This is a genomic window from Falsirhodobacter sp. 1013, from assembly GCF_051195255.1.
In the GTDB taxonomy this organism is placed as follows: Bacteria; Pseudomonadota; Alphaproteobacteria; order Rhodobacterales; family Rhodobacteraceae; genus Falsirhodobacter.
The window spans coordinates 54,995-108,936 of the sequence record NZ_JBNJLK010000003.1 but is presented as its reverse complement, the minus strand read 5'-3'; the positions used below and the strand labels follow the sequence as shown (position 1 = coordinate 108,936).

Annotated in this window: 56 protein-coding genes, 3 tRNA genes and 2 riboswitches (2 of these 61 running past the window's edge); of the genes, 29 read left to right on the top strand and 30 right to left on the bottom strand. The window is 66.2% G+C overall.

The annotated features are described in order from the left end of the window. A protein-coding gene (locus ACSHZY_RS06810) for an ABC transporter permease (protein ID WP_435167862.1) crosses the window boundary here: on the top strand, positions 1–331 show its final stretch. It extends 386 nt beyond the left edge of the window; 331 of the gene's 717 nt are visible here — the last part of the coding sequence; the start codon falls outside the window, past its left edge; it ends in the stop codon at positions 329–331. A gap of 32 nt (positions 332–363) precedes the next feature. Here ACSHZY_RS06810 and ACSHZY_RS06805 read toward each other — a convergent pair whose 3' ends face one another. The 7 genes from ACSHZY_RS06805 to gcvT form a co-directional block, all read right to left on the bottom strand. Then, positions 364–1,689, bottom strand: a complete 1,326-nt coding sequence (locus ACSHZY_RS06805; protein ID WP_435167238.1) for a cytochrome c — start codon at positions 1,687–1,689, stop codon at positions 364–366. 12 nt (positions 1,690–1,701) lie between these two features. After that, positions 1,702–3,471, bottom strand: a complete 1,770-nt coding sequence (locus tag ACSHZY_RS06800) for a GMC family oxidoreductase (protein ID WP_435167235.1) — start codon at positions 3,469–3,471, stop codon at positions 1,702–1,704. Continuing rightward, positions 3,471–4,172: a gluconate 2-dehydrogenase subunit 3 family protein gene (locus ACSHZY_RS06795; protein ID WP_435167233.1), complete on the bottom strand. Its 702-nt coding sequence runs from the start codon at positions 4,170–4,172 to the stop codon at positions 3,471–3,473. Before ACSHZY_RS06795 ends, ACSHZY_RS06800 begins: the two co-directional genes overlap by 1 nt. 185 nt (positions 4,173–4,357) lie before the next feature. Beyond that, positions 4,358–4,433: transfer RNA gene (locus ACSHZY_RS06790), tRNA-Ala, on the bottom strand. A gap of 87 nt (positions 4,434–4,520) precedes the next feature. Continuing rightward, positions 4,521–7,361, bottom strand: coding sequence for an aminomethyl-transferring glycine dehydrogenase (gcvP, locus tag ACSHZY_RS06785; protein ID WP_435167231.1), 2,841 nt, complete (start codon positions 7,359–7,361; stop codon positions 4,521–4,523). A gap of 48 nt (positions 7,362–7,409) precedes the next feature. Beyond that, positions 7,410–7,769, bottom strand: a complete 360-nt coding sequence (gene gcvH / locus ACSHZY_RS06780; protein WP_435167228.1) for a glycine cleavage system protein GcvH — start codon at positions 7,767–7,769, stop codon at positions 7,410–7,412. Positions 7,770–7,780: 11 nt separating this feature from the next. Next, positions 7,781–8,878, bottom strand: a complete 1,098-nt coding sequence (gene gcvT, locus ACSHZY_RS06775; protein ID WP_435167226.1) for a glycine cleavage system aminomethyltransferase GcvT — start codon at positions 8,876–8,878, stop codon at positions 7,781–7,783. 72 nt (positions 8,879–8,950) lie between these two features. Continuing rightward, positions 8,951–9,014: riboswitch (glycine riboswitch) on the bottom strand. 3 nt (positions 9,015–9,017) lie between these two features. Then, a riboswitch (glycine riboswitch) is annotated at positions 9,018–9,109 on the bottom strand. Between the two features lie 96 nt (positions 9,110–9,205). On the opposite strand from gcvT, the gene ACSHZY_RS06770 reads away from it, so the two are divergent. The 4 genes from ACSHZY_RS06770 (at position 9,206) to ACSHZY_RS06755 (ending at position 12,906) form a co-directional block, all read left to right on the top strand. Then, on the top strand, positions 9,206–10,165 hold the full coding sequence (locus tag ACSHZY_RS06770) for a LysR substrate-binding domain-containing protein (RefSeq protein WP_435167224.1): 960 nt from the start codon (positions 9,206–9,208) through the stop codon (positions 10,163–10,165). 25 nt (positions 10,166–10,190) lie between these two features. Continuing rightward, on the top strand, positions 10,191–11,402 hold the full coding sequence (locus ACSHZY_RS06765; RefSeq protein WP_435167222.1) for an MFS transporter: 1,212 nt from the start codon (positions 10,191–10,193) through the stop codon (positions 11,400–11,402). Between the two features lie 60 nt (positions 11,403–11,462). Next, positions 11,463–12,251 (top strand): inositol monophosphatase family protein, encoded by a 789-nt coding sequence (locus tag ACSHZY_RS06760; RefSeq protein WP_435167220.1) that lies wholly within the window; start codon positions 11,463–11,465, stop codon positions 12,249–12,251. Between the two features lie 70 nt (positions 12,252–12,321). Continuing rightward, entirely contained in the window at positions 12,322–12,906 is a 585-nt protein-coding gene (locus ACSHZY_RS06755; protein WP_435167217.1) for an SCO family protein, read from the top strand. A 54-nt stretch (positions 12,907–12,960) separates the two neighbouring features. On the opposite strand, the gene ACSHZY_RS06750 is transcribed toward ACSHZY_RS06755, so the two are convergent. Beyond that, positions 12,961–13,167 (bottom strand): cold-shock protein, encoded by a 207-nt coding sequence (locus ACSHZY_RS06750; RefSeq protein ID WP_271974298.1) that lies wholly within the window; start codon positions 13,165–13,167, stop codon positions 12,961–12,963. Between the two features lie 254 nt (positions 13,168–13,421). Between ACSHZY_RS06750 and ACSHZY_RS06745 the strand changes: the two genes are divergently transcribed. After that, a complete protein-coding gene (locus tag ACSHZY_RS06745; RefSeq protein WP_435167214.1) occupies positions 13,422–13,556 on the top strand; it encodes a hypothetical protein in 135 nt (44 codons plus the stop codon). An 83-nt stretch (positions 13,557–13,639) separates the two neighbouring features. Here ACSHZY_RS06745 and ACSHZY_RS06740 read toward each other — a convergent pair. Continuing rightward, positions 13,640–13,714: transfer RNA gene (locus ACSHZY_RS06740), tRNA-Thr, on the bottom strand. Positions 13,715–13,796: 82 nt separating this feature from the next. On the opposite strand from ACSHZY_RS06740, the gene ACSHZY_RS06735 reads away from it, so the two are divergent. The 3 genes from ACSHZY_RS06735 to ACSHZY_RS06725 are packed head-to-tail and all read left to right on the top strand — an operon-like array spanning position 13,797 to position 15,755. After that, on the top strand, positions 13,797–13,976 hold the full coding sequence (locus tag ACSHZY_RS06735) for a hypothetical protein (protein ID WP_435167211.1): 180 nt from the start codon (positions 13,797–13,799) through the stop codon (positions 13,974–13,976). A 1-nt stretch (position 13,977) separates the two neighbouring features. Continuing rightward, entirely contained in the window at positions 13,978–15,240 is a 1,263-nt protein-coding gene (gene murA / locus ACSHZY_RS06730; RefSeq protein WP_435167208.1) for a UDP-N-acetylglucosamine 1-carboxyvinyltransferase, read from the top strand. Positions 15,241–15,299: 59 nt separating this feature from the next. After that, positions 15,300–15,755: a DUF2948 family protein gene (locus tag ACSHZY_RS06725; protein ID WP_435167206.1), complete on the top strand. Its 456-nt coding sequence runs from the start codon at positions 15,300–15,302 to the stop codon at positions 15,753–15,755. On the opposite strand, the gene ACSHZY_RS06720 is transcribed toward ACSHZY_RS06725, so the two are convergent. Further along, the gene (locus tag ACSHZY_RS06720) at positions 15,752–15,997 is read right to left on the bottom strand and encodes a hypothetical protein (protein WP_435167203.1); all 246 of its coding nucleotides are present in this window, start codon (positions 15,995–15,997) and stop codon (positions 15,752–15,754) included. The genes ACSHZY_RS06725 and ACSHZY_RS06720 overlap by 4 nt on opposite strands. A 121-nt stretch (positions 15,998–16,118) precedes the next feature. Further along, positions 16,119–16,580: an RrF2 family transcriptional regulator gene (locus ACSHZY_RS06715; RefSeq protein WP_435167200.1), complete on the bottom strand. Its 462-nt coding sequence runs from the start codon at positions 16,578–16,580 to the stop codon at positions 16,119–16,121. 115 nt (positions 16,581–16,695) lie between these two features. Between ACSHZY_RS06715 and ACSHZY_RS06710 the strand changes: the two genes are divergently transcribed. Genes ACSHZY_RS06710 through ACSHZY_RS06700 form a run of 3 tightly spaced genes read left to right on the top strand, consistent with a single transcriptional unit; the run spans position 16,696 to position 20,545 of the window. Continuing rightward, on the top strand, positions 16,696–17,169 hold the full coding sequence (locus tag ACSHZY_RS06710; RefSeq protein ID WP_435167198.1) for an Lrp/AsnC family transcriptional regulator: 474 nt from the start codon (positions 16,696–16,698) through the stop codon (positions 17,167–17,169). A gap of 31 nt (positions 17,170–17,200) precedes the next feature. Continuing rightward, positions 17,201–19,555 carry an ATP-dependent helicase HrpB gene (gene hrpB, locus ACSHZY_RS06705; protein ID WP_435167195.1) on the top strand — a complete coding sequence of 785 codons (2,355 nt, stop codon included), beginning with the start codon at positions 17,201–17,203 and terminating at the stop codon, positions 19,553–19,555. Positions 19,556–19,600: 45 nt separating this feature from the next. After that, entirely contained in the window at positions 19,601–20,545 is a 945-nt protein-coding gene (locus tag ACSHZY_RS06700) for an aldo/keto reductase (RefSeq protein ID WP_435167192.1), read from the top strand. Here ACSHZY_RS06700 and argF read toward each other — a convergent pair. Both argF and ACSHZY_RS06690 read right to left on the bottom strand, forming a co-directional pair. Continuing rightward, complete coding sequence (gene argF / locus ACSHZY_RS06695; protein WP_435167189.1) at positions 20,542–21,468, bottom strand: ornithine carbamoyltransferase; 927 nt, start codon at positions 21,466–21,468, stop codon at positions 20,542–20,544. The genes ACSHZY_RS06700 and argF overlap by 4 nt on opposite strands. A gap of 22 nt (positions 21,469–21,490) precedes the next feature. Further along, on the bottom strand, positions 21,491–22,651 hold the full coding sequence (locus tag ACSHZY_RS06690; protein ID WP_435167186.1) for an aspartate aminotransferase family protein: 1,161 nt from the start codon (positions 22,649–22,651) through the stop codon (positions 21,491–21,493). Between the two features lie 289 nt (positions 22,652–22,940). Between ACSHZY_RS06690 and ACSHZY_RS06685 the strand changes: the two genes are divergently transcribed. Further along, a complete protein-coding gene (locus ACSHZY_RS06685) occupies positions 22,941–23,510 on the top strand; it encodes a GcrA family cell cycle regulator (protein ID WP_435167183.1) in 570 nt (189 codons plus the stop codon). A gap of 99 nt (positions 23,511–23,609) precedes the next feature. Then, complete coding sequence (locus ACSHZY_RS06680) at positions 23,610–24,872, top strand: cytochrome P450 (protein WP_435167180.1); 1,263 nt, start codon at positions 23,610–23,612, stop codon at positions 24,870–24,872. On the opposite strand, the gene gph is transcribed toward ACSHZY_RS06680, so the two are convergent. Genes gph through ACSHZY_RS06665 form a run of 3 tightly spaced genes read right to left on the bottom strand, consistent with a single transcriptional unit; the run spans position 24,857 to position 26,987 of the window. After that, the gene (gph, locus tag ACSHZY_RS06675) at positions 24,857–25,492 is read right to left on the bottom strand and encodes a phosphoglycolate phosphatase (RefSeq protein ID WP_435167177.1); all 636 of its coding nucleotides are present in this window, start codon (positions 25,490–25,492) and stop codon (positions 24,857–24,859) included. The two genes, ACSHZY_RS06680 and gph, sit on opposite strands and share 16 nt — an antisense overlap. Beyond that, positions 25,489–25,857, bottom strand: coding sequence for a c-type cytochrome (locus tag ACSHZY_RS06670; RefSeq protein ID WP_435167174.1), 369 nt, complete (start codon positions 25,855–25,857; stop codon positions 25,489–25,491). Before ACSHZY_RS06670 ends, gph begins: the two co-directional genes overlap by 4 nt. Then, complete coding sequence (locus tag ACSHZY_RS06665; RefSeq protein ID WP_435167171.1) at positions 25,857–26,987, bottom strand: S-(hydroxymethyl)glutathione dehydrogenase/class III alcohol dehydrogenase; 1,131 nt, start codon at positions 26,985–26,987, stop codon at positions 25,857–25,859. Before ACSHZY_RS06665 ends, ACSHZY_RS06670 begins: the two co-directional genes overlap by 1 nt. A 101-nt stretch (positions 26,988–27,088) precedes the next feature. Between ACSHZY_RS06665 and ACSHZY_RS06660 the strand changes: the two genes are divergently transcribed. Further along, complete coding sequence (locus ACSHZY_RS06660; RefSeq protein ID WP_435167169.1) at positions 27,089–28,120, top strand: cysteine synthase A; 1,032 nt, start codon at positions 27,089–27,091, stop codon at positions 28,118–28,120. A gap of 432 nt (positions 28,121–28,552) precedes the next feature. Here the strand turns inward: ACSHZY_RS06660 and ACSHZY_RS06655 are convergent, their stop codons facing one another. The 6 genes from ACSHZY_RS06655 to ACSHZY_RS06630 all read right to left on the bottom strand — a co-directional run bounded on the left by ACSHZY_RS06655 (position 28,553) and on the right by ACSHZY_RS06630 (position 33,155). Continuing rightward, positions 28,553–29,488 carry a DUF481 domain-containing protein gene (locus ACSHZY_RS06655; RefSeq protein ID WP_435167166.1) on the bottom strand — a complete coding sequence of 312 codons (936 nt, stop codon included), beginning with the start codon at positions 29,486–29,488 and terminating at the stop codon, positions 28,553–28,555. 379 nt (positions 29,489–29,867) lie between these two features. Continuing rightward, entirely contained in the window at positions 29,868–30,329 is a 462-nt protein-coding gene (gene nusB, locus ACSHZY_RS06650; RefSeq protein ID WP_435167164.1) for a transcription antitermination factor NusB, read from the bottom strand. Then, the gene (locus ACSHZY_RS06645) at positions 30,326–30,865 is read right to left on the bottom strand and encodes a 6,7-dimethyl-8-ribityllumazine synthase (RefSeq protein WP_435167161.1); all 540 of its coding nucleotides are present in this window, start codon (positions 30,863–30,865) and stop codon (positions 30,326–30,328) included. The genes nusB and ACSHZY_RS06645 overlap by 4 nt, the downstream gene beginning before the upstream one ends. A gap of 1 nt (position 30,866) precedes the next feature. Then, positions 30,867–31,967: a 3,4-dihydroxy-2-butanone-4-phosphate synthase gene (gene ribB / locus ACSHZY_RS06640; protein WP_435167158.1), complete on the bottom strand. Its 1,101-nt coding sequence runs from the start codon at positions 31,965–31,967 to the stop codon at positions 30,867–30,869. Positions 31,968–32,016: 49 nt separating this feature from the next. Next, positions 32,017–32,535 carry a hypothetical protein gene (locus ACSHZY_RS06635; protein ID WP_435167155.1) on the bottom strand — a complete coding sequence of 173 codons (519 nt, stop codon included), beginning with the start codon at positions 32,533–32,535 and terminating at the stop codon, positions 32,017–32,019. Between the two features lie 23 nt (positions 32,536–32,558). Then, positions 32,559–33,155: a riboflavin synthase gene (locus ACSHZY_RS06630; protein ID WP_435167153.1), complete on the bottom strand. Its 597-nt coding sequence runs from the start codon at positions 33,153–33,155 to the stop codon at positions 32,559–32,561. Positions 33,156–33,278: 123 nt separating this feature from the next. Here ACSHZY_RS06630 and ACSHZY_RS06625 point away from each other — a divergent pair, with 123 nt between their 5' ends. From ACSHZY_RS06625 to ACSHZY_RS06615, 3 genes are all read left to right on the top strand, one after another. Then, on the top strand, positions 33,279–34,556 hold the full coding sequence (locus ACSHZY_RS06625) for a capsule biosynthesis protein (RefSeq protein ID WP_435167150.1): 1,278 nt from the start codon (positions 33,279–33,281) through the stop codon (positions 34,554–34,556). Between the two features lie 106 nt (positions 34,557–34,662). Next, positions 34,663–35,763 (top strand): polysaccharide biosynthesis/export family protein, encoded by a 1,101-nt coding sequence (locus ACSHZY_RS06620; RefSeq protein ID WP_435167147.1) that lies wholly within the window; start codon positions 34,663–34,665, stop codon positions 35,761–35,763. Continuing rightward, positions 35,763–37,727 (top strand): capsular polysaccharide biosynthesis protein, encoded by a 1,965-nt coding sequence (locus ACSHZY_RS06615; RefSeq protein WP_435167144.1) that lies wholly within the window; start codon positions 35,763–35,765, stop codon positions 37,725–37,727. Before ACSHZY_RS06620 ends, ACSHZY_RS06615 begins: the two co-directional genes overlap by 1 nt. Here the strand turns inward: ACSHZY_RS06615 and ACSHZY_RS06610 are convergent. Both ACSHZY_RS06610 and ACSHZY_RS06605 read right to left on the bottom strand, forming a co-directional pair. Continuing rightward, the gene (locus ACSHZY_RS06610; RefSeq protein WP_435167142.1) at positions 37,721–38,221 is read right to left on the bottom strand and encodes a MarR family winged helix-turn-helix transcriptional regulator; all 501 of its coding nucleotides are present in this window, start codon (positions 38,219–38,221) and stop codon (positions 37,721–37,723) included. The genes ACSHZY_RS06615 and ACSHZY_RS06610 overlap by 7 nt on opposite strands. Before the next feature lie 63 nt (positions 38,222–38,284). Then, a complete protein-coding gene (locus tag ACSHZY_RS06605) occupies positions 38,285–38,548 on the bottom strand; it encodes a succinate dehydrogenase assembly factor 2 (RefSeq protein WP_435167140.1) in 264 nt (87 codons plus the stop codon). A 91-nt stretch (positions 38,549–38,639) separates the two neighbouring features. Between ACSHZY_RS06605 and ACSHZY_RS06600 the strand changes: the two genes are divergently transcribed. Genes ACSHZY_RS06600 through ACSHZY_RS06590 form a run of 3 tightly spaced genes read left to right on the top strand, consistent with a single transcriptional unit; the run spans position 38,640 to position 41,633 of the window. Further along, complete coding sequence (locus ACSHZY_RS06600) at positions 38,640–39,842, top strand: pyridoxal phosphate-dependent aminotransferase (protein WP_435167138.1); 1,203 nt, start codon at positions 38,640–38,642, stop codon at positions 39,840–39,842. Between the two features lie 2 nt (positions 39,843–39,844). Further along, positions 39,845–40,252 (top strand): hypothetical protein, encoded by a 408-nt coding sequence (locus ACSHZY_RS06595; protein WP_435167135.1) that lies wholly within the window; start codon positions 39,845–39,847, stop codon positions 40,250–40,252. A 10-nt stretch (positions 40,253–40,262) separates the two neighbouring features. Continuing rightward, positions 40,263–41,633 (top strand): L-serine ammonia-lyase, encoded by a 1,371-nt coding sequence (locus ACSHZY_RS06590; protein ID WP_435167132.1) that lies wholly within the window; start codon positions 40,263–40,265, stop codon positions 41,631–41,633. Here the strand turns inward: ACSHZY_RS06590 and ACSHZY_RS06585 are convergent. Beyond that, the gene (locus tag ACSHZY_RS06585) at positions 41,614–42,282 is read right to left on the bottom strand and encodes a thiamine diphosphokinase (protein WP_435167129.1); all 669 of its coding nucleotides are present in this window, start codon (positions 42,280–42,282) and stop codon (positions 41,614–41,616) included. The two genes, ACSHZY_RS06590 and ACSHZY_RS06585, sit on opposite strands and share 20 nt — an antisense overlap. 135 nt (positions 42,283–42,417) lie before the next feature. Here ACSHZY_RS06585 and ACSHZY_RS06580 point away from each other — a divergent pair, with 135 nt between their 5' ends. Further along, entirely contained in the window at positions 42,418–43,056 is a 639-nt protein-coding gene (locus tag ACSHZY_RS06580) for a hypothetical protein (RefSeq protein ID WP_435167126.1), read from the top strand. A gap of 4 nt (positions 43,057–43,060) precedes the next feature. Here the strand turns inward: ACSHZY_RS06580 and ACSHZY_RS06575 are convergent, their stop codons facing one another. Further along, positions 43,061–44,353: an adenylosuccinate synthase gene (locus ACSHZY_RS06575; RefSeq protein ID WP_435167123.1), complete on the bottom strand. Its 1,293-nt coding sequence runs from the start codon at positions 44,351–44,353 to the stop codon at positions 43,061–43,063. A 138-nt stretch (positions 44,354–44,491) separates the two neighbouring features. Between ACSHZY_RS06575 and ACSHZY_RS06570 the strand changes: the two genes are divergently transcribed. The 6 genes from ACSHZY_RS06570 to ACSHZY_RS06545 are packed head-to-tail and all read left to right on the top strand — an operon-like array spanning position 44,492 to position 49,901. Further along, on the top strand, positions 44,492–45,688 hold the full coding sequence (locus ACSHZY_RS06570; protein WP_435167859.1) for a D-alanyl-D-alanine carboxypeptidase family protein: 1,197 nt from the start codon (positions 44,492–44,494) through the stop codon (positions 45,686–45,688). Then, entirely contained in the window at positions 45,685–46,305 is a 621-nt protein-coding gene (tmk, locus tag ACSHZY_RS06565) for a dTMP kinase (RefSeq protein WP_435167120.1), read from the top strand. The genes ACSHZY_RS06570 and tmk overlap by 4 nt, the downstream gene beginning before the upstream one ends. Further along, positions 46,305–47,414 carry a DNA polymerase III subunit delta' gene (locus ACSHZY_RS06560; RefSeq protein WP_435167117.1) on the top strand — a complete coding sequence of 370 codons (1,110 nt, stop codon included), beginning with the start codon at positions 46,305–46,307 and terminating at the stop codon, positions 47,412–47,414. Before tmk ends, ACSHZY_RS06560 begins: the two co-directional genes overlap by 1 nt. Continuing rightward, a complete protein-coding gene (locus ACSHZY_RS06555; RefSeq protein WP_435167114.1) occupies positions 47,405–48,187 on the top strand; it encodes a TatD family hydrolase in 783 nt (260 codons plus the stop codon). Before ACSHZY_RS06560 ends, ACSHZY_RS06555 begins: the two co-directional genes overlap by 10 nt. Beyond that, on the top strand, positions 48,184–48,969 hold the full coding sequence (locus tag ACSHZY_RS06550; RefSeq protein WP_435167111.1) for an MBL fold metallo-hydrolase: 786 nt from the start codon (positions 48,184–48,186) through the stop codon (positions 48,967–48,969). Before ACSHZY_RS06555 ends, ACSHZY_RS06550 begins: the two co-directional genes overlap by 4 nt. Further along, the gene (locus ACSHZY_RS06545) at positions 48,966–49,901 is read left to right on the top strand and encodes an AEC family transporter (RefSeq protein WP_435167109.1); all 936 of its coding nucleotides are present in this window, start codon (positions 48,966–48,968) and stop codon (positions 49,899–49,901) included. The genes ACSHZY_RS06550 and ACSHZY_RS06545 overlap by 4 nt, the downstream gene beginning before the upstream one ends. A 6-nt stretch (positions 49,902–49,907) precedes the next feature. On the opposite strand, the gene ACSHZY_RS06540 is transcribed toward ACSHZY_RS06545, so the two are convergent. Together ACSHZY_RS06540 and ACSHZY_RS06535 are read right to left on the bottom strand one after the other, a co-directional pair. After that, the gene (locus tag ACSHZY_RS06540) at positions 49,908–50,498 is read right to left on the bottom strand and encodes an N-acetylmuramidase family protein (RefSeq protein WP_435167106.1); all 591 of its coding nucleotides are present in this window, start codon (positions 50,496–50,498) and stop codon (positions 49,908–49,910) included. Positions 50,499–50,582: 84 nt separating this feature from the next. Beyond that, the gene (locus ACSHZY_RS06535; RefSeq protein WP_435167103.1) at positions 50,583–50,879 is read right to left on the bottom strand and encodes a hypothetical protein; all 297 of its coding nucleotides are present in this window, start codon (positions 50,877–50,879) and stop codon (positions 50,583–50,585) included. A 190-nt stretch (positions 50,880–51,069) separates the two neighbouring features. Between ACSHZY_RS06535 and ACSHZY_RS06530 the strand changes: the two genes are divergently transcribed. After that, positions 51,070–51,159 (top strand) — tRNA-Ser (locus ACSHZY_RS06530). A gap of 478 nt (positions 51,160–51,637) precedes the next feature. On the opposite strand, the gene ACSHZY_RS06525 is transcribed toward ACSHZY_RS06530, so the two are convergent. Further along, complete coding sequence (locus tag ACSHZY_RS06525) at positions 51,638–52,006, bottom strand: response regulator (protein WP_435167100.1); 369 nt, start codon at positions 52,004–52,006, stop codon at positions 51,638–51,640. Then, a protein-coding gene (locus tag ACSHZY_RS06520; RefSeq protein ID WP_435167097.1) for a CheR family methyltransferase crosses the window boundary here: on the bottom strand, positions 51,999–53,942 show its 3' portion. 1,476 nt of this gene lie beyond the right edge of the window; only the last 1,944 of its 3,420 coding nucleotides appear in the window; the start codon falls outside the window, past its right edge; it ends in the stop codon at positions 51,999–52,001. Before ACSHZY_RS06520 ends, ACSHZY_RS06525 begins: the two co-directional genes overlap by 8 nt.

Here is a 53,942-nt window from a genome sequence, read left to right as displayed (position 1 = left end):
CGCCGACGGGCTGCTGAACCCGGCCGCCGTGCATATGGAACTGACGCGAAGTCTGGGCGCCACCCCTTGGCAGGTGCTGCGGGTGATCCGCATCCCGTCCGCCCGCCCGCACCTGGCCACGGGGCTGCGGATCGCCGCGGTCTATGCGCCGGTGGGGGCCGTCATCGGGGAATGGGTGGGGGGATCGCTAGGCCTTGGCGCCATGATGATCCAGGCGAACGGGCGGATGAAGACGGATCTGGTCTTCGCGGCGCTGTTCGTGACCGTGGCCCTGTCGCTTTTGTTCCGGGCCGGGATCGGGCGGATGGCGGACCGGCTGGCGCGCCAATGAAAAAGGGGCGGCTTGCGCCGCCCCGTTCCGGATCAGTGGGCGGTATCCGCCGCCCGCACCTTGGCGACATCCGCCGCCGTGACGGCGGGGGCGTCGTTGCCCCAGGCCGTCCGCAGGAAGCTCGCGACCTCGGCCACCTCCTCGTCCGTCAGACGCTCGGCATAGCCTTGCATGACCAGACGCATCGGGCGCTTCTCGGTCGAGGGAACCTCGGCGCCGTGCAGGATGATCCCGATCAGCGGCCCCGTCTGGTCGGCCGTGACAAGGGAGTTGCCAGCCAGTTCCGGGAAGATCTCTGGCGCACCCTTGCCGGTGACGAAGTGGCAGGCGTTGCAGTTGTCGAGATAGAGCCGCGCGCCTTCGGACAGATCCTTGGCTTCGGTCAGCATGGTGGTGGTCGGATGGTTGTTCTCCGCCTCCTCCAGCGCCAGATCGGTGCCCAGCAGGCTCGCCTCGCCCACATCCTCGCCCTTGAGGAAGGCGGCGATGGCCAGGTTGTCTTCGTCCGTCAGGTGCTGGAGCGAGTGTTCGACGACCATCGACATCTCTCCGTTGGCGGTCGAATGGCTGTTGCGGCCCGTGGCAAGGTAGGTCGCGATCTCGCCCACCGGCCATTTCGCGGCGGCGGAGTCGGGGCCTATCAGCGCGGGGGCCAGCCAGCCGTCGACTTCGCCGCCCTTCAGGAAGTTGGCGTCGTCGGCGGTCAGGCCGTCCTGGCCCATGAAGACGTTGCGCGGGCTGTGGCAGGCGCCGCAATGGCCGGCGCTTTCCACGAGGTAGCGGCCGCGCTCCTGCGGGGTGGACTGTTCATAGGCCGACCCAGCGGGATCGCTGAGCGCGATCCAGTTCCAGGCCCGGATGCCGAAGCGCATGTTGAAGGGGAAGGACAGCGCCGTCGCCTCCACCGGATTGTTGACCGCCGGAACCTCGTGCATGAAGTAGTCGTACAGCGCGCGCACGTCTTCTTCCGTCAGCTTGCGGTAGTTCTCATACGGCATCGCCGGATAGAGATGACGCCCGTCTGGCGTCAGGCCGTCGTAAAGCGCGGCCCGAAAATCGTCCAGCGTCCAGTTGCCGATGCCCGTTTCCTTGTCGGGCGTGATGTTGGTGGCCCAGATCGTGCCCATCGGGCTGAGGATGGAACGGCCGCCGGCAAAGGGCTCGCCCCCCTCGGCCGTGTGGCAGGCCATGCAGTCCGAGGCGTACATGACGTATTCGCCCTGACCGGGTTCCGGCTTCCAGTCGGCCGCCAGTTCTTCCGTCGGGGCCGTCCGCTGGACGGGCACGAAGATGAAGGCCAGCAGCGCCACAAGGCAGACAACGATCAGCGCGCCGATGATGCGGAGAAAGGTTTTCATGCGGCTTTCTCCTCAGACCAGCGGGCGGGGGTTGGACAGGTACTGCGTCCGGACAGCCTGCGCCGTGTGATAGGCCAGGCCGCCGACGAGGCCCGTCGGGTTGTACTGGGTGTTCTGCACGAAGTTGCCCGCGCCCATGACGAAGACGTTGTGCTTGTCCCAAGCCTGGCTGAACTTGTTCACCGCGCCCTGATCCGGCGTTTCGGACATGATGGACCCGCCGGTGTTGTGCGTCGTCTGATAGGGGCGCACATCGTACATCTGGCCCTGCTTCTTGAACGCGTCCTGCATGGAATCGGGCTTCAGCGCTTCGGCGATGGGACGGATCTTTTCGCGCATGAACTGGGTCATGCGGACCTCGTTGTCGTGCCAGTTGAAGGTCATCCGCATCAGCGGGCGGCCGTGGCGGTCCTTGTAGGTCGGATCAAGGTCCAGATAGTTGTTGCGATACGACATGTGCGACCCGTGCGACCCGATCGACATCGAATGGCCGTACCATTTCTTGATGCCCTCCTTCCAGCCGGGGCCCCAGGCCGGCACATCCGCCGGAAGCGGCATGGACCGGATCGGCTGCCCGTTCGACTGCCCGGCCGAGATGTAGGAGCCGCCGATGAAGCCTTCCTTGCCAAAGTCGATCTGCCCGATGCCGTAATCGTCGATCGAGGTGCCGTTGGCGCCGGTGCCGATGAACGGGTTGAAGACCTCGTTTTCATAGAACAGCGTGTAGCCGCCGTTCATCTGGTAGGCGTAGTTCTTGCCCGTGACGCCCTGCCCCGTGCGCGGGTCATAGGGCTGGCCGATCCCCGACAGCAGCATCAGGTGCACGTTGTGCAGCTGATAGGCGGCCAGGATCACAAGATCGGCGGGCTGGAACACCTCCTCCTGCGCGACCTCGTCAAAATAGGTGACGCCGGTCGCGGTCTTGCCATCCTCCGCCATCTCCACCCGCAGGACTTCGGCTTGGGTGCGATAGCTGAAGTTCGGCTTCTTGCGCAGCGCATCAAGGATCGCCGTCTGCGGCGAGGATTTCGAATACTGGTAGCAGCCGTAACGCTCGCAGAAGCCGCAATGGTTGCAGGGCCCCATCTGCATCCCGTATTCGTTCACATAGGAGGTCGAGGCGATGCCGCCCGGACGCGCGAACGGGTGCAGGCCCAGCGACTTCGCCGCCTCGGCGAACTTGTGGCCGTCATAGGTGTAGGGCATCGGCGGCATCGGGTAATCGGACGACCGCGGCGCCTCGAACGGGTTGCCGCCTTCCATGATCTGGCCGTTGATGTTGCCGGCGATGCCTGAAATACCCGCCACACGCTCGAACCGGGCGAAATGCGGCTCCAGCTCCTCATACGTGACGGGATAGTCCATCAGCTGCATGTCTTCGGGGATGATGCCGGCGCCCCAGTTCTGTTCGACATGGGTGCGCAGCTTGTATTCGGCCAGCATCGGACGCCAGTTCAGGCCGTTCCAATGCGTGCCCGCCCCGCCCACGCCATTGCCCGGCAGGAAGGAGCCCAGGCTGCGATAGGGCAGCGCGGATTCTTCCAGATTGCGGCGGATGGTGAGGGTCGACTGGCGCGGCTTCTGCATCATGCCCAGACGCACGCCGTATTTCAGTTCGTCGATCATCTGGGGGTACTGGAAGTTCGGCACGGTGTTCTGGTCGTGCCCACGCTCCAGCGCGACGATCTCCAGACCCTCCTGCGCCAGTTCCATACCCATGATCGACCCGGTCCAGCCCAGGCCGACGATCACGACGTCTTTTTTCTTTTCCTGACGGGCCATCACGCACGCTCCCCTTTGATCGAGACGGGGCCGAGCGGATACTCGACATTGTAGCGCGGAACCCATTCCTTGAAGTTCGCGCGCGCGCCGGGGAAGCCGATATAGGTCCAGGCCTGCATCCCGTGGTTGCCGCCATACATCGGGTCGGCGAAATAGCCTTCCTTGGTGTTCGCGATCAGGATGGAGAAGAAGTCCTTCAACGTCGGATCCAGCGCCACATCGCCCTTCTGAAGGGCGGTCAGGGCGGTGACCTGCGTGGCCGCGTCCAGTTCGGCAAAGGGCGCGCCATGCGTGTCCCGGCACCAGGCGTCGAAGACGGGGATCGCGCCGCGATACACCTCGGCCGGGGTCAGCGGGGTTTGCCAGCCGCGGAACGCGTGGGCCTCGGGCACATGGGGGCCTTCCATGTACCAGTCCGCCGCCGCGCCATAGCCGCCCATCAACTCGCGGTCGATGAAGACCGGAACACGGGCCTCCAGCGCGCCGGGGCCATCGCCTTCGGACGGGATCAGGCAGGCCGTCGCGGCCAGGATGAAGGTCCATTCGGCGGGCGTGAAGTATTCGGGCTGATACTGGTCCAGCGGAACGGGCGGTTCGGCGGGCTGGGCCTTGGCGGATACCGCAAGGCCCGACAGCGCGGCACCCGCAGCCGTCGCTTTCAGAAAGCTGCGGCGGCTGGGCAGGCCGGGAAGATCGGTCATGGTATGCTCCCTACCGGGCAAGCCGGATTTGGTGGCTGGGCGGACGAAGATCTGCGTCAACATGACACAGCCCTTCATTTTGACGTGTTAGCTTTGTATCCCACGGCATGCAACTACACTGTCCGTCATGAATGAGATTGAGGAATTTATTCCAAAATCACATGAAAGGCGGGCTGGGATAGAATTGGTGGAGCCGAGGGGGATCGAACCCCTGACCTCGTCATTGCGAACGACGCGCTCTCCCAACTGAGCTACGACCCCACGTGGGATTTTTGTGCCGCAGGGTTTTCGACCTGTCAATGCCCCGCAAAAGCAAAGGGAGGGACAATGCCCCTCCCCCTGTCGTTCTTACTCCGCCGCGTCCTGATATTCTTCGATCGGCGGGCAGGTGCAGATCAGGTTGCGGTCGCCATAGGCGTTGTCCACACGCCCCACGGGCGGCCAGTACTTGTCCACCCGGAAGCTGCCCGCCGGGAAGCAGCCCTGTTCGCGGGGATAGGGACGAGTCCACTCGGCCACCAGATCCTCCACCGTGTGGGGGGCGTGGTGCAGCGGGGAATCCTCGGCCTTGATCTCACCCGCCTCCACCGCGCGGATCTCCTCGCGGATGGACAGCAACGCGGTGACGAAGCGGTCGATCTCGGCCTTCGTTTCGGACTCGGTCGGTTCCACCATCAGCGTGCCGGGGACCGGGAAGCTCATGGTCGGGGGGTGGAAGCCGTTGTCGATCAGGCGTTTCGCGATGTCGTCCACCGTGACGCCCGCTTCGGCGAAGGGGCGGGTGTCGAGGATGCATTCATGCGCCACGCGCCCACGGTTGCCCATGAACAGCACGGGATACGCCCCGCGCAGACGCGCCGCGATGTAGTTGGCGTTCAGGATCGCCACGCGCGTCGCCTGCGCCAGCCCCTCCCCGCCCATCATCAGGCAATAGGCCCACGAGATCAGCAGGATCGACGCCGAGCCGTAGGGTGCCGCCGACACCGGGCCTTCGTCGCCACCCGTTTCGGGATGGCCCGGCAGGAAGGGCGCAAGGTGCGCCTTCACACCGATCGGGCCCATGCCCGGACCGCCGCCGCCATGCGGGATGGCGAAGGTCTTGTGCAGGTTCAGGTGGCTGACATCGCCGCCGATGGCGCCGGGCTGCACCAGCCCCACCATCGCGTTCATGTTGGCCCCGTCGATATAGACCTGACCGCCATGCTGGTGCGTGATCTCGCACACCTCACGCACCGCCTCCTCGAACACACCGTGGGTGGAGGGGTAGGTGATCATGCAGGCGGCCAGCTTGTCGCCCGCCGCTGCGGCCTTGGCACGGAAGTCCTCGATGTCGATGTCGCCGTTGGGGGCGGTCTTCACCACGACCACCTTCATGCCGACCATCTGCGCCGTGGCCGGGTTCGTGCCATGCGCCGACATCGGGATCAGGCAGATGTTCCGGTCCACATCCCCGCGCGACCGGTGGTAGGCTTGGATCGTCAGAAGCCCCGCATATTCCCCCTGCGCGCCCGAATTCGGCTGCATGGAGAAGGCGTCATAGCCCGTGATCGTGCACAGCTTGTCCGAGAGGTCGTTGATCGCCTCGGCATAGCCCTGCGCCTGATTGATGGGCGCGAAGGGATGCAGGCTGCCGAATTCCGGCCAGGTGATCGGCATCATCTCGGCCGCGGCGTTCAGCTTCATCGTGCAGGAGCCCAGCGGGATCATCGCACGGTCCAGCGCCAGATCGCGATCGGCGAGGCGACGCATGTAGCGCATCATCTCGGACTCCGCCCGGTTCATATGGAACACCGGATGGGTCAGGTAATCGGACTGGCGGATCATCGCGTCGGGCACGCCGATCTCGATCGTTTTCGGCGCCTCCTCGGTGATCCCGAACGCGTCGAGGATGCGGGTGATCACGTCGTCATTCGTGGTTTCGTCCAAGGAGATGCCCACGCGGTCGCGACCCACCTTGCGCAGGTTGATCCCGCGATGGCGCGCGGCGGCCATGATGCCCTGCTGGCCCACGCCCACCCGCACGGTGATCGTGTCGAAGAAAGCCTGCGGCTGCACGTCGGCGCCCGCCGCCTTCAGCGCGTTTGCCAGACGTACGGTGTTGAAATGCACCCGTTCCGCAATCGCGCGCAGGCCCTTCGGCCCGTGGAAGACGGCGTAGAAGCTGGCCATGACCGCCAGCAGCGCCTGCGCGGTGCAGACGTTGGAGGTCGCCTTTTCGCGGCGGATGTGCTGTTCGCGCGTTTGCAGCGCGAGCCGGTAGGCCTTGTTCCCGCGCGAGTCGATCGACACGCCGACGATCCGGCCCGGCATGGTGCGCTTCAGCTCGTCCCGGCAGGACATGAAGGCCGCGTGCGGTCCGCCATAGCCCATCGGTACGCCAAAGCGTTGGGAGCTTCCGACCGCGATGTCGGCTCCCATCGCCCCCGGCTCCTTCAAGATGCACAGGGCCAGCAGGTCGGTCGCCACGACGGCGATGGCCTTGGCCGCGTGCAGGGCCTCGATTTCCGACGTGAAGTCGCGGACTTCGCCAAAGGTGCCGGGATACTGGAAGATCGCGCCGAAGACGGCGTTCGCGTCCAGCGTGTCGGCCGGCCCCACGATCACCTCGATCCCCAGCGGGTTGGCGCGGGTGCGGATGACCTCGATCGTCTGGGGATGGCAGGCTTCGTCCACGAAGAAGGCGCGGGCCTTCGACTTCGCGGCGCGTTCGGCCATGGCCATGGCTTCGGCCGCCGCCGTCGCCTCGTCCAGAAGGGAGGCGTTGGCGACCGGCAGGCCCGTCAGGTCCGACACCATGGTCTGGTAGTTCAGCAGCGCTTCAAGCCGGCCTTGGGCGATCTCGGGTTGATAAGGCGTATAGGCCGTGTACCAGGCCGGGTTTTCCAGGATGTTGCGCTGGATCGCGGGCGGCGTCACCGTGCCGTAATAGCCCTGCCCGATCGCCTGCGTCATCACGCGGTTCTTGCCCGCAACCTCGCGCATCTTCGCCAGCAGTTCATGCTCGGCCAGCGGCGCCCAGTCCAGCGCCTTGTCCTGACGGATGGAGGCGGGGATCGTTTCCTCGATCAGCTGGTCGAGCGAGGACACGCCGCAGACGGCCAGCATCTCCTCCATCTCGGACGGGGACGGGCCGATATGGCGGCGGTTGGCGAAATCGTAGGGATCGTAGGAGACGGGCGTATAGGTCATGGGAAGGGCCTGCCGTAAAAGAATGGGGGCGAAGCGCCCCCGAAAAGTTCAGCCGATCAGGTCGGCGTATTCGTCTTCGTCCATGAACTGGTCCAGCACGGACAGATCCTCGACGCGCAGCTTGAAGAACCAGGCGCGGCCCGTCGGATCCTCGTTCACGAGGCCGGGGTTCGAAGCCAGTTCGTCGTTCACCTCGACCACTTCGCCATCGACGGGGGCCAGGATGTCGGACGCGGCCTTGACGCTTTCGATCACGACGACCTCGTCGCCCGTGGCGACCTGGGTTTCCAGTTCGGGCAGTTCCACGAACACCACGTCACCCAGCTGGGTCGCGGCATGTTCGGTGATGCCGACGACGACATGGTCGCCTTCGACGCGCAGCCATTCATGTTCTTCGGTGTACTTCATGGGGAGGCTCCTCAGCGTTTGTAGGAAGCGGGGACGAAAGGAAGGGCGGCCACGGTGACGGGCAGACGCTTGCCCCGCACCTCGCCGAACAGTTGGGTGCCGGTGGCGGCGTGGGCGGCGGCGACATAGCCCATGGCGACGGGTGCTGCGACCGAAGGGCCGAACCCGCCCGAGGTGACGGTGCCCACCGGCGTGCCGTCGGCCGCGAACAGGGCCACGCCTTCGCGCATCGGGGCGCGGCCTTCGGGCAGCAGCCCGACGCGAAGACGTTCGGGCCCACCCGAAAGTTCCCGAAGGATGCGCGTGTCGCCGGCAAAGCCGCCCGTGCGGCGGGATTTCTGGATGGCCCAGGTCAGCCCGGCTTCGACCGGCGTGGTGTGTTCGTCGATGTCATGGCCGTACAGGCACAGCCCCGCCTCCAGCCGCAGGCTGTCGCGGGCGCCAAGGCCGATGGGGGCCACCTCCCCCATCGCCAGAAGGGCGCGGGCGAGGCCTTCGGCGCCGCCGAAGGGCACCGAAATCTCGAACCCGTCCTCGCCGGTATAACCGGAGCGGGAGATCCAGAGCGCACCGAACAGCGTGTCGGCGGTCAGGACATCCATGAAGCGCATGGTCATGACGGCCGGCACCAGCCGGGCCAGCGCATCCTCGGCCCGCGGACCTTGCAGCGCCAGAAGCGCGCGGTCGGTCACGGGGCGGACCTGATCGCCCAGATGGGCCGTCAGGTGGGCGATGTCGGCCTCCTTGCAGCCCGCGTTCACCACGACGTAGAAATGATCGCCGCGGTTCGCGAACATCAGGTCGTCACGGATGCCGCCCTGATCGTTGGTCAAAAGGCCATAGCGCTGGCGCCCTTCGGCCAGGGCCGCGACCGAAACGGGCATCAGCTTCTCGAACTCGGCCGCCAGGGTCGCCATGTCGGTGCGGGGCTTCAGGATCACCTGCCCCATGTGGCTGACATCGAACAGCCCGGCCTTGGCGCGGGTGTGCAGGTGTTCGGCCATCACGCTTTCGAACTGGACGGGCATCTCCCATCCCGCGAAGGGCACCATGCGGGCCCCGAATTCAACGTGAAGATCGTGCAGCGGCAGGCGTTGCAGGTCGGCCATGGGTCACCCCGTTCTGTCAGGCCGGAATCCCGGCACCACACGGACAGGCCAATCCCCGTCCCGCGATGCCCCCTCTGTCCCTTGCGCCTGAGATCGTTATCCCGTCGGCGGGCCCCGTCGGGGCCACTCTCCAGAGTTTCGTGTCAGGCCGGTCCTTTTGCCTGAGAGTTTACCGGGGCGGTTGCTCCTTCGGCACCGGGGCGTGACCCGGCTTCTCCCTGACCTGATACGGGCACCTCTAGCCAAGGGCCGGACGTCTGGCAAGTGATTTACTCTGCCTCGCATTTGTTTCATTTTCGCGCCACGGATCATGAGGACAACCGCAAGATGCACTTGGAGCTGCGCCACCTTCGCACCATCCGCGCCATTCACCGCGCCGGGGGCCTTGCCCGCGCGGCCGAGGTGCTGAACATCACCCAGTCCGCCCTGTCCCATCAGGTGAAGGGGCTGGAGGATCAGGCGGGGGTGGAGCTGTTCGTGCGGCGTTCGAAGCCCATGAAGCTGTCGGCCGCGGGGCTGCGGATGCTGCGCTTGGCCGAACGCATCCTGCCCGAGGTGGAGGCGCTGGGCGAGGAGTTCCGCGCCCTGCGATCGGGCAAGACCGGCCGGATGCACATCGCCATGGAATGCCACGCCTGCTTCGAATGGCTGCTGCCCGCGCTGGAAACGTTCCGCCATCACTGGCCCGACGTGGACGTGGACATCCGCGCGGGGCTGGCCTTCGACGCCCTGCCCGCCCTTCTGCGGGACGAGATCGACGTGGTCATCACCTCCGAACCCGTGGCGACGGAGGGGGTGACCTTCCACCCGCTGTTCGACTACCAGCCGACCTTCATCTGTTCGGCCCTGAACCCGCTGGCCGGCCGTGACATGATCGAAGCGGAGGATTTCCGCAGCCAGATGGTGATCCACTATCCCGTGCCGCGCGAAAAGCTGGACGTCTTCACCGACCTGCTGACGCCCGCGCGGGTGGAGCCGCGGGGCCTGCGCGCCGTGGAGCTGACGGCGGTGATCCTGATGCTGGTCGCCGCCGACCGCGGCGTCGCCGTAATGCCCGACTGGGTCCTGCGCGAGGTGCGGGAGCATCCCGACTACGCCCTGCGCCCGCTGGCCCCCGGCACGATCACCCGCACCAGCTATGCCGCGACGCGCACCGCCGACAGCGCCAAGCCCTTTATGGCCGATTTCCTGCGGCTGTCGGAGGAACAATCGTTGGGCCTGCGTGACTGGCCGGGTGCGCTGATAGGTCGCAATTCGGGTGGCAAAGCCAAATCCGACGGCGTATGACCCTTCCATCAGCGGAGGAAAACCGATGGCAGACATGCAGACCGCGACAAAACCGGCGCCAGCCCGGCCCTTGGTGACGGCCACCTACCCGATCATCCTGGCGGTCAGCCTCAGCCATTTCATCAACGACGTGCTGCAGTCCATGCTGACGGCGATCTATCCGATCCTGAAGACGGATTTCGCGCTGGACTACTGGCAGATCGGGATGCTGACGCTGATCTTCCAGTGCACGGCCTCGCTGCTACAACCGGTGGTCGGCATCTACACCGACCGGCATCCGGCACCGATGTCGCTGCCGGTGGGCATGGCCTCCAGCTTCGCGGGCGTTCTGGTGCTGGCCTTCGCGTCCTCCTTCACCATGCTGCTGATCGGTGCGGCGCTGATCGGCATCGGCAGTTCGGTCTTCCACCCCGAAGCCAGCCGCGTGGCGCGCATGGCATCGGGGGGCAAGTTCGGGGCAGCGCAGTCGATCTTCCAGGTGGGCGGCAACGCGGGTCAGGCGGCGGGCCCGCTGCTGGCGGCCTTCATCGTCGTGCCCTTCGGGCGTCCCTCGGTCGCGTGGTTCTGCGTGTTGGCGGCGCTGGGCATGGCGGTTCTGTACCGCGTGGGGCTGTGGTACCGCGAATACGCCCGCACGAAAGGCCAGACGCACGCCGACCGCACGCTGCCCTTGCCGCGCAACCGCATCATCATGGCGCTGGTGATCCTGGCGTTCCTCACCTTCTCCAAGAACGCCTACATGGCCAGCATCTCCTCCTACTACACCTTCTACGTGATCGAGAATTTCGGCGTTTCGACCCAGACATCGCAGGTGATGCTGTTCCTGTTCCTGGGCGCGGTGGCGGCCGGGACACTGCTGGGCGGGCCGATCGGCGACCGGTTCGGCACGACGGCGGTGATCTGGTTCTCCATCCTCGGCGCGCTGCCCTTCACGTTGGCGCTGCCGCATGTGGGGCTGGTGGGTTCGGGCATCCTGACGGTGATCATCGGCTTCATCATCGCGTCGTCCTTCCCGGCCATCGTCGTCATGGCGCAGGAACTGCTGCCGGGCCGGGTGGGCATGGTGGCGGGCATCTTCTTCGGACTGGCCTTCGGGATGGGCGGGATCGCCGCCGCAGGCTTGGGTCTCGCGGCCGACGCCTACGGCATCCGCGCGGTGTACGAGGCGTGCGCCTGGCTGCCCGCCCTTGGCATCCTGACGATCCTGCTGCCACGCCGGCGCGAGTTTGCCCGCTGACCCCTTCCCTTCGGACGGGGGTTCGCCTATACCCCCGCCCTTGAAAACAGGAGTCCTCGGATGCAAGGCAGCGCGAACCTCAACGTCATGATCAAGGCCGCCCGCAAGGCAGGCCGGTCCCTCGTGAAGGACTTCCGTGAGGTCGAGAACCTTCAGGTCTCATCCAAGGGGCCGGGCGACTTCGTGTCGAAAGCCGACCGCGAGGCCGAGCGCATCATCAAGGAAGAGCTGATGACCGCCCGCCCGACCTATGGCTGGCTGGGCGAGGAAACCGGCGAGGATGCGGGCCAGGACCCCACCCGCCGCTGGATCGTGGACCCGCTGGACGGAACCACGAACTTCCTGCACGGCCTGCCCCACTGGGCGGTGTCCATCGCGCTGGAGCACAAGGGCGAGATCGTCGCCGGCGTGGTGTTCGACGCGGCCAAGGACGAGATGTTCTGGGCCGAAAAGGGCGCGGGCTGCTGGATGAACGACCAGCGGATGCGTGTGTCGGGCCGTCGCCAGATGATCGAGGGGATCTTCGCCACGGGCGTGCCCTTCGGCGGACGCGGCACCCTGCCCGCCACCCTGCAGGATCTGGCGCGTCTGATGCCGGTCTGCGCGGGCGTGCGCCGCTGGGGCGCCGCGGCGCTGGACCTCGCCTATGTGGCGGCGGGCCGGTATGATGGATACTGGGAACGCGGCATACAGCCCTGGGACATGGCCGCGGGCCTGATCCTGGTGCGGGAAGCGGGCGGCATGGTGTCCGGCGTGCGCGACGGGCAGAACCCGATCGAATCCGGTTCGGTGATCGTCGGCAACGAAGGCCTGTTCGAGCCCTTCCGCAAGATCATCCGGGGCGAGTGACGTCCTGACGCACTTGCCTTCGCCGGGCCCCTGACGCAGGTTCCCCGCAGAAACAGGCGGGGGATCAACCATGCGATTTATGCAAGTGGCGGCAGTGGCATTGGTGGCGGCGGTCGCGCTGACCGGCCTTTGGCTGGGTGTGCTGTCGCCGATCTTTTCCTCCCGCTCTGACGGCGGGATCGGCCAGGGCGAGTACACGCTGGACACCACGGAGGGCACGACCTTCACCGCCGCCTCCCTGAAAGGCCAGCCGACGGCGGTGTTCTTCGGCTTCACCCATTGCCCGGACGTCTGCCCCACCACGCTGGGTGACATGATGGGCTGGCAGGACGCCCTGGGCGATCAGGCCAAGGATCTGCGCATCCTGTTCGTCACCGTCGATCCCGAACGGGATTCGGTCGATCTGCTGCGGGAATACGTGGGCTGGCTGCCGGGGGCGATCGGCGCCACCGGGGCGGTCGATCAGGTCCGCGCGGCCGAAGCCGCGTTCCGCGTCTTTTCCCAGAAGGAACCGCTGGAGAACGGCGACTACACCATGTCCCACACGTCCAAGGTTCTGGTGTTTGATCGGGCGGGTCGTTTCGTGGACACGATCTCTTACCAGGAAGCGCCGGACACGGCCGTGGCGAAGCTGAAGACCGCCCTTTCCTCCTGAACATGAAAAAAGCCGCCCGGTGGGGCGGCTTTCTTTATTCGGGATGGATCAAGCTCAGGCGAGCGCGATGCCAACAGCCGATTCACGACCGTTGCGGTCTTTTTCGATGTCGAACGTCACGGCTTGACCGTCGTTCAGCGAGCGGATGCCAGCGCGCTCAAGAGCGGTGATGTGCACGAACACGTCCTTGGAACCGCCTTCGGGCTGAATGAAGCCGAAGCCTTTGGTGGCGTTGAACCATTTCACTGTGCCTTTGGCCATAGTGAATATCCTTCTAGAAGATACCGCCCGCAGTATGCGGCGGCTTGGCACGGAAGATGATCGAAAGCTGTGCCCAGAAGGATCAGAGTCGAAAATGACGATGCAAGATCTATCTAACATGTGCCGGCCGAGAAATCAACAGCGGACGGCGCGCCCTTTGGCCCGAAAGCATCCACGGGGCGCATTTGCTTGATTCGCAGGATGTGATCAGCCACATATGAACCTGCGACCACCCGCACAGACCGGAGGCCACGATGACCACGAAACCCAAGACCACCTGGGAAAGCACCAACACCGCCGCCACCGCCATAATCGACGCCGAAACGAAGGCCCGCGACGAAAAGACCGCCCGCCTGAAGGCCGAGCGCGAAGCTGCACAGAAAGACTGATCCCGGCACATCCGGATCCCGAACGGGCATGGCGACGTCGTGCCCGTTTTTCCTTGTCCGTTCAGCAACGAAAGGGGATAGGATGGTGCTGCAAGAGAGGATTGAACTCTCGACCTCACCCTTACCAAGGGTGTGCTCTACCACTGAGCTACTGCAGCGCCGTGGCGGCTGGATAGACGCAAAATTTGCCCCGTGCAACCCCCAACTGGACGGTTTTTTTCGAACGGGCTACAAGCGCGCATGGAGAACGATGACACGCCTGCGGGCAAGACCCCGCCGAAGCGCCGCAACGCCGCCCCTGTCACGCGCGAAGACCGCTTGAAGGCGGCCTTGAAGGCCAATATGGCCCGACGCAAGGCACAGGCGCGCGCGCGCCAGCAGCCGGACGCCGAACAAGGCGCCGAACAGGACAGGGACTGACATGGATTCGATACTGGTGCGGGGCAACGGCCCTTTAAAGGGGCAGATCCCGATCGCGGGCGCGAAGAACGCCTGCCTGACGCTGATGCCGGCCACCCTTCTGACCGAGGAGCCGCTGACGCTGACCAACACGCCGCGCCTGTCGGACATCCGCACGATGACGCAGCTTCTCGGCTCGCTTGGGGCGGAGGTGGCGTCGCTGCAGGGCGGTCAGGTTCTGGCCATGTCGTCCCATGACATCACAAGCCGCCACGCGGATTACGAGATCGTGCGCAAGATGCGCGCCTCGATCCTCGTCCTCGGCCCGCTTCTGGCCCGTTTTGGTGAGGCGGAGGTGTCCCTGCCCGGCGGCTGCGCCATCGGCGCCCGTCCCGTGGACCTGCACCTGCGCGCGCTGGAAGCCCTGGGCGCGGAGCTGGACCTGCGCGACGGCTATGTGCATGCCAAGGCGCCCAAGGGCCTGATCGGCGCGGTCGTGGACTTCCCCATCGTGTCGGTCGGGGCCACGGAAAACGCGCTGATGGCGGCGACTCTGGCCAAGGGCACCACGGTGCTGAACAACGCGGCGCGGGAGCCTGAGATTGTCGATCTGGCCCAATGCCTGCGCCGCATGGGCGCGCAAATTGAAGGCGAAGGCACCTCCACCATCACGATCCAGGGCGTGGACCGTCTGGGCGGCGCAACCCATGCCGTGGTGACCGACCGGATCGAGCTGGGCACCTACATGCTGGCCCCCGCCATCTGCGGCGGCGAGGTGGAGCTGCTGGGCGGGCGCATCGACCTGCTGGCCGCCTTCTGCGAAAAGCTGGACGCCGCCGGCGTGTCGGTGGAGGAAACCGCGAACGGGTTGAAGGTCAGCCGCAAGAACGGCCGCGTCCGTGCCGTCGACGTGGTGACCGAACCCTTCCCCGGCTTCCCGACCGACCTTCAGGCCCAGATGATGGCCCTGCTGTGCACCGCCGAAGGCACCAGCGTGCTGGAGGAGCGGATTTTCGAGAATCGCTTCATGCACGCCCCCGAATTGCTGCGCATGGGCGCCCGGATCGACGTGCATGGCGGCCACGCCACCGTGCATGGCGTGGACAAGCTGCGCGGCGCGCCCGTGATGGCCACGGACCTTCGCGCCTCCGTCTCGCTGATCCTTGCCGCGCTGGCGGCCGAGGGGGAGACGGTGGTCAGCCGCGTCTATCACCTCGATCGCGGGTACGAGCGGGTGGAGGAGAAGCTGTCCGCCTGCGGTGCGCTGATCGAACGGATCAGCTGACCTTGCCCCGGCCTGCGGGGTCGTTATCTTGACACCGCAGGTTTCACGGAGGGACGGACATGACCGATGCGCGCTTTGAAGACGGTGCGGAACGCCCTCTTTATCTGGGGGCGGAAGACGCGGAGGATCTGAAGATCATCTCCGCGCTGGTGCAGGACGCGGTCCTGCCCATCACCGAAATGCGCTATCGCCCCGGGAAACGTCAGTTCCTGATGCTGGTGAACCGTTTCCGCTGGGAAGATCACAGCGCCGAGGCGGAACGGGTCCGGTCGGTCCTGGTGTTCGAAGGGGTGACGGCGGTCCGCAGTCAGGGGATCGACCGTGCGGATCCGGACACGATCCTGTCGATCCTGTCCCTTGACTGGACGCCCGAGGCGGATGGCGCGGGCGTCCTGCATGTGGTGCTGGCCGGCGACGGTGCCGTGGCCTTGCAGATGGAAGCGGTGGACGCGACGCTGCGGGACGTCACCCGTCCCTATCTGGCCGTGTCAGGGCGCGCCCCACGCCACGATTAGTTCATGCGCCGCGGGCCGACCGCGCGGATCTGCACGTCCCACTGGCGGGGATCGCGGTCGCGCATCAGTTCGCCCGCGACTTCCTGCGGGCGGGTGGTGGTGATGGTCAGCGGCACGGCGCCAAAGCGCCCCAGCGCGTCGCCGATCAGCTGCACTTCGAAAAACACATCCGACGGAGTGGGAAGTTTTGTGCGTGCCGCACCGAACGCCATACCCACCTGCTTCAGAGCTTGTACGATCATTTGGAAACCTCCTTGTGTCGGGTCCTTGCTAAGGTTCATTCCTTAACACCTAAATAACTACAAGGTTGGTCGTCTTTTACAACAGAAAGGATTCCATGTCTTTTTGCGGCGCCAGAGAATCTTATTCTCCGGGCATCGGCGCCGAAAGCCGCTCGATCACGTCGGAATGTTCGGTCAGATCGCCCAGCGTCAGGGACTCGATCAGCAGCAGATACGCCCAGTACACCTGGCCGAACATCTTGCGGATGCGGCAGTTTTCCTCGTCCGTGCAATCCTCGCAGCGCTGATAGGCCGTGCGCGAAAGGCAGGGCAAGGGGGCGATGGGGCCATCCATCTGGCGCAACAGCTCGCCGATGGACACGGTGCGCGGCTCCTTGATCAGCATGTAGCCGCCTGCCCGTCCCCGCCGGCTGCGGATCAGGCCGATGTTGCGCAGATCCAGAAGGATATGCTCCAGAAACCGCTTAGGCGTGCCGGACCGTCGCGCAACCTCTTCGATGGTCAACGCGGGTTGGTCAGTGCGGGCGGCGTCCGCCAGCGTCATCAGCGCCTTCAGCGCGTATTTCGTGCGTTGCGAGATCATGGGAAAACCCTACCGCCGCGCGGGGGTCTTAGCAATAACCCGTCAATCACGATAAACCTTGTAGACTTTTGTGATGATCGTGCCATTCTCTTGTCAACCGAAGCGGAGAATCGTGATGCAAACCCTCGACCTGATCGACCGGAAGATCCTGGCAGAGCTGATGCGCGACGCCACCATCCCCATCGCCCAACTGGCCCATCGCGTGGGCCTGTCCCAGACGCCCTGCTGGAAACGCGTCCAGAAATTGCAGACGCAAGGCGTCATCCGGGGCCGCGTGGCCCTGGTGGATCAGGCCCGCGTGGGCTTCGGCCTGACCGTCTTCGTCGGGATCGAGGCGGGGGACCACTCCGCCGCCTGGCGCGACACCTTCATGGCCGCCATCGCAAAGCTGCCGCAGGTGATGGAGGTCAACCGCATGGCGGGCGATCTCGATTATCTTCTGCGCGTCGTCCTGCCCGACATGCCCGCCTATGACGCCTTCTATGGCAACCTGACCCAGACCGTCGCGATCAAGCGCGTGACGGCGCAGTTCGTGATGGAGCAGGTGAAGGCCGGAACCGTTTACCCCCTGAACACCACCACGCATTGATCGCGGGGATGCGTTGCGCGATAAGCGGCGCATGTCCAGACTTCCCATAGACGAGGTTCTTCCCGCCCTGATCGCCGCCATCGCGGACCGGGGCATGGCCGTTCTTCAGGCCCCGCCCGGCGCGGGCAAGACGACCCGCGTGCCCCCGGCGCTGCTGCCGCATGTGGCGGGCCGCATCGTCATGCTGGAACCCCGCCGCCTTGCCGCCCGCGCCGCCGCCGAACGCATCGCCGAGGAGATGGGCGAGGTCGCGGGCCAGACCGTCGGCTATCGCATCCGGGGCGAATCCAAGGTGTCCAAGGCCACGCGGATCGAGGTGGTGACGGAAGGCATCCTCACCCGCATGATCCAGGACGACCCCTCGCTGGAGGGGGTGGGCGCGGTGATCTTCGACGAATTCCACGAACGCTCCCTCAACGCCGATCTGGGGCTGGCACTGGTGCTGGAGGCGCGGGCCGCGCTGCGCGAGGATCTGGCGCTGGTGGTCATGTCGGCCACGCTGGACGCAGAACCGGTGGCGGCACTGATGGGAAACGCGCCCGTCATCACCTCGGCCGGGCGGGCCTTTCCGGTGGACACGCGCTGGCTGCCCCGCCCCGCCCAGGGCCGGCTGGAGGTGGAGATGGCCGCCCTGATCCGCCACGCCACCACGGAAACCGACGGCGACATCCTCGCGTTTTTACCCGGAGAGGGGGAGATCCGGCGCCTTCAGGGCCTTTTAGACGGCGACGTGCGCCCTTTGTTCGGCGCGATGGATTTCGCGGCCCAGCGCGCGACGCTGGCGCCTTCGCCGAACCGGCGGATCATCTTGGCCACCTCCATCGCCGAAACCTCGTTGACCATTCCGGGCATCCGCGTCGTGGTGGATGCGGGGCGCGCGCGGCGGGCGCGGTTCGATGCGGCATCCGGCATGTCGCGCCTTGTCACCGAACGTGTCACGAAGGCCGAGGCGGAGCAGCGCCGCGGGCGTGCCGGCCGCGTGGCCGAAGGCGTCTGCTATCGCCTCTGGACGAAGGGAGAGGAAGGCGCCCTGTCCGCCTTTCCCCCGGCCGAGATCGAGGTGGCCGACCTGACCGCGCTGGCGCTGGAACTCGCGGTCTGGGGCAGCGACGATCTGCCCTTCCTCACCCCCCCGCCCCCCGGTCCGCTGGCCGAGGCACGGGCGCTGCTGGAGGATCTGGGCGCGCTGCGCGACGGGCGGATCACCGACCATGGCCGCGCTCTGGCCCGCGCCCCGCTGCACCCGCGGCTGGCGCATATGCTGGCCCTTTCGGGCGGCGATGCGCCGACGCTGGCCGCCCTTCTGGCCGAACGTGACCCCCTGCGTGGCCATCCGCCCGATCTGGCCCAGCGCATGGCCGCGATCCGCGAACCGTCGCGGTTTGCCGACACCCACCGCCCCACCATCGACCGCATCCGGCAAGAAGCCAAGCGCCTGTCGCGGATGGCGGGCACCGGCAACCACAGCCTTGGGCAGATGGCGGCGCTCGCCTATCCCGACCGCATCGGCCTGCGCCGCAAGGGCGACGCACCTCGCTGGATCCTGTCCGGCGGCAAGGGCGCGGTGATGCAGGCGGGGCAGCCGCTCGCCGCCCAGCGCCTGATCGTGGCCACCGATCTGGACGGCGACCCGCGCGAAGCGAAGATCCGTCAAGCCGTGCCGGTCACGGAGGCCGAGCTGCGCGCCCTGTTCCCCACCCGCTGGCGCAAGGTCTGCGAATGGTCCCGCCGGGACAACCGCGTCATCGCCCGCCGACAAGAGGTGCTGGGCGCGCTGGTGCTGGAAGATCGCATCTGGGATGCCCCGGCCGAGGATGTGGCCCGCGCGGCGTTCGAGGGGTTGCGCCAGATCGGCCTGCCCTGGACCCCCGCCGCCGCCCGCCTGCGCGCCCGCATCCGGCTGTGCGACGTGATGGACGTTTCGGATGCCACGCTGCTGGAGGATGCGGAGTGGCTGCTGCCCTTCCTGTCGGGCAAACGGACCGAAGGCGATCTCCGCGCGCTGGACCTGACGGAACCGCTGCGCGCCCGCCTTGGCTGGGACGGGGTGCAGACCATAGATCGGCTGACGCCCAGCCACTTCACCTCCCCCCTGGGGAACCGCATTCCCATCGACTATGATGGCGACGCCCCGGCGATCGAGGTCCGATTGCAGGAGATGTTCGGTCTGACCCGGCACCCCACCGTGGCGGGTCGGCCGCTGCGGGTCACGCTTCTGTCGCCCGCGCGCCGGCCGGTGCAGGTCACGATGGACCTGCCGGGCTTCTGGGCCAACAGCTATGCCGATGTGCGAAAGGACATGCGTGGCCAGTATCCCCGCCATCCCTGGCCCGAGGATCCGACCGACGCCGCCCCCACCCTGCGCGCCAAACCGCGCGGCACCTGAACCCGATCGGCCCCCGATGCGTTGGGTGGGAAAAGGAGGCTTTCCATGAAACGCAGACTGGGCCAGACCGACATCCTGATCGAACCCTGGGTGCTGGGCACCAACACCGCAGGCTGGACGGCGGACGAGGACACCTCGTTCCGGACCTTCGACGCCTTTGTCGATGCGGGCTTCACGGCGCTGGACACGGCGGACGTCTATTCCCGCTGGGTGCCGGGCAATGACAGCGAAAGCGAACGCATCATCGGCCGCTGGATGAAGGCGCGCGGCAACCGCGACAAGGTGCACATCTTCACCAAGACCGGGATGGACATGGGCGACGGCCGCAAGGGCCTGTCCGCCAAGCGGATCGAGGAAGCGGTGGAAGAGTCGCTGACGCGCCTGCAGACCGACTACATCGACCTGTATCAAAGCCACCAGCCCGACCCCGACACGTCCGAGGTGGAAACGCTGGAAGCTTATGACCGGCTGGTGAAGGCGGGCAAGGTGCGGTGGATCGGCTGCTCCAACTACAACACGGCCGAACTGGAACGCGCGATCCGCACCTCCAAGGAAACGCACGTCGCGCAGTACCAGTCCGTGCAGAACGAGTTCAACCTTTACACCCGCGACAAGTACGACGCCGACCTGGCCGAACTGATGCAGGGCAACGGCCTCAGCCTCCTGCCCTTCTATTCACTCGCGGCGGGCTTCCTGACCGGCAAGTACCGGTCCGAGGATGACCTGAAGAAATCCACCCGCGGCGCCAAGATCGGCGAGCGGTTCCTGAACCCCAAGGGCTACACCATCCTGCACGCGATGGACCGCGCCGCGGAACGCGAAGGCGCCAGCCTGACGGAAATCGCACTGGCCTGGATCGTGGCACAGCCGGGCGTGGTCGGCGCGCTCGCCTCGGCCAGCTCCCCCGATCAGGTGGCGGAACTGGCCAATGGCGTGCAGCTGGAACTGTCCGAGGACAGCCTGCGCGAGTTGAACAAGGCCGGAGCTTAAACCCCCAGGCACCAGCGCATGACGGCCTTCTGCGCGTGCAGGCGGTTTTCGGCCTCGTCGAAGATCACCGAATGGGGGCCGTCCATAACCGCGCTGGTGACCTCGTCGTTCCGGTGGGCGGGAAGGCAGTGCATGAACAGGGCGTCGGAATTGGCCCGTTCCATCAGCGCCTCGTTCACCTGATAGGCGCGCAACTGGTTGTGCCGACGCTCTTTCGCGGATTCCGGATCGTGCATCGACACCCAGGTGTCGGTCACGACCAGATCGGCGCCTTCCACAGCCTTGGCCGGGTCCCGCTCGATCCGGAAGTCGATGCCGGCCTTGCGTGCCATGCCCTGCCATTCGCCCTCCGGGTCCAGCGTCTGCGGGCCGGTGAAGGTGAAGTCGAAGCCCAGCTGCACGGCGGCATGGATGAAACTGGCGCAGACGTTGTTGCCGTCGCCCGCCCAGACCACCTTCTTGCCCGCGATGGGGCCGCGCTTTTCTTCATACGTCATGACGTCGGCCATGATCTGGCAAGGATGCGTGCGATTCGTCAGCCCGTTGATGACCGGCACGGTGGCGTATTCCGCCATCTCGTGCAGGGTCGCCTCCTCGAACGTGCGGATCATAATCAGGTCGACATAGCGCGACAGCACGCGGGCCGTGTCGGCGATCGTCTCGCCGTGCCCCAGCTGCATTTCCTTGCCCGACAGCACCATCGTCTGCCCGCCCATCTGGCGCACGCCCACGTCAAAGGACACGCGCGTGCGGGTGGAGGGCTTTTCGAAGATCAGCGCGACCATGTGGCCCGCCAGCGGCTGGTCGTCGTCCGGCGTGCCTTTCGGACGGTCGTTGCGCGCGGCCTTCATCGACAGTGCGGTGTCGATCATCCCCCGCAGGTCGGATTTGTCGGTCGTGTGGATGTCAAGGAAGTGTTTCATGTCATGTCTACCGGGCAAGGGGTCAGGCGAGGGTCGCGGCGGCGCAGTCAAGCCGTGCCAGCGCTTCGGCGATATCCTCGTCCGGGATGTTCAGGGCGGGCAGCAGGCGGATCACGTTGTCCGCCGCGGCCACCGTCAGGATGTGCTGGTCATAGCCCGCCTTGACCACGTCGCCCGCCGGCTTCACGCATTTCAGCCCCAGCAGCAGCCCCTGCCCGCGCACCGCTTCGAACACGCCGGGATGCGAGGCGACGAGCCCTTCCAGCCCCTGCCGGAACAGCGAGGCCTTGCGCCCCACCTCGGCCAGGAATGCGGGGTCGGACACGATCTGCATCACGCGGCCGCCCACGGCGCAGCCCAGGGGGTTGCCGCCATAGGTGGACCCGTGCGTGCCGGCCACCATGCCGCGCGCCGCGTTTTCCGTGGCCAGCACAGCGCCCAGCGGGAAGCCGCCGCCGATGCCCTTGGCCACCATCATGATGTCGGGCGTGACGCCCGCCCATTCATGGGCGAACAGCTTGCCCGTCCGGCCCATGCCGCACTGCACCTCGTCAAAGATCAGGAGCGTGCCGGTTTCGTCGCATTTGGCACGCAGCGCCTTCAGGAAGGCGTCGGACGCGACGCGGATCCCGCCCTCGCCCTGTGCGGGTTCGATGACGACGGCGGCCGTCGTCTCGGTGATCGCCTCCAGGGATGCCATGTCGTCGAAGTCCACCTGCACAAAGCCCGGCAGCAATGGGCCGAAGCCCTTCACCATCTTTTCCGACCCCGACGCCGCGATCGCCGCCGACGACCGCCCGTGGAACGCGCCGTGGAAGGCCACGATGTCGGACCGGTCGCCGTGCTCGTACCAATACTTGCGGGCCATCTTCACGGCCAGCTCCATCGCCTCGGTGCCCGAATTGGTGAAGAAGACGGTGTCGGCAAAGGTGGCTTCGGTCAGGGCCTTGGCCAGGGCCTCCTGCTCGGGGATGCGGTACAGGTTCGACACGTGCCACAGCTTCGCCGCCTGCTGGCTGATCGTGTCCACCAGTTCCGGCGCGGCGTGACCCAGCACGTTCACGGCGATGCCCGCGCCCATGTCCAGGTATCGGCTCCCGTCCTCGGCGATCAGCCAGCTTCCCTTGCCTTCGACAAAGGCAAGCGGGGCACGGTTGTAGGTCGGCAGGACGGAAGGGATCATGAGGGATATCCTTGGGAAAGACGACGCAAGGCGTGCCAAAGGCACATCGTCAAGTCAACGTCATAAGGGATGCACGCGGAAAAACGCCCGCGCGAAGGCGCGATCGGGAACGTCAGCGACGTCGGGGACGATATGTAACCCATGCGATCATGGGCCAGATCGTTAGCCACGCCCCCGCGCCTTGACAAGCACTTTCCGCCTCGGCCCTTGAATTCCCTTGGCCGGACTTGTATCTCGGCCCCTCGCGCGGATAAACTGCGCCGAAGCGGAACCCTGGTGGAAGACCTGCATGTCCTGGACAGATGAACGCGTTGAAACCCTGAAGCGCATGTGGACGGAAGGCCAGTCGGCCAGCCAGATCGCCAAGGTGCTGGGCGGCGTGACCCGCAACGCCGTCATCGGCAAGGTGCACCGGCTGGGCCTGTCCAACCGCGGCGCCGAGGGTGAGGAGGTTCCGGTGGCGGAACCCGTCCTTGCGCCCGCGCCCGAACCCTTGCGCCCCGAACCGGTGAGCGAGCCGGAACCCCCGCGCCCGGTGCCGCCGGTGGCCCCGGCCCCGATGGCCGTGGTGCCCGCGCGCCGCCCGATCGCGCCGGCCGGCCAGCCCCTGCCCCCGCAGCCGTCCGCGAACGAGATCAGCCCCGAAGCCCTCGCCTCGCAGCGCGAGGTGGAAAAGCGCGCCCGTCGCCTGACCCTGATGGAACTGACCGAGCGGACCTGCAAATGGCCCATCGGCGATCCCGCGACCGAGGATTTCTGGTTCTGCGGCCTGCCCTGTGCCGCCGGTAAACCTTACTGCGAGGCGCATGTCGGTGTGGCCTTCCAACCGATGAGCGCCCGCCGCGACCGCCGCCGCTGAAAAAGACCCCTTCGGGGGTCTTTTTTGTTGGAACACTTCCCCGCCGACCGCGTTGGTGCGGCAGACCTGCCATGTGCAGCGATCGGGAGAGTTTTTCAGATGACACGACAGGACCATGAGGCCTTTGGCCGTCAGGACGGCGTGGACGTCGCCATTCCCGCAACACTGCCAAAGCTGCGTGGCCTTGACCACACGCTGCCGATGCTGCGGCAGGGCTACGACTTCATCCGCACCCATTGCGACGCCCTTGGGGTGGACGGCTTCCGTATCCGCTTGCTGGGAAAGGACGCCGTCTGCCTGCGCGGCCCCGAAGCCGCACAGCTTCTGTATGGCGCGGACGGGCTGACCCGGAAGGGCGCGATGCCCGCCACGGTGCTGCGCCTGCTTCAGGACAAAGGCAGCGTCCAGCAGATGGAGGGGGCGGAGCACCGGCGCCGCAAGGCCCTGTTCATCCGCCTGCTGATGGGGGAGGGACGCGTTGATGCGCTGGTTCGCGGGTTCGAGGCCGCGTGGCGATCTCAGATCCGCCCCGGCTTGAACATCACGGTGATGGAACTGGCGAACAACGCGCTGGCCCGTGCCGCCTGCCACTGGGTCGGCCTTTACCCGTCCGAGGGGCGTCTGGCCCGCCTGACCCGTATCCTGTTCGACATGAGCGACCGGTCCGGCCATTTCGGTCCCGGCACCCTGAAGACGTTGTGGCAGCGCCGCGGCGTCGAACGCTGGATCGCGAACGAGATCCGCGCGGGGAAGGCGCCCGAACGCAGCCCGCTGACCATCCTGGCGAACGAGATGCCGCCCGATGTCGCCGCGGTGGAGGCACTGAACCTGCTGCGCCCTATCGTGGCCGTGGGCCGCTACATTGCCTTTGCGGCAAAGGCGCTGCACGAACACCCCATCTGGTGCGGCTTGTTCAACAGCGGCAACGCCGACTACATCCCCGACTTCTGCGAGGAGGTGCGCCGCACCTCCCCCTTCTTCCCCTTCACCGCCGCGATGACGGAACGCGAGGTGACGTGGCAGGGGGCAACCATCCCGGCGGGCACGCGCGTGATCTTCGACATCCATGGCACGCATCACGATCCCCGCTTCTTCCCGCAGCCGGACCGGTTCCGTCCCGAAAGGATGCTGGACTGGACGCTGGACGATCCCGCCTTCGCCCCGCAGGGCGCGGGCGATGTCGCCACCACCCACCGCTGCCCCGGAGAGGCGGCGACCCTCGCGCTCATGTCCTCCGCCGTGCGGATGCTGTGCTGCGAGATGCGGTATGACGTGCCGGAACAGGACCTGTCCGTCGCCATGAACCGCATCCCCGCACAGCCTGCGTCGGGCGTGCGGATCCGGGTTCACAGCATCGACTGAACCCGCGCCGGCAGTTCGGACCAGTTGTCGAACAGGAAGCGGTGCGGCAGTTCGGCCGCATCCGTCTTGCGATATCCGCCGGTGAACAGCGCGAAATCGATGCCCGCCGCATGGGCCGTGGCCGCATCCACCTCGCTGTCGCCGATGTAAAGGACCGGCCCCTCACCCAGCGCTTGCGCCGCCGCCAGCAGCGGGGCGGGGTCGGGCTTCTTCTGCGGCAGGCTGTCGCCGCCGATCACCACCTCGAAGGGGCCAAGGTCAAGCGCCTGCAGCACCCCCAGTGCCAGCCCGTGCGGCTTGTTCGTGCACAGGCCCATGCGTCCCAGCGGGGCCAAGGCGGCCAGCGCCTCCACCACCCCGTCGAAGGGGCGGGTCAGGGTGCTGTTGTCGTGCCCATAATGGCGGCTGAACACCTCCACCCAGACCGCACGGTCGCCTTGCGCGCCCGAAGCGTTCATGATGTCGATCACCAAAGGCTCCACCCCGTGGCCGATGAAGCTGCGGATGGTGGCCAGATCCAGCGGATCGCGCCCCATCTCCACCAAGGTGGCCGAGGCGGCGGCGTGGATGTCGGGCAGGCTGTCCACCAGCGTGCCGTCCAGGTCGAAAATCAGTCTCATTCCGCAGTCTCTTTCAGATAGGCGATGATGTCGGCGATGTCCTGTTCGGTCTTCAGACCAGCAAAGACCATCTTGGTGCCGGGGATGGCGGCCTTGGGATCGGCCAGGAATGCCGCAAGCCGTGCGTCGTCCCAGACCGCCCCCTCGCTGCCCAGCTCCCGCAGGGCGGCGGAATAGGCATAGCGGGGCGCGCCGGCCACCGGCCGCCCCACGATCGCGTGCAGGTTGGGGCCGATGCGGTCCACGCCTTCGGCCAGCGAATGGCAGGCCATGCATTTGCGAAAGACCTTGCCGCCATTGACCGCGTCCTGCGCCGCGACCGGCGTCGCGGCCAGAAGCGCCAGAAGAAGACCGGCCCGCCGCATCAGAAGACGACGACGCTGCGGATGCTGGCCCCTTCGTGCATCAGGTCGAACCCCTTGTTGATCTCGTCCAGCGTCAGGGTGTGGGTGATCATGGGGTCGATCTCGATCTTGCCGTTCATGTACCAGTCGACGATCTGCGGCACGTCCGTGCGCCCGCGGGCACCGCCAAAGGCCGACCCCTTCCACACGCGGCCCGTGACCAGCTGGAACGGACGGGTCTGGATCTCGGCCCCCGCGGGCGCCACGCCGATCACGACCGACACGCCCCAGCCGCGATGGGTGCATTCCAGCGCGTCGCGCATCACCTTCACGTTGCCGGTGCAGTCGAAGCTGTAATCCGCGCCGCCGATCTGGTCGAAAGGCGTCTTCGTCATGTTGACGATGTGGGAAACGATCCCGCCCTCGATCTCGGACGGGTTGACGAAATGGGTCATGCCGAAACGCTCGCCCCATTCCTTCTTGTCGTTGTTCAGATCCACGCCGATGATCATGTCGGCACCGGCCATCTTCAGGCCCTGGATCACGTTCAGTCCGATGCCCCCCAGACCGAAGACGACGGCCTTCGACCCGATCTCCACCTTGGCGGTGTTGATGACGGCGCCGATGCCCGTGGTCACGCCGCAGCCGACATAGCAGATCTTGTCGAAGGGCGCGTCGGGATCGATCTTGGCGAGCGCGATCTCCGGCACGACCGTGTGGTTGGCAAAGGTGGAGCAGCCCATGTAATGCAGGATCGGGGTGCCATCCAGCATGGAAAACCGCGTCGTCCCGTCCGGCATCAGCCCCTGCCCCTGGGTCGAACGGATGGAGGTGCAGAGGTTCGTCTTGCGGCTCAGGCACGAGGGGCACTCGCGGCATTCGGGGGTGTAGAGGGGGATGACGTGGTCACCGGGTTTCAGGGTCGTGACGCTCTCGCCCACCTCCAGCACGATGCCCGCGCCTTCATGGCCCAAGATGGCCGGGAACAGGCCTTCGGGGTCCGCGCCCGACAGGGTGAAGGCGTCCGTGTGGCAGATGCCGGTGGCCTTGATCTCCACCAGAACCTCGCCCCGCTTCGGGCCTTCCAGGTTCACTTCCATGATCTCCAGCGGCTGGCCGGGGGCCACGGCTACGGCGGCACGGGTGCGCATGGCGTCTCTCCTTCATTGCTCGTCCCGTTCTCGCGCGGGCGGGCGCGTCTTGCAAGCATCCGATCGCCACCCTACACCTTATGGCAGAGAAGGAGTTTCGCATGACGATCCGCATCGATCTGGCCGAGGCCATCGGCAACACCCCCCTCATCCGCCTGCGCCGCGCGTCCGAGGAGACGGGGTGCGAGATTTTGGGAAAATGCGAGTTTCTCAACCCCGGGCAGTCGGTCAAGGACCGTGCGGCCCTGTACATCATCCGGGACGCCGTGGCGCGGGGCGTGCTGAAACCCGGCGGGACGATCGTCGAAGGCACCGCCGGCAATACGGGCATCGGCCTTGCGCTGGTGGGGGCGTCCATGGGTTTCCGCACCGTGATCGTGATCCCGGAAACGCAAAGCCAGGAAAAGAAGGACATGCTGCGTCTGGCCGGGGCCGAACTGGTCCAGGTGCCGGCGGCGCCCTACAAGAACCCCAACAACTATGTCCGCTATTCCCAGCGTCTGGCGGAAGAACTCGCCCGGACCGAGCCGAACGGCGCGATCTGGGCCAACCAGTTCGACAACCTCGCCAACCGTCAGGCCCATATCGAAGGCACGGGCCCCGAGATCTGGGAACAGACGAACGGCAAGGTGGACGGCTTTGTCTGCGCGGTCGGTTCCGGCGGCACGCTGGCCGGCGTCGGGATGGCCCTGCAGCCGAAAGGCGTGAAGATCGGCCTCGCCGATCCCGAAGGTGCGGCCCTGCACGCGTTCTACACCACGGGCGAATTCGCGTCGCCCGGAAGCTCCATCACCGAAGGGATTGGCCAGGGGCGGATCACGGCCAACCTAGAAGGGTTCACACCCGACTACAGCTGGCGGATCTCGGATGCCGAAGCCCTGCCCTTGGTGTTTGACATGCTGGAGGACGAGGGCCTGTGCCTGGGCGGTTCGTCCGGCATCAACGTCGCAGGCGCCATCCGGATGGCCAAGGAAATGGGACCGGGCCACACGATCGTGACGGTGCTGTGCGATTTCGGCAATCGCTACCAGTCCAAGCTGTTCAACCCGGCCTTCCTGAAGGACAAGGGCCTTCCCGTGCCCGAATGGCTGGACCGCGCCCCCAAGAACATTCCCGAAGTCTACGTCGACTGAACTTGCACGACGGCCCGTTGCACCCTACATCGGGCGTGACGGGTTCTGCTCTTCTCGTGCGAGGCTTTTTTCCAGTGGCCGATAAGCACTTCCGAGGGAGCTGGCTCTGCCATGATCCTGGTCATGGTACCTGGTTCCCACCTGATTCGTCAGGCTCTCGGGAAAATCCCGCTCTCCACGGTCGCTGCGGGCCCGTCACCTTCCCCACATCCTGATCGTCATGTCGCCGTTGCGACATGAAGAAGGGGCGGCTTTGGCCGCTGCGGACTCGTCATCCTTCCGGCATCCTGATCGGCGCGCTCTCGGCACGGCAGAAAAAGGGCCGCTTTGGTAGCTGCGGGTTCCCAAATCCTGAACGCGCGCTGTCGTTTCGACAGGAAAAAGGGGTGGCTTTCGCCACCCCTTCGGTTTGTCGCAAAAGGATTGGGGCTCTTAGAACCCGTACACCAGCGACAGACCCAGCGTGTTGTCGGTACGCTCTTGCGAGCCGCCACGCGCTTCGTTGTAGTCCGACAGGTAGCTGACGCGCGTCGAGAACGCGTCCGAGATCTTGAAGTTCACACCCAGATCGTTGTTCACGCGCAGCGCTTCGTCCGAGTTCAGCGCGTCGGTGTCCATGGTAACGAACACGTTCGGATTGATCGACCAGAAGAAGCGCGAGGACAGGACATAGCCCACTTCCGAAACGCTCTCGCCGTCACCGTATTTCAGGTAAGACTGGCCCACGCCAACCTGGACGCGCCATGCCAGATCTTCACGGTTGAAGATGCGGTAGCCCGGACCGATGCCGATGAACGCGTCCTGTTCGACGGTGTTCTCGATGATCTCGTCACGCTGTGCGGGCGTCAGATCGTCCGCGTCCGTCACGTCGAAGAAGTCTTCGGCTTCCTGGTCTTCGACGTCATCCGCCAGACCGTCGGTGACAACGCGACCCATCACGAAGCCGTAGACACGGTCGTTGAAGTTGTAGATGCCGTCATAGACGCCGAACACTTTTTCCTTCGAGGATTCGTTGTCGTCTTCCTCGAACTGCATCAGGAACGACAGGTTCTGCGTCCAAGGACCTGCGTTGTGCGTCAGACGGGCGCCGATGTTCAGGCTTTGGCCTTCATCGTTGCCGGTGTTGCCCGAGTAGCCCAGCGAGGCGCTGCCCGTCAGACCTTCGCGTGCACCCGTGGTACCATAACGCAGCGGGTCGTTCGAACGATCAAACTGCTGCTGCACATCGAAGCGCTGCTGGTCGATCTGGTCGTCGATCGCGTTCGGGTTGACGATGCTGTCAGCAGCCGTTTGCGCGAACACCGGAGCGGCAGCGCCGATCATCAGGGCGAGCGCCGAGACGCCGGCAATTTTCAAATTCGTTTTCATTTACTTCCTGTCCTTTTCAAACCGAAGGTCCCAGACCGTTTGCCCGGGGCGGCTGTTAACCCTGCCGAGAACAAGAATAGTTGTTTGAAAGCGAGGTACCACCCGCGCGATTTTCCAAAAATTATTTGCAGAACGAGGGAACCAGAATGGCCTTCCCCAACATGGCAAAAAACCCCCAAAATTGCGCCCAGATAGGAATTATGACGCTGCGTCAGGCAAAACGCGTGGCACGGAGGTGACGTTTTGCAGCCAGATTATCCTTGATCATAGTCCGATAACCATGACAGCAAGGTTAAGAAGAGCCTCGAACTTTGTCCTTCCTAAGTCCGGTTGTTGCGGTTCTGCCACAAAAAACGCCCGCTTTTGGCGGGCGTTCGGGTCAGAACCGGTCGGGTTGGGCTTCCCGGGCCATGTGATCCAGCACGGCATTGACGAATTTGGGCTCTCGTCCGTCCGGGAAGAAGGCTTTGGCCACGTCCACGTATTCCGTGATGACCACCTTCGGCGGCGTGTCGGTCGCGACCAGTTCGGCCCCGGCCGCCCGGAACAGGGCGCGCAGAACGGGATCGATGCGGTCGATGGGCCATTTCGCCACCAGCCCCCGATCCGTCATCTGGTCGATGCGGGCCTGGCGGTTCACCGCCTCCGACACGACATGGCGGAAATGGTCGGGCTCGCCCTCCACCATCTCGTCGCTGTCATAGACGGCGCCGAAACGGTGCGTCTCGAACTCGCGCGTGACGGCTTCCACGGTCTGGCCGCGGGCTTCCATCTGGAACAGGGCCTGCACGGCATAAAGCCGCGAGGCGGATTTCATCTGGCGTTTTTCGGCCGGCGTCATGCGAGCGTTCCTTCGCCCTTGGCCAGATGCACCTCATCGGGGCGGAAACCGATGTTGCGCTTCGGCGCGGCAAGGCGGCGGTGCAGCGCGACCAGGTGCAGCGCGGCGGCGGCGGCGCCCCCGCCCTTGTTCTGACCGGCGGCCTCGGCGCGCACCACCGCCTGGTCGCGGTTTTCCACGGTCAGGATGCCATTGCCGATGCAGGCGCCCTGCAGGCCCAGCAGGGCCAGCGCGCGGCTGGAATCGTTGCACACCGTCTCGTAATGCGTCGTCTCACCCCGGATCACGCAGCCAAGGGCCACGTAACCGTCAAAGCTCGCCTGCCGTTCGCAGATCGCGATGGCGGAAGGGATTTCCAGCGCGCCCGGCATCTCGATCAATTCGACCGTGGCGCCGACGCTCTCGGCCACGGCGCGCGCCCCCTCCACCAGCTGGTCCGCGATGTCCTTGTAATAAGGCGACACGACGATGGCGAGTTTCACCGGAGCGTCGAACTCCGGCAGCGGCAAGGTGTAATGCTGTTCGGCGGCGGCCATGTCAGTCCTTCCTGATCGGGCGGGTTCCGGCGATGGTCAGGCCATAGGCTTCCAGACCCACCACTTTCGGAGCTGCCGAATTGGTCAAAAGCTCCAGCGCGTGCAAGCCCAATGCGGCCAGAATCTGCGCGCCCACCCCATAATTCCGCAACGTCTGCGGCGAGGCTTCGCCCGCGGCGGCCAGCTTGGGCGACGTGTCGCGCAGCAGCACGATCACGCCCCGCCCTTCGGCGGCGACGGCCCGCATGGCCACCGGCACCTCGTCCTCGCGGCCCGCGCTCAGCCCGATGATGTCCTCCAGCGGATTCAGCAGGTGGATGCGCGTCAGGACCGGCTCGGGCGTGGTGATGTCGCCCTTGGTCAGCACGATGTGTTCGGTGCCCGTGGGTTCGTCGGCGTAAAGCCGCATCATCCAGTCGCCGCCATGCACGGAATGCACATGCCGCGCTTCCCGCTCCTTCACGAGGTTGTCGTGGCGGCGGCGATACCCGATGAGGTCCGAGATCGTGCCGATCTTCAGCCCGTGCCGCTGGGCGAAGGCCACCAGATCGGGAAGGCGCGCCATGGTGCCATCCTCGTTCATGATCTCGCAGATCACACCCGAGGGGTTGAGGCCGGCCAGGCGGGCGACATCGACCGCCGCCTCGGTATGGCCCGCCCGCACCAGCACGCCGCCGTCGCGTGCGCGCAGCGGGAAGACGTGGCCGGGGGAATGGATGTCGTCCGCGCCCTTGGTGGGGTCGATGGCGACGGACACGGTCCGGGCGCGGTCATGGGCGGAAATGCCGGTGGTCACCCCTTCCTTCGCCTCGATCGACAGGGTGAAGGCGGTTTCGTGGCGGCTGCCGTTCCGCGCGCTCATCTGCACGAGGCCCAGGGCGTCGATCCGGTCCGACGGAAGCGCAAGGCAGATCAGGCCGCGACCGTGGGTGGCCATGAAGTTGACCGCTTCCGGCGTGGCCATCTGCGCGGGAATGACCAGATCACCTTCGTTCTCGCGATCCTCGTGATCGACAAGGATGAACATCCGGCCATTGCGGGCGTCCTCGATGATCTCTTCGATGGACGAGATCGCGTCGCTGAATTCGGTTTTTTCGGTCATGGCACTCTCCGCAGATACCCTCGGACATATCGCGCGGAAGGTCCGGATGCTAGGCGAAATACCGATCTGCGGGGAGGTGGCCGGCCAGCCGGCCCGCCGTTACCCATTCCCGTTCGGTCATGGTTTCGGCGATCAGAAGAACCCGGTCCGCCGGCCATCCCTGCCGCAGCGCGTCCACCCGCAGGCGCAGTTCCGGCCAGGGCATAAGGCCGGGCGCGGGCGTGGCGCGGTCGACGCGCATTCCCCGGCCGGACAGGTCCCGCAACGCGCCCTCCACCTTCAGGGGCGGCGCCACGGCCAGCGCACGGCCCGCCTGCGCCTGCGCCAGCCGCGCAATGCGTTCGGGGTCCCCCTGCCCCTCACGCAGCATCCGCAGCGCGTTGGTGGAAAAAAGCAGCGCGATCACGTCATGCCCGGTCGTGGCCCGGATCCCGGCATAGGTGCGGTAGTCGAGCCCCAGCTCCCCCGCCCGTTTCACGCGCAGGCGCACCACTTCCACCGGAAGGGTCGGCATCAACGCCTTGCGCGCCTTGGTCCAGGCCAAGGTGCGGAAGGCGTGCCCCACCATTGTGGGGCCCCCATTGTGGCCGATCAGCCCCATTCGCGCAGCCGCGCAACGTAGCGGGCCATCGTGTCGACCTCCAGGTTGATGCGCTGGCCGGGCACCACCTCGTTCCAGGTTGTGACCTGCTGGGTGTGGGGGATCAGGTTCACGCCAAATTCGGCCCCGTCCACCTCGTTCACGGTCAGCGAGGTGCCGTTCAGCGCGACCGATCCCTTGGGCGCAATGAACTTCGCCAGCGCCTCGGGCGCGCGGAAGGTGACGCGCAGGCTGTCGCCCTCGCGCGCGGTGCGGACCACTTCGGCCACGCCGTCCACATGGCCCGACACGATGTGGCCGCCCAGCTCGTCCCCGACGCGCAGGGCGCGTTCCAGGTTCAGACGCTTGCCTTCCTGCCAGGAGTTGGGGCCGCCAATGTTGGTCTTGTCCAGCGTCTCGGCCGAGATGTCGACGTCGAACCAGTCGGGGCCCAGCTGCACCACGGTCAGGCACACGCCTTCGCAGGCGATGGACGCGCCGATGTCGATGCCCTTGGTGTCATAGGCGGTGCGGATGCGGGCGCGCAGGTCGCCCCGCCGCTCGGTCTGGATCACGGTTCCGATGTCGGTCACGATTCCGGTAAACATGGCGGTCACCTCGCTTTCGTTCTTGGCGTATCGCTGCTAGGAAGAGGACGCAAGACCCCGGCCTTGCCAAGACCACGCCGAAGATTATCAATCCATGGTTGATCCCGCCTTATCGAAAGTCCCATGGCCCACAGCACCCGCGTCTTCCTTTTCCTGCAAGGCCCGCATGGTCCCTGGTTCCGCACCTTGGGCAAGGGCATCGCGGCGTCGGGCGCGCAGGTGTGCCGCGTGGCCTTCAACGCGGGCGACCGGGCCTTCTGGCCGGCGGACAGCCTGATCCCGTTCAACGGCCGGCCCGAGGAATGGCCCGCGGCCTTCACCGCGCTGATCGAGGCGCGCAAGGTGACGGACATCGTCCTTTACGGCGACACCCGCCCGATCCACGCCCGCGCGGTGGAAATCGCGAAGGCCCGCGGCATCACCGTCCACGTGTTCGAGGAAGGCTATCTGCGTCCCCATTGGGTGACCTATGAACGCGGCGGCTCCAATGGGCATTCGCGGCTGATGGACACCACCGTCGCCCAGATGCGCGAAGCGCTGGAAAAGGTGGACATGGACCTGCCCGAAGCCCCGGCCCGCTGGGGTGACATGCGCCAGCACGTGTTCTGGGGCGCCGTTTACCACTTCTTCGTCGCCACCGGCCGCGGGTTCGAAAACTTTCGCCCCCACCGCGATCTGAACGTGCATCAGGAATTCCGCCTGTACCTGCGCCGGCTGGCGCTGATGCCCATCCACCACGTCAAGCGGCGGCTGGCGACGCGGCGGATCATGCGGGGCGGGTTCCCCTATCACCTCGTTCTCATGCAACTGGAGCATGATTCGAGCTTCCGGATGCACTCGCCCTTCGGCTCCCTTACGGAATTTCTGGAACTGGTGACGTCGGCCTTCGCAATCGGCGCGCCCCCGCACCATCACCTGGTGTTCAAGGCCCACCCGCTGGAAGACGGCCGCACCCCCGTGACCCGGGAGGTGGACCGCCTTGCCCGCCTGCACGGGATCGAGAGTCGGGTGCATTTCGTGCAGGGCGGAAAGCTGGCGCGCCTGATGAACGACGCCCGCAGTGCCGTCACCGTCAATTCCACCGCCGGCCAGCAAGTCCTGTGGCGCGGCTTGCCTCTTGCGGCGCTTGGTCGCGCCGTCTACGGCAAGCCCGAGTTCATCGCGGACCAGCCCTTGTCCCGGTTCTTTGCCGAACCGACCCGCCCCGACGGACGCGCCTACCGGGATTATCGCCATTACCTGCTGGAAACATCGCAGGTGCCGGGGGGCTTCTATTCCGCACAGGGACGCCACGCCCTGCTGCGTCAGGTCGTTGACATGATGCTTCAGGAAGAAGACCCGTATGATGCGTTGCAGTGTGGCAAATCGGCGCCTAAACAACCCCTCCGTGCGGTGCACTGAGGATTTGAGAAAAATACCGGTCGCTAAAAGGGATGTGATCTGTAGTATCACCGAAAAAACCGGAATGGAGCCGCAAGTGAAGTCAAAAACAAATCGTGTGGTCCGGATGGCCGTCCTGATCACGCTGGTTACAACTGTGGCCGCCTGCGGGCTGCCACGGTCCGGCCCTACGAAACGTGAAATCTACGCGGGCTCCGTGTCGCGTGGGGGTGACGCGTTCATCTTCGACGTGACGCCGCAGGTGAACCGCGTGATCACCAGCCCCGACAACCTCGGGTTCAGCTCCTCGTTCGCGAATGCGGGCATCGTGGGCGCCGACACGATCTCGGCCGGGGACACGCTGACCCTGACCGTGTATGAAAACGTCCGCGACGACCCGCTTCTGGGCAACGGGGGCCAGCGCGTGTCCTCGCTGAACGAGATGCAGGTCGATGGCGACGGGTTCATCTTCGTGCCCTACGCCGGTCGCATCCGTGCGGCGGGCCAGACCCCGGACTCCCTTCGCCAGCTGGTGACGGGCGCCCTGCAGAACCAGACGCCCGATCCGCAGGTGCTGGTGCAGCGCGTCGCCGGTGACGGCGCCACGGTGTCCGTGACGGGCACGGCCGGCGCGGCGGGCATCTATCCGCTGGCCCAGCCGTCGCGCACCCTTCTGCGCGTCCTGTCCGCCGCCGGCGGCGTGGCGAGCGAGCCGACGGCCACCATTGTGCGAGTGACGCGCGGCGGCCGGACGGAAGCGGTCCGCCTTCAGGACCTGTACGACAACCCCGCGCTGGACATCGCGTTGCGCAACGGCGACCGGATCACGGTGGAACGCGACCGTCGCCAGTTCACCGCGCTGGGCGCCACCGGCCAGCAGGTCGTTCCGTTCGAACGGGCGAACCTGTCGGCGCTGGAAGCCATCGCACAAGTGGGCGGTCTTCAAACGAACCTCGCCGATCCCAAGGGCGTTTTCGTCTTCCGCAACGAATCGGCGCGCACGGTGCAGGCGCTGACGGGTCGTCCCGACCTCGTCGGAACGCAGCGCGTGGCCTATGTGCTGAACCTGACCGAACCCTCGGGCATGTTCGAGGCGCGGGACTTCCAGGTGCAGGACGGCGACACCATCTACATCACCGAAGCGCCGTTCGCCCAATGGACCAAGACCGTCCAGGCGATCCTCGGCACGTCGAACGCCGTCACCTCGGTGTCGAACGCCGCGCAGTAATGGCGGCACCCCGCCAGCTGTTCTTCTACAACGCGGGCCTGCTTCGGCAGGCCCGTTTGCGTCGTATCCTGACCCTTGCCGGGCATGAATTGCGCTTCGGCCTTCCGGCGCCCGGCGACGGCGTCGTGGTCTGGGGCCGCAGCCCCTACGCAGCCCGAGGCGAAACGGTGGCCAGCCGCCGCAGCGTTCCGCTGTACCGGATGGAGGATGCGTTCCTCCGCTCTGTCCGCCCGGGCCGGGCGGATCGGGAAGGCCCGCTGGGCATCTTCCTGGATCAGGGCGTTCATTTCGACGCCAGCCAGCCCACCGCACTGGAGGCCGCGCTGAACGCCCCGGCCGATCCCGCGCTTCTGCTGCGGGCGCGGGACGGAATCGCCCGCCTGCGCGCGCTGGAGCTGAGCAAGTACAACGATTTCGATCCGGACGCCCCGCTGCCCGGTCCCGGCTTCGTGCTGGTGGTGGATCAGGTGAAGGGGGACGCCTCCCTGCGTCATTCGGGTGCGAGTGCAGGCGTGTTCGATCGGATGCTGGCGGCGGCCCGCGCCGAAAATCCCGGCGCCCGCATCGTCATCAAGACGCATCCCGAGACCGTCGCGGGCCTGCGCGCCGGCCATCTGACGGGGCCGGACATGATCGCCGGCGGCTCCCCCTGGCGGCTGCTGGCGCGGGCGGCGCGGGTCTATACCGTGTCCTCGCAGCTGGGGTTCGAGGCGATCCTGGCAGGCCACCGCCCCCGCGTCTTCGGCGCCCCCTTCTATGCCGGCTGGGGGCTGAGCGAGGACGAGATCGCCTTGCCCCGCCGCACCGGCCGCCCTTCGGCGGAACAGCTGTTCGCGGCTGCCATGATCCAGACGCCCCTTTGGTACGATCCCTGCCGCGACCGCCTGTGTGCGTTCGAGGAGGCGGTGGACCAGCTGGAAGCCGAAACCCGCGTCTGGCGCGAGGACCGTCACGGCCATGTCGCGACCGGCATGCGCCTGTGGAAGCGTGGACGGTTGCAGGCGGTGTTCGGCCGCCACGCGCCCCTGCGCTTTCGCGCCGATCCCGCACAGGCGGCGGCCGAGGCGACGGCCACCGGGGCCGGGCTGCTGGTCTGGGCCGGCAAGGAACCGCCCGACCTTCAGGCCCCGTTGATCCGCCGGGTGGAGGATGGGTTCCTGCGCTCTCGCGGGCTTGGGGCGGAACTGGTCCCGCCGCTGTCCCTCGTGGCGGACGATCTGGGCATCTATTACGATCCGGCGCGTGAAAGCCGGCTGGAACGGTTGATCCTGGCCCCACCCCCGCCCGGCGCCGAGGCGCGGGTGGGGCGGCTGGTGGCGCGGCTGACCGAAAGCGGCCTGTCCAAGTACAATCTGGGCGGCGCCCTGCCGGACCTGCCCGCCGGTCACCGCGTCCTCGTCCCCGGTCAGGTGGAGGATGACGCGTCGCTGCGTCTGGGCGGCGGCACGGTGCGCCGCAACGCCGATCTGCTGCGCGCCGCACGGGCCGCGCGCCCCGGTGCCGTGATCGTCTACAAACCCCATCCCGACGTGGAGGCGGGCCTGCGCCCCGGCGCGATCGAGGCCGGAGACGCGGATGTCGTGGCCACGCAGGCCGACGCCATGGCGCTGGTCATGGCCTGCCACGAGGTGTGGACCATGACCTCGCTTCTGGGGTTCGAGGCGTTGTTGCGCGAGCGGCCCGTCACCTGTCTGGGCGTGCCGTTCTATGCGGGCTGGGGATTGACGGAAGATCTGCATCCCACGCCGCCCCGCCGCGTGCCCCGCCCGCTTTGGCAGGTGGCGCATGCCGCGCTGGTCGCCTATCCGCGCTATTACGACCCGGTGTCACGCCGCCCCTGCCCGGCCGAGGTTGTGGTGGACCGGTTGGAGCAGGGCACCCTGCCGCATCCCGGTCTGGCCAACCGCCTGCTGGCCAAGGCACAGGGCGCGCTCGCCAGCCGCGCCCACCTTTGGCGTCAGTAGATGTAGCGGATCTGTTCGGTCCAGAACCGTTCGACCTTGCGAAGGGCGTTGTTGGCGTCCTCCATCGCGGCGACGGGCAGCAGTTCACGTCCGCTGATGATCTTGGAGTGTTCGTCGAACAGCTTCAGAAGCATCTGGCGGATTTCCAGACCCCGTTCCGTGAGCCGCACCCGGACGGAGCGGCGGTCGACCGAGGAACGTTCATGGTGCATGTAGCCCAGATCGACCAGCTTGCGCAGGTTGTAGCTGACGTTCGAGCCCTGGTAGAACCCACGGCTGCGCAATTCGCCTGCCGTCACTTCGTTCGCGCCCACGTTGAACAGAAGAAGCGCCTGAATGGGGTTGATGTCCAGAAGGCCAATACGCTCGAACTCGTCTTTCACGATGTCGAGCAGAAGGCGGTGCATCCGCTCAACCAGGCCGAGAGTTTCAAGATAGCTCGACAGCGTGGCCGTACCGGTGCCGTCGATCACCTCTAGGGCGTGCAGGTTCATTCGTTTTCCTCATACTCGTTAAAAAGCAACAATCGGCACAAAAGGGAAACATATGGTAAAAATTCATAGCCCCCGGAACCGCTGTTTCGCAAATTCTGCAATCTCTGCGAGCAACGGCTTCATCGGACCTTCCGGCATCTTCTGCTGTCCAAGCATCCATGCAAGCAGGTCCTGATCATTCTCTTGCAAAATTTTGTCATAAATTGCAACCGTATCTTCGGGCAGATCAGCAAGATGTGTATCGGCCCACGGTCCAAGGATAAGGTCCATCTCCTTCATTCCCCGCCGCCATGACCGCATGTGCAGACGCTTCCGGGCATCGTTCATGATTCTCTCCCCCTGTCATCGTGGAAACGCTTGATCGGTCCCCACGCGCACCCTAAGACGGGAACGCAAAAACTTCAAATCGAGGAACGTCATGGCCTTCCTGTCCGACACCCTGTCGCGTGTCAAACCGTCCCCCACCATCGCGGTGACCAACAAGGCCCGCGAGTTGAAGGCGGCCGGGCGCGACGTGATCGGCCTGGGCGCGGGCGAACCCGATTTCGACACGCCCCAGAACATCAAGGACGCGGCCAAGCGCGCCATCGACGAAGGCAAGACGAAATACACCGCCGTCGACGGCATCCCCGAACTGAAGCAGGCCATCTGCGACAAGTTCCAGCGCGAGAACGGCCTGTCCTACAAGCCGAACCAGGTGACCGTGGGCACCGGCGGCAAGCAGATCCTGTACAACGCCTTCGTGGCCACGCTGAACCCGGGGGACGAGGTCATCATTCCCGCGCCCTACTGGGTCAGCTATCCCGACATGGTGCTTCTGGCCGGCGGCACGCCCGTGCCGGTGGTGGCCGGGATCGAGACGAATTTCAAGCTGTCGCCCGAAGCGCTGGACGCCGCCATCACGCCCAAGACCAAATGGTTCATCTTCAACTCCCCCTCGAACCCCACGGGTGCGGGCTACACGAAAGAAGAGTTGAAGGCCCTGACGGACGTGCTGATGAAGCACCCGCATGTCTGGGTGATGTCGGACGACATGTACGAACACCTCGTCTTTGACGATTTCGAATTCTTCACCCCGGCGCAGGTCGAACCCGGCCTCTACGACCGCACGTTGACCTGCAACGGCGTCAGCAAGGCCTATGCCATGACCGGCTGGCGCATCGGCTATGCCGCCGGTCCGGTAGAGCTGATCAAGGCGATGGGCACGATCCAGTCGCAATCGACCTCGAACCCCTCCTCGGTGTCACAGTACGCCGCACTGGAAGGCCTGACGGGCCCGCAGGAGTTCCTGACCGAGAACAAGGCCCTGTTCCAGCGCCGCCGCGATCTGGTCGTGTCCATGCTGAGCGAGGCGCCCGGCATCACCTGCCCGACGCCGGAAGGCGCGTTCTATGTCTATCCCGACATCGCGGGCTGCATCGGCAAGACATCGCCCAAGGGCACCGTCATCACCGATGATGAAGTTTTCGCCAGCGCCCTGCTGGAAGAAGAAGGCGTTGCGGTCGTCTTCGGCGCGGCCTTTGGCCTGTCCCCGAACTTCCGCGTCAGCTACGCCACGGCGGACGAGGTGCTGCGCGAGGCCTGCACCCGAATCCAGCGTTTCTGCCGCGGGCTGAGCTGACGATGAAAGAGCTTCCGGGCCTTTATTTCCGCATCCGCGACAATGGCGCCTTCGTGTTCCGGCTGGACACGGAGAACCGCCAGCGTCGCCTGGATCTGGAGCATGTCGCGACGGTGAACATCGGCAAGGGCGAGTTCAAGACGCAGGGCGACCGGAAGCTTGAACCCGCCGAGGTGGAGGAGATCCGCGCCTGGATCACCGCCCGGCGCGAGGTTCTGGCGCAGCGCGAGTTCGACGCAGCGCTGGGCATGATCGAGCAGATGAACCTGACCACCCAGTGGCTTCAAAGCCGCGCCGACGACGCGCAGGCCGACGCGGTCACCGAAGGGCTGCTGATGGCGATGCACGATCTGCGCGGCGTTCTGGTCCGCCGCCGCGCCGACCGTTCCACGAAGGATGCCGCCGACTAGGTCGGTTCCCATGTTCCTGTCCGTTTTCGACATCTTCAAGATCGGCGTGGGCCCCTCCTCGTCCCATACGATGGGGCCGATGGTGGCGGCGGGCCGCTTTCTGGACCGGCTGCGCGGCAGCCCGTTCCAGCCCGTGGGGGTGCGCGCCTCGTTGCACGGATCGCTGGCCTTTACCGGCGTCGGCCATGCCACCGACCGCGCCACCATCCTGGGTCTGGCCGGTTTCCTTCCCGACACCTTCGACGCGGCGAAGGCCGAGGAGACGCTGACCGAGATCACCCGCACCGGCCGCATCCGCCCGCCGGGGCTGCCGGACCTTTCCTTCGACCCGAAGCGGGACCTGCTGTTCGATTACGGCCCCGCCTTGCCCGGCCATGCCAACGGCCTGATCCTGCGCGCGACCGACGCGCAGGGCGATGTGCTGCTGCAGGAAACCTACTACTCCGTCGGCGGTGGATTCGTGGTGACGGCGGACGAACTGGCCCATGGCAGCGCCACGCCCGAAGTGCGGGTGCCCTACGCCTTCCACAATGGCGACGAGATGCTGGCCATGGCCGCACGCTCCGGCCTGTCGATCGCGCAGATGAAACGGGCCAACGAACGGGCCCTGCGTTCCGAAGCGGACCTGACCGCCGGCATCGACCGCCTGTGGCAGGTGATGACCGACTGCATCGACCGGGGGATCGCGCGTGACGGCATCCTGCCGGGCGGGCTGAACGTGCGTCGGCGGGCGCAGAACATCCATGACCAGCTTTTGCGCGAACGCGGGCTGAACATGGTCGCCCCGCACACGATCAACGACTGGATCGCCCTTTACGCCATGGCGGTGAACGAGGAGAACGCGGCCGGCGGACAGGTCGTCACCGCGCCCACGAATGGGGCCGCGGGCGTGGTGCCGGCCGTGATCCGCTATTGGCTGGACCATGTGCCGGGTGCCAGCCGCGCCAAGCTGGACGACTTCCTGCTGACGGCGGCGGCCATCGGTGGGCTGGTCAAGCACAACGCCTCCATCTCGGGCGCGGAATGCGGCTGTCAGGCCGAAGTCGGCTCGGCCAGCGCCATGGCGGCGGCGGGCCTTTGCGCCGTTCTGGGCGGCAGCCCCACACAGGTGGAAAACGCAGCCGAGATCGCGCTGGAGCATCATCTGGGCATGACCTGCGATCCGGTGAAGGGGCTGGTTCAGGTGCCCTGCATCGAACGCAACGGGTTGGGCGCGATCAAGGCCGTGTCTGCGGCCAGTCTGGCCCTGCGGGGCGACGGGCAGCATCTGGTCAGCCTGGACGCCTGCGTGGAAACGATGCGCCAGACGGGCCGTGACATGCACGAGAAATACAAGGAAACCTCGCTCGGCGGGTTGGCGGTCAACGTTCCCAACTGCTGACGGCGGCGATCGCCGCGTCCAGACGCCGGCGCGGCAGCATCACCAGCATTCCGGGCCCGTCGAAGGCCAGCCGCACCTGCCGCGCCTCGGCCGCGTTGGAGGTGCCGATCCGGCCGTCCGGCGCGAAATCCAGCCCGTCGATGGGCCAGACCAGCCCCTGCGACCGACCGATCACCCGCGTCATCGGAAACAGCGACACGCGATCCCCCGGCGAAAGCCGCAGGTCTAGGGGGTGCAGCGCGTGAAAGATCACGTCCTCCGGCCCCAGCAGAAGGCAGGGCGGGCCACGGTGGCGCACCAGCGCGTTCAGCACCGCGAATCCGTGATCGACCCGCGCCCCCGCCACCCCCACCGCCAGCACGAAGGGCGCGTCGATGTTGCGCAGCGCCTTGTCGAAATCCGTGCTGTCCTGTTCCGTCACGTGATGCAGCCGGTCCGCCAGACGGGCCCGCGCGGCGGCGGAAATGGAATCGAGATCACCGATCACCGCCCCCGGTTCCTTTCCCAAGGCCAGCGCACGGTCGGCCCCCCCGTCGGCGGCCACGAGGACGGGCGCCCGCGACAGGGCCAGACGCAGATCACGCCGAGTCACTGGGCCACCCGCGATCAACGTCACCGCGTGTGATGATTGAACAATCTGCGCCATCATGCGAGTGAGTGCCCGTAACGAAAAGACGGCGGAGGAAGAGCCGCCCTTCCCGCAGTGACCACGATCTGACATCCAACCCGCCGACCCGGATCGGGCCCGAGGGACGAGCGCCACATGAACGGACCGAAGAAAATCATGACCGTCTCATACGGGACGTTCTCCTGCACTCTGGAGGGATTTGAGGATCCGTTCAACCTCATGCAGGAGGTGGCGGATTATTTCCGCACGGTCGCCGCGTCCGACCGGCAGTTCGGCGCCGAACATCCGGCCCATCCGCGGCTGGACACGCCCCCACCCACCCCGCCTTCGGCCGAAGACCCTTCGGTAGAGCGGTTGATCCGGGAAGCCGACACCCAGATGAGCGAACCCGCGAACCAGCGCCGCCAGTCGGCCATCCGCCACCTGCGCGCCGCCGTGGCCGCCAGCGCCGCCGAACGGCTGGATCGTCCCAGAACCGAATCCCCCGCCCTGCGAACGGAACCCGCGCCCCTGTCCACGGGGTTTGCGGCCTTTGCCGAATGCCTGGGGGCCGACACGCCGTCGGAACTGGCCGAAGCCGCCGCCGTCTGGCTGCTGCGCATGGAACAGCGGCCGGTCTTCACCCGCCCACAGGTGCTGCGCCATGTGGCCAGCCTCGCCTCGCTGACCCACGAAGACATGGTGGAAGGGTTCGAGACGCTGGTCGCGGCCGCCATCCTCGAACGGCAGGACCGCGGACGCTTCGCGCTCACCTCGCGCTCGGTCTTCCTGCGCGAGGTGAACGGCCGCCCCTGACCCTTCAGTCCGCGAAGGGATCGGTGACGAGGATCGTGTCGTCCCGCTCGGGCGACGTCGACAGCAGCGCGACGGGGCACTGGATCAGCTCCTCGATCCGGCGGACATACTTGATGGCGGCGGCCGGAAGGTCGTTCCAGGACCGCGCGCCAGCGGTCGATTCGCTCCAGCCGTCCATCTCCTCGTATATGGGGGTGCAGCGGGCCTGCTGGTCGGCGGCGATGGGCAGGTGGTCCAGACGTTTTCCGTCCAGATCGTAGCCCACGCAAATCTTCAGCGTCTTGAACCCGTCCAGCACATCCAGCTTCGTCAGCGCGATGCCCGACACGCCCGAGGTGGCGCAGGTCTGGCGCACCAGAACCGCGTCGAACCAGCCGCAGCGACGCTTGCGGCCCGTGACGGTGCCGAATTCGTGCCCGCGTTCGCCCAAACGCTGGCCGTCCTCGTCATGCAATTCGGCGGGGAATGGGCCTTCGCCCACGCGGGTGGTGTAGGCCTTCACGATGCCCAGCACGAAGCCGATGGAGTTCGGGCCAAGCCCCGTCCCCGTCGCCGCCTGCCCCGCGATCACGTTCGAGGAGGTGACATAGGGATAGGTGCCGAAATCGATGTCCAGAAGCGCGCCCTGCGCCCCTTCGAACAGGATGCGCTTGCCGGCGCGGCGGGCGTCGGTCAGCACCTTCCAGACGGGGGCGGCATAGGGCAGGACCTGCGGCGCGATCTCCCGCAGCTTGGCCAGCAGGTCGGCGCGGTCGATCGGCTCCATCCCAAGGCCGCGGCGCAGCGCGTCGTGATGCACCAGCAGGCGGTCGACGCGCAGTTCCAGCGTGGCGTCATCGGCCAGATCGGCGACGCGGATCGCGCGACGGCCGACCTTGTCCTCATAGGCCGGGCCGATGCCGCGGCCGGTGGTGCCGATCTTCGCGACCGCCGCCTGGCCTTCGCGCGCCCGGTCCAGCTCGCCGTGCAGCGGCAGGATCAGCGGCGCGTTTTCCGCGATCATCAGGTTCTCGGGGTTGATCTCCACCCCCTGCCCGCGCAGCTTCTCGATCTCGGTGACCAGGTGCCAGGGGTCCAGGACGACGCCGTTGCCGATCACGCTCAGCTTGCCGCCGCGCACGATGCCCGAAGGCAGGAGCGAGAGCTTGAACACCTTCTCGCCGATGACCAGCGTGTGGCCGGCGTTGTGACCGCCTTGGAAGCGCGCGATCACATCGGCGCGTTCCGAAAGCCAGTCCACGATCTTGCCTTTTCCTTCGTCACCCCACTGGGCGCCGACGACGACGACATTGGCCATTTGGCGGTCCTTTCCGGTCCTTGGTCAAACCGTCTGTGTCATAGCGGCTGACGGCGGGGGAAGAAACCCCTGACGATGTCGTGGGCACCCTTCCATCAGGCGCGCCGCCCCCTTATGCTGCCCGCGCAGAACGCCATGATGGGGACCGACACGATGAAACGGCTGATGATTGCCCTCCTTCTGACAACCGTGCCGGCCCTCGGCCATGCGTTCGAGACGCGTGCGACCTCTGCCTGGGTCTACGACATGACCACGCACACGGTGCTTCTGGACAAGAACGCCCACACGCCCGAACACCCCGCGTCGATGTCGAAGCTGATGACGCTGAACATGCTGTTCGAAGCGCTGCATGACGGCCGCGTCACCATGGACACCACCTTCCCCGTGTCCGAAAAGGCCTGGCGCATGGGCGGGTCGAAGATGTTCGTCAAACCCGACGACCGCCCCACGGTCGAGGAGCTGATCCACGGCATCATCGTGAACTCGGGCAACGACGCCTGCGTGGTGGTGGCCGAAGGCCTTGGCGGGACCGAGGAAAACTTCGCCAAGATGATGAACGACCGGGCCAAGCAGCTGGGCCTGAACGATTCCCACTTCGTCAACTCCTCGGGCTGGCCGGATCCGGAACACCTGATGTCGATGCACGATCTGGGCGCGCTGGCCGTCCGCCTGATCGAGGAGTTCCCCGAGCTGTACCAGAACTTCTCGGTCCAGTCCTTCGTCTACATGAACCGCGTTCCCGCGAACTCGGCCAACCGCAACCCGCTGCTGGAGATCCAGGCCGGCGACTGGCACGCCGACGGGCTGAAGACCGGCCACACCGAGCAGTCGGGCTACGGCCTTGTCGGTTCGGCGAAGTCCGATCAGGACGGCCGCCGGATCGTCTTCGTGATCAACGGCCTGCAAAGCAACGCCGACCGCGCGACCGAGGCGGAAGCCATCTCCAACTTCGCGTTCCGGCAGTTCACCCAGAAGACGGTGGTGAAGGCGGGCGAACGGCTGGGCACGGCCGAGGTGTGGATGGGACAGGCGCAGGATGTGGGCCTTGTGGCGGCCGAGGATGTGAAGCTGTTGGTGCCCGTGCAGTTCCAGGACCAGATCGCGGCCGAGATCGTGTATTCCGGCCCCGTCGACGCGCCCGTGGCGCAGGGGCAGGAACTGGGATCGCTGCGCGTGACCATTCCGGGCATGGGCGAACAGACGGTTCCGCTGGTGGCCGAAGGCGCCGTGGCGCCGGGCGGCTTCGGCACCCGGCTGATGACGGCGGCCCGCGTTCTGGCCGACCGGTTCCTGGCCGCCGACGCGGCCGCCCCGGCCAAGCAGCCCGCCCAGTGACCGCAGGCGGTCGCTTTCTCAGCTTCGAGGGGATTGACGGGTCGGGCAAGTCCACGCAGGCCCGCGCGCTGGCGGACGCCCTGCGCGCGCGCGGCCATGACGTGACCCTGACGCGCGAACCCGGCGGCAGCGAGGGGGCGGAGGAGATCCGCCGCCTTCTGCTTCAGGGCGACCCCGACCGCTGGTCCGCCACGACCGAACTTCTGCTGTTCACCGCCGCCCGCCGCGACCATCTGGAAAAGACGATCCTCCCGGCGCTGGGGCGGGGGGGCATCGTCATCTCGGACCGGTTCGTGGACAGCACGCGCATGTATCAGGGGTTGCGCGGGGGCCTTGCCGCGCAGGCGGACCTGCTGCACGACACGATGATCGGGCTGGACCCGGACCTGACCCTGCTGATCGACATCGACCCCGACCTGGGCCTGTCCCGCGCCCGCGGCCGTGGCGGCGAACAGCGGTTTGAAGATATGGGCTTGTCCCTGCAACGCCAGATGCGGGACGGGTTTTTGTCGCTGGCCGCCGCCCCCCGCTTCCGCATCATCGACGGCGCGCAGGACGCGGACGCCGTGGCCGCCGACGTGCTGGCCGCGACGCTGGACCATCTGGCGGGCGCCTGATGGCCGAGGTGACGCTTCCCGAACCCGACCGCGTCGACGGCGCGCCGCACCCGCGCGACACCCGCACCCTGTTCGGCCATGACCGGGCCGAGGCCGCCTTCCTGGACGCCTTCAACACCGGCCGCCTGCATCACGGCTGGCTGATCACCGGCCCGCGCGGCGTGGGCAAGGCGACGCTGGCCTGGCGGATGGCCCGCTTCCTTCTGGCGCAGGAAGGGGGGATGTTCGCCCCCGACTCGTTGGAGGTGGAGCCGGATCATCCCGTGGCCCGCCGCATCGCCGCCCTGTCCGAACCGCGCCTGTTCCTGTTGCGCCGGGGCGCGAACGCCACCGGATCGGCCCTGTCCGCCGACATCCGCGTGGACGAGGTGCGGAAGATGAAAAGCTTCTTCACCCTGTCGGCGGCGGATGGCGGGCGGCGCGTCGCGATCGTGGACGCGGCGGACGAACTGGCCCCGGCGGGCGCCAACGCCCTTCTGAAGCTGCTGGAGGAACCGCCCGCCGATGTGACGCTGATCCTTGTCAGCCACCAGCCTTCGCGCCTCTTGCCCACGATCCGGTCGCGCTGCCGCGAACTGCGCCTGTCCGCGCTGGCACCGGCGGCGATGCAGGACGCGCTGGTGCAGGCAGGCGCGGCGGTGGAGGATCCCGTGGCGCTGGCCGAACTGGGCGGCGGATCAGTGGGCGAAGCCGTGCGGCTGCTGAACCTGGACGGGCTGATGCTGTACCGGCAGCTGGTGGACCTGCTGGGCACCCTGCCCCGTCTGGACCGTGGCCGCGCGCTGGCGCTGGCCGAGGCCGGCGCGGGCCGCGGGAACGAGGCGCGGTTCGACCTGATCGTCGGCCTGATCGACCGGCTTCTGGCGCGGATGGCGCGGGCCGGCACGCTCGGCACGCTCCCGCCCGAGGCCGCCAAAGGCGAATCCGACGTGATCGAACGGCTGTCCCCCACCCCCCGCGCCGCACTGGCCTGGGCCGAATTGCAGCAGACGCTGGGGCACCGGGCGCGTCAGGGAAAGGCGGTCAACCTTGACCCTGCCGCCCTTCTCATGGATATGGTTCTGAAAATTGACGAGACGGCGGCCACGCTCGCCCGGACATGTGCATGATCGTTGACAGCCACTGCCACCTGGACTTCCCCGACTTTGCCGAAGAACGGGACGAGGTGATCGCCCGCGCTCGCGCCGCCGGTGTCACGCGCATGGTCACGATCTGCACCCGTCTGCGCAACGAACCCGCCGTCCGCGCCATCGCCGAGGCGCATGAGGGCGTGTTCTACGCCGCCGGCACCCACCCGATGAGCGCGGCGGAAGAGCCGATAGCCACGGTGGACCAGCTGGTGGCGCTGGCGGCGCATCCGAAATTCGTGGGGATCGGGGAAACCGGCCTTGATTACCACTACAGCGCCGAATCGGCGTCGGTGCAGCAGGAAAGCCTGCGCGTGCATGTGGAAGCGGCGCGCCGGACCGGCCTGCCCCTGATCATCCACGCCCGCGACGCCGATGACGACATGGCCCGCATCCTGACCGAAGAACACCGCGCGGGCGCGTTCAGCTGCGTGATGCACTGCTTCTCCTCCTCGGCCGGACTGGGGCGGGCGATGCTGGATCTGGGGTTCTACCTGTCCATGTCGGGGATCGCGGCCTTTCCGAAATCGGGCGCGCTGCGCGACATCTTTGCCACCGCGCCGCTGGACCGGATCCTTCTGGAAACCGACAGCCCCTATCTGGCCCCGCCGCCCCATCGCGGCCGCCGCAACGAACCGGCCTACACCGCCCACACGGCCAAGGTGGGGGCCGAGGTGTTCGGGATGACGCTGGACGATTTCGCCGCCGCCACCACCGCCAATTTCGACCGCCTGTTTTCGAAGGCCGCCGCATGATCCGGCTCACCATCCTCGGCTGCGGGTCGTCGGGGGGGGTGCCGCGTCTGGGCGGACATTGGGGGGCCTGCGATCCCACGAACCCGAAGAACCGCCGCCGCCGCTGTTCGCTGCTGGTGGAACGGTTCGGCGATGCGGGCGTGACCCGCGCGCTGATCGACACCACGCCCGACATGCGCGACCAGCTTCTTGACGCAGGTATCGGCGAACTGGACGCCGTCGTCTACACCCACCCGCACGCGGACCACGTCCACGGCATCGACGACCTGCGCCAGATCGCCTTCAACACCGGCAGCCGCCTGCCCGTCTGGGCCGACGCCGCCACGCAAGAAGCGCTGCTGTCCCGCTTCGCCTATGCCTTCGTGCAGCCCGCAGGCTCCTCCTATCCGCCGATCTGCGACCTGCATTCCATCACCGGCGCGTTCGAGGTGCCGGGGCCGGGCGGCCTGATCCCCTTCCGGCCCTTCACCGCGCATCACGGCAACATCGACGCGCTGGGCTTCCGGATCGGTGACGCAGCCTATCTGCCCGACGCCGTGGCGCTTCCAGACGAAAGCTGGCCCGTTCTGGACGGGCTGGACCTGTTCATCGTCGACGCGCTGCGCCCGAAACCCCATCCCTCGCACGCGCATCTGGCGCTGACGCTGGAATGGATCGCCCGCGTTGCCCCGGCGCGTTCGATCCTGACCAACATGCACATCGACATGGATTACGACACGCTGTGCCGGGATCTGCCGGACGGCATCATCCCCGCTTATGACGGAATGAGGATCGACTTGTGAACGCCCTCCTGAACGTCATCCTGCCGGTCTTTCTCGTCATCGGCTTCGGATACTGGGCCCGGCGATCGGGGCTGATCGTGGATTCGGCGATCGACGGGGTCACCCGTTTCGCCCAGAACTTCGCGCTTCCCTGCCTTCTGTTCTACAACATGGCGACGATCGACATCGCCGGCAGTTTTGAACCGGGGATCTTCCTCGCCTTCTATGCCGGGGCCTTCGCCTGCTTCATCATCGGCGGGCTGGCCGCGTGTTTCCTGTTCGGGCGCCCGCCCGAGGATTCGGTGGCCATCGGCTTCTGCTGCCTGTTCTCGAACTCCCTCCTGCTGGGCATCCCGATCATGGAACGTGCCTACGGGTCCGACGCGCTGGCCGGGAACTTCACCATCATCGCGTTGCATTCGCCGATCCTGTACGGCGCCGGCATCGCCACGATGGAGATCGTGCGCGCCCGCGGCACCGGCATCCGGAAAGCGCAGCTGATCCGGCAGATCCTGCAATCGCTGATCCGGCAGCCCCTGGTCATCGGCATCCTGCTGGGCTTTGCCTGGAACGCGACAGGCCTTTCCCTTCCGGGCGTGCTGGAAGGCGGGTTGCAGATGATGATGCGCGCGGCGCTTCCGGCGGCCCTGTTCGGCCTTGGCGGAGTGCTCTGCCGCTATCGCCCGGAGGGGGACGTGAAGCTGGTGGCCATGATCTGCGTCCTGTCGCTGATCATGCACCCGCTGATCGGCTACGGCATCGGCCGCGCGGTCGGGCTGGGCGTCGATCAGCTGCGGTCCGTCGTGGTGACGGCGTCGATGGCACCGGGCATGAACGCGTTCCTGTTCGCCAACCTGTATGGCGTGGCCAAGCGCGTCAGCGCCACCAGCGTGCTGGTCGCGACGGCGCTGTCGCTCTTCTCCATCTGGGGCTGGCTGCACGTCCTGCCGTAACGGGCCTCAGGCGGCTACCGCCTCGGCATAGGCCGCCGCCAGCTTCGTGTGGAAGCCCTGCGCGGCGTATCCCGCGCCATTGTAGCCGCGCGCGAAGGCCGACCAGTCGTGCCGGCGCAGATCGTCGTCCAGACCTTCGGATTGGATGAAGCGGACCATCCCTTCCAGCTGCGCGGCTTCTTGATCCATGAAGGCCGCGACCATGGCCTGCACCGTGTCATACCCCGCCGCCTTGTGGTGGCAGCCAATGATCCGTCCCATCCCCCAGGCGGCGGAGCGCAAGGCGGCCACGGGATCCAGCATCATCGCCAGTGCCAGGGTTCCGTAGCTGTCACCCGGGCGCGCCTTCATGCCCCAGACCGGGTGCGCCAGACCCGCCCGCTCCGCGCCCTTCCGTTTGGCGGACGGCAACTCGCGCCAGAAGATGTGGGGTTCGAAGATCATGCGCGGACGGCCCTGCGGGTCGAAGCCGCCCTGCGCCGCCTCCACCTTCATCACGGCGGAGAGCTCCTCCTCGCCCACACCGATCAGGGCGCTGATCTCGGACAGGGCGTAATCGGTCAGCCGCTCGGCGCGGCCCTTGAAGCAGTATGTCACAGGCTGTTTCCCCACAGGATGATGGTGATGACAAAGGCAAGGGTCCAGGTGCGGCCTTCCTCACGGATCAGACGAAGCAGCGGGTCACGCATCGCGCATCCTCCGCGCCCGGGCGTCCACGATCGCCGACAGCGCCCTCACGCCCGAGATGCCGAGCGTGCCGGCCACATAGGCGGCCATGGCGATGGTCTGGGGACGTTCTTCCATGCCCAGCAGCCAGAGGATCATCGGCCAGACGTAATGCCCCGCCAGCGCCCCGCCCGCGATGGCCAGCATCGCCGCCTGCCATCCCCGCCGGTCCGAGGCGATCCAGCGCGTGGCCCCGCCCAAGGCGCCCGCAAGAAGCGTCCGCTCCCCTTCGATTCCGATCGTGCACAGCACGCCGCCACATCCGTCCATCCCGACCCCCGGTCTTGCACGGGTCGAACTTGCAGGAAGGACGTTAAGGCGGCCGAACCCCACCGCGCGGTGGACGGCGCAACACCGCAAGCCCGCGCGAAAAATCTCCACGATGGGCCTTGCACCCGGCCCGCTTCGCAGCTACACGATCCCGCACGACGACCCCTGATGCGGAGAGGTGGCAGAGTGGTCGAATGCGGCGGTCTCGAAAACCGTTGTCGGTGTGAGCCGACCCAGGGTTCGAATCCCTGTCTCTCCGCCAATTCCCCAGGTTAGGTTAGAGATCAGGACGAGCGGCGCTAACCCGCCATCGTACCGCCCCATTGCTTGTCCGCTCGCAAGCTACTGCACGTGACAACTCATCATGATACGAACGTCCATTTCACGACGCTGCGGAAATGGCCTCACAAGCCATCTTTCACTTGCTGTAACGTGCCAAAGGCTTCCTGCTAAGGCCCGACTTCTGCGGCCTGCACGCATCGCCCTGCCACAACCTTGCGACCTGAATGTGCCTGAAAAGGACCGACCAGCACGTCTGCATCAACCTGCACCCTGAGAGCTTCGGAAGCATGCGTGAGCGAGCCGTTGTTCGCGACCGATGCAAGAGCCGGAGTCAAGGGTCTAGGTGATCCCCTTTTACTCGACAATGTTCCTTGGCGTGGCGCAAATCGCAGCAGAAGCCTCACGGCCCCGATCCAGCTGTCCGGACATGTCCTTGTCAGGACCTTTATGCTGCGCCGTCAGGCAACTTTGGTGTCACGGCCCATAAGCGACGCCACGGCCCGCAGGATCTGGCTCGGCGTGCAGGGTTTTTCGCAGAAGGTGGCGGTCGGATATCGTTTCAGGATGTCCTCAGCGACGGCATGCCCTGAGTGGAAAATCAGCGGCACGCCGCTGTCCCGGAGGACGTCCGCGACGGGAAAGACCTCCCCGTCCCGCAAGCGTACGTCCAGAATGGCGCAGGCAGGATTGGCCTCCTGCAACGCCTTCCCTGCTTTCTCTATGGTCGGATAAGGCCCGTCGGCGGTCAGACCCGCCTCTTCGATCAGATCCTGAATCTCCATCGCGACAAGAAGTTCATCTTCCACGAGGAACACCGACTTAGTCATAATTTCCAAACACTTCACTTGGCAGATCCAGAACCCGCCTGACACTTTCTTTGGAAATAGTCTGTTCGCAGTGGCCACCAAGTTGCAAAACGGACATTTCCACCAGCCGGGTTCCGAAACCCGCTTTGCCAGTCCCAAGACCCGTCGCTTCGAAGGTTTCTTGCCAAAGGAACTGAATGCCGTCGTCCTTGTGGCTCCAGCTGACATCCAACTGGCCCTCGGATGTCCGGAATGCCCCGTATTTTGCTGCATTCGTGGCCCATTCATGAAGCATCAGGGACAAAGGCGACAAACATCCCGGCTGAACCCTGACCGGCGGTCCCTCGATCCGTATGGCGGCGTGATCCTTGTAGGGCTCGATCGTGGCCCTCACGACAGCCGCAAGATCGATGGCCTTCCCTGTTTGATTGGGCATCGCCAGCGAATGGGCCCGGCCCAGCGCCGAGATCCGTTCCCGGATGGAAAGCGCGAATTCCCGAACGTCGGACTGGGACTTGGAGGCGCCCATGATCATGCTGCCGATGATGGCGAACAGGTTCTTGACCCGGTGGTTCATTTCCCGGACCAACAGGTCGCGGGTGTCCGCCAGGGCATGTTCGGCCGTCATGTCCACGGACACCCCGACAAGACGCACCGGATCACTGCCGGGGATGCTTCGTCCCAGCGCCTTTACCCACCGGACGGTATCCTCGGGTCCGTGGATGCGGAAATTGATCTCCAGATCGCGCCCGGTGGCGGCAGAGTCCTCCAGAAGTTCGCGAACCACGGCATGGTCTTCCGTCAGCACCACGCGATCAAGAACGTCATCGATATGGGCTTCGGCCGGCGCGGTCAGCAGGTCCTGCGCCGCCTCGTCGAAGATGAACCGCTTTCCATCGTCCAGATACTCCCATACGCCGATGCCGGCCGCTTTCACGGCCAGATCGCGCCAGTCGCGTGCTTCCGCAAGGTGGCGCTCAAGGTCCTGCGTTTCGGAAATATCGGTGAAGACCAGCGTCACCCCGTCCATGGTCCCGTTCTGCAACCGGTAGGGCATCGTGCGGAGCGAGAAGGTTTGGGCGACCAACCGGTTCTGGACCCGCCGAAGCCTCCCCGCCGCCCCTTCGGTGATCGCGCGCGCATCCTCAAGGAAGCCATCATCGGACAGGCGGTGCGACACGTCTGCCAGTGGCCGGCCCTGATCCGCAGGCTGAAGCGGGAAGATCGACCGCGCCGCTTCGGTATAGCTGCGGATGTTCAGGTTGCCGTCCAGAACCACCACGGCCAGATCGGTCGATGCGAAGAAGTTCCGCAGGTCGGAGTTCGCAACCGTCAGCTGATCGACCTTGGTCTTCAACTCGTCGTTGACGGTGGCAAGTTCCTCGTTCGTCGATTGAAGCTCCTCGTTCATCGACATCATTTCCTCGTTGGAGCTTTTCAGTTCCTCGTTCGCCGTCTCGAGTTCCTCGACCGCCGATCGCAGCCGGTGCCTCGTCAGGCGCAGTTCTTCCTCCAGCGCGTCAAGATTGTCATCGGAATGCTGAAGCTCGTTCAGATCGTGGCTGCGATCCGGCAGGAAGGCCCCGGCGGCGTTGATGACAAGAAGCGTCGTTCCGTCCGGCAGTGGATCGCAGATGACATTGACCGGCTGGGTTCCGAACTCCGTCGCAACCTCCACATCCCGGGCGACCGACCGGCGCTTGCCGTCCCGTGCTTGCCGCAGAAGCGGCCCGATGATCTTGCGCAGTCCGGGACGCGCCAGGGTGATCGCGCTGGATCCGCCGGTTCGGGTGACGGGAAAATCGAAGAACGGTCCCAGACGCCCATAGGCTGCCAGAATGCCCGCATCCTGGTCCAGCACCATGCTGGCGGGCGCGTAACGTTCCAGAAGACGACGGCGCGCGACATCTTCGTGGAAGGTCCCGCGCCGGTCGGTGGTGTCCTGGGGCGACGTGCC

Excerpts from the sequence above, each read along its gene's own strand:
- ACSHZY_RS06585 (WP_435167129.1), bottom strand. The coding sequence starts at position 42,282 with ATGATGGCGCAGATTGTTCAATCATCACACGCGGTGACGTTGATCGCG.
- ACSHZY_RS06550 (WP_435167111.1), top strand. The coding sequence starts at position 48,184 with ATGATCCGGCTCACCATCCTCGGCTGCGGGTCGTCGGGGGGGGTGCCG.
- ACSHZY_RS06800 (WP_435167235.1), bottom strand. The coding sequence starts at position 3,471 with ATGGCCCGTCAGGAAAAGAAAAAAGACGTCGTGATCGTCGGCCTGGGC.
- ACSHZY_RS06605 (WP_435167140.1), bottom strand. The coding sequence starts at position 38,548 with ATGAACGATGCCCGGAAGCGTCTGCACATGCGGTCATGGCGGCGGGGA.
- ACSHZY_RS06635 (WP_435167155.1), bottom strand. The coding sequence starts at position 32,535 with ATGGTGGGGCACGCCTTCCGCACCTTGGCCTGGACCAAGGCGCGCAAG.
- ACSHZY_RS06805 (WP_435167238.1), bottom strand. The coding sequence starts at position 1,689 with ATGAAAACCTTTCTCCGCATCATCGGCGCGCTGATCGTTGTCTGCCTT.
- ACSHZY_RS06560 (WP_435167117.1), top strand. The coding sequence starts at position 46,305 with ATGGCCGAGGTGACGCTTCCCGAACCCGACCGCGTCGACGGCGCGCCG.
- ACSHZY_RS06555 (WP_435167114.1), top strand. The coding sequence starts at position 47,405 with ATGTGCATGATCGTTGACAGCCACTGCCACCTGGACTTCCCCGACTTT.
- ACSHZY_RS06760 (WP_435167220.1), top strand. The coding sequence starts at position 11,463 with ATGCAAGGCAGCGCGAACCTCAACGTCATGATCAAGGCCGCCCGCAAG.
- ACSHZY_RS06665 (WP_435167171.1), bottom strand. The coding sequence starts at position 26,987 with ATGCGCACCCGTGCCGCCGTAGCCGTGGCCCCCGGCCAGCCGCTGGAG.
- ACSHZY_RS06685 (WP_435167183.1), top strand. The coding sequence starts at position 22,941 with ATGTCCTGGACAGATGAACGCGTTGAAACCCTGAAGCGCATGTGGACG.
- ACSHZY_RS06765 (WP_435167222.1), top strand. The coding sequence starts at position 10,191 with ATGGCAGACATGCAGACCGCGACAAAACCGGCGCCAGCCCGGCCCTTG.
- murA (WP_435167208.1), top strand. The coding sequence starts at position 13,978 with ATGGATTCGATACTGGTGCGGGGCAACGGCCCTTTAAAGGGGCAGATC.
- gcvT (WP_435167226.1), bottom strand. The coding sequence starts at position 8,878 with ATGGCCGACCTGCAACGCCTGCCGCTGCACGATCTTCACGTTGAATTC.
- gph (WP_435167177.1), bottom strand. The coding sequence starts at position 25,492 with ATGAGACTGATTTTCGACCTGGACGGCACGCTGGTGGACAGCCTGCCC.
- ACSHZY_RS06655 (WP_435167166.1), bottom strand. The coding sequence starts at position 29,488 with ATGAAAACGAATTTGAAAATTGCCGGCGTCTCGGCGCTCGCCCTGATG.
- ACSHZY_RS06745 (WP_435167214.1), top strand. The coding sequence starts at position 13,422 with ATGACCACGAAACCCAAGACCACCTGGGAAAGCACCAACACCGCCGCC.
- ACSHZY_RS06700 (WP_435167192.1), top strand. The coding sequence starts at position 19,601 with ATGAAACGCAGACTGGGCCAGACCGACATCCTGATCGAACCCTGGGTG.
- ACSHZY_RS06580 (WP_435167126.1), top strand. The coding sequence starts at position 42,418 with ATGACCGTCTCATACGGGACGTTCTCCTGCACTCTGGAGGGATTTGAG.
- ACSHZY_RS06595 (WP_435167135.1), top strand. The coding sequence starts at position 39,845 with ATGAAAGAGCTTCCGGGCCTTTATTTCCGCATCCGCGACAATGGCGCC.
- ACSHZY_RS06715 (WP_435167200.1), bottom strand. The coding sequence starts at position 16,580 with ATGATCTCGCAACGCACGAAATACGCGCTGAAGGCGCTGATGACGCTG.
- ACSHZY_RS06625 (WP_435167150.1), top strand. The coding sequence starts at position 33,279 with ATGGCCCACAGCACCCGCGTCTTCCTTTTCCTGCAAGGCCCGCATGGT.
- argF (WP_435167189.1), bottom strand. The coding sequence starts at position 21,468 with ATGAAACACTTCCTTGACATCCACACGACCGACAAATCCGACCTGCGG.
- ACSHZY_RS06630 (WP_435167153.1), bottom strand. The coding sequence starts at position 33,155 with ATGTTTACCGGAATCGTGACCGACATCGGAACCGTGATCCAGACCGAG.
- ACSHZY_RS06620 (WP_435167147.1), top strand. The coding sequence starts at position 34,663 with ATGGCCGTCCTGATCACGCTGGTTACAACTGTGGCCGCCTGCGGGCTG.
- ACSHZY_RS06725 (WP_435167206.1), top strand. The coding sequence starts at position 15,300 with ATGACCGATGCGCGCTTTGAAGACGGTGCGGAACGCCCTCTTTATCTG.
- ACSHZY_RS06590 (WP_435167132.1), top strand. The coding sequence starts at position 40,263 with ATGTTCCTGTCCGTTTTCGACATCTTCAAGATCGGCGTGGGCCCCTCC.
- ACSHZY_RS06600 (WP_435167138.1), top strand. The coding sequence starts at position 38,640 with ATGGCCTTCCTGTCCGACACCCTGTCGCGTGTCAAACCGTCCCCCACC.
- ACSHZY_RS06570 (WP_435167859.1), top strand. The coding sequence starts at position 44,492 with ATGGGGACCGACACGATGAAACGGCTGATGATTGCCCTCCTTCTGACA.
- ACSHZY_RS06710 (WP_435167198.1), top strand. The coding sequence starts at position 16,696 with ATGCAAACCCTCGACCTGATCGACCGGAAGATCCTGGCAGAGCTGATG.
- ACSHZY_RS06735 (WP_435167211.1), top strand. The coding sequence starts at position 13,797 with ATGGAGAACGATGACACGCCTGCGGGCAAGACCCCGCCGAAGCGCCGC.
- ACSHZY_RS06670 (WP_435167174.1), bottom strand. The coding sequence starts at position 25,857 with ATGCGGCGGGCCGGTCTTCTTCTGGCGCTTCTGGCCGCGACGCCGGTC.
- gcvP (WP_435167231.1), bottom strand. The coding sequence starts at position 7,361 with ATGACCTATACGCCCGTCTCCTACGATCCCTACGATTTCGCCAACCGC.
- ACSHZY_RS06770 (WP_435167224.1), top strand. The coding sequence starts at position 9,206 with ATGCACTTGGAGCTGCGCCACCTTCGCACCATCCGCGCCATTCACCGC.
- ribB (WP_435167158.1), bottom strand. The coding sequence starts at position 31,967 with ATGACCGAAAAAACCGAATTCAGCGACGCGATCTCGTCCATCGAAGAG.
- ACSHZY_RS06615 (WP_435167144.1), top strand. The coding sequence starts at position 35,763 with ATGGCGGCACCCCGCCAGCTGTTCTTCTACAACGCGGGCCTGCTTCGG.
- ACSHZY_RS06660 (WP_435167169.1), top strand. The coding sequence starts at position 27,089 with ATGACGATCCGCATCGATCTGGCCGAGGCCATCGGCAACACCCCCCTC.
- ACSHZY_RS06525 (WP_435167100.1), bottom strand. The coding sequence starts at position 52,006 with ATGACTAAGTCGGTGTTCCTCGTGGAAGATGAACTTCTTGTCGCGATG.
- ACSHZY_RS06680 (WP_435167180.1), top strand. The coding sequence starts at position 23,610 with ATGACACGACAGGACCATGAGGCCTTTGGCCGTCAGGACGGCGTGGAC.
- ACSHZY_RS06690 (WP_435167186.1), bottom strand. The coding sequence starts at position 22,651 with ATGATCCCTTCCGTCCTGCCGACCTACAACCGTGCCCCGCTTGCCTTT.
- ACSHZY_RS06755 (WP_435167217.1), top strand. The coding sequence starts at position 12,322 with ATGCGATTTATGCAAGTGGCGGCAGTGGCATTGGTGGCGGCGGTCGCG.
- gcvH (WP_435167228.1), bottom strand. The coding sequence starts at position 7,769 with ATGAAGTACACCGAAGAACATGAATGGCTGCGCGTCGAAGGCGACCAT.
- ACSHZY_RS06795 (WP_435167233.1), bottom strand. The coding sequence starts at position 4,172 with ATGACCGATCTTCCCGGCCTGCCCAGCCGCCGCAGCTTTCTGAAAGCG.
- ACSHZY_RS06720 (WP_435167203.1), bottom strand. The coding sequence starts at position 15,997 with ATGATCGTACAAGCTCTGAAGCAGGTGGGTATGGCGTTCGGTGCGGCA.
- ACSHZY_RS06610 (WP_435167142.1), bottom strand. The coding sequence starts at position 38,221 with ATGAACCTGCACGCCCTAGAGGTGATCGACGGCACCGGTACGGCCACG.
- hrpB (WP_435167195.1), top strand. The coding sequence starts at position 17,201 with ATGTCCAGACTTCCCATAGACGAGGTTCTTCCCGCCCTGATCGCCGCC.
- nusB (WP_435167164.1), bottom strand. The coding sequence starts at position 30,329 with ATGACGCCGGCCGAAAAACGCCAGATGAAATCCGCCTCGCGGCTTTAT.
- ACSHZY_RS06750 (WP_271974298.1), bottom strand. The coding sequence starts at position 13,167 with ATGGCCAAAGGCACAGTGAAATGGTTCAACGCCACCAAAGGCTTCGGC.
- ACSHZY_RS06645 (WP_435167161.1), bottom strand. The coding sequence starts at position 30,865 with ATGGCCGCCGCCGAACAGCATTACACCTTGCCGCTGCCGGAGTTCGAC.
- ACSHZY_RS06575 (WP_435167123.1), bottom strand. The coding sequence starts at position 44,353 with ATGGCCAATGTCGTCGTCGTCGGCGCCCAGTGGGGTGACGAAGGAAAA.